37 protein-coding genes, 2 tRNA genes, 1 pseudogene, 1 riboswitch and 1 other annotated feature (1 of these 42 cut by a window edge) are annotated in these 44,513 nt (G+C 32.9%); of the genes and pseudogenes, 3 read left to right on the top strand and 37 right to left on the bottom strand.

The features are described 5' to 3' along the window. The first annotated feature begins 39 nt into the window (after positions 1-39). Positions 40-150 (top strand): hypothetical protein, encoded by a 111-nt coding sequence (locus tag KA883_RS13715; protein ID WP_481906484.1) that lies wholly within the window; start codon positions 40-42, stop codon positions 148-150. Positions 151-375: 225 nt separating this feature from the next. On the opposite strand, the gene KA883_RS07135 is transcribed toward KA883_RS13715, so the two are convergent. The 24 genes from KA883_RS07135 to KA883_RS07020 all read right to left on the bottom strand — a co-directional run bounded on the left by KA883_RS07135 (position 376) and on the right by KA883_RS07020 (position 24,724). Next, positions 376-1,317: an LCP family protein gene (locus KA883_RS07135; protein WP_038679397.1), complete on the bottom strand. Its 942-nt coding sequence runs from the start codon at positions 1,315-1,317 to the stop codon at positions 376-378. A gap of 13 nt (positions 1,318-1,330) precedes the next feature. After that, a complete protein-coding gene (locus tag KA883_RS07130) occupies positions 1,331-2,437 on the bottom strand; it encodes a DegT/DnrJ/EryC1/StrS family aminotransferase (protein ID WP_210139933.1) in 1,107 nt (368 codons plus the stop codon). Between the two features lie 42 nt (positions 2,438-2,479). Beyond that, positions 2,480-3,100, bottom strand: a complete 621-nt coding sequence (locus KA883_RS07125) for an acetyltransferase (protein ID WP_210134138.1) — start codon at positions 3,098-3,100, stop codon at positions 2,480-2,482. After that, positions 3,100-3,693 carry a sugar transferase gene (locus KA883_RS07120; protein ID WP_210134137.1) on the bottom strand — a complete coding sequence of 198 codons (594 nt, stop codon included), beginning with the start codon at positions 3,691-3,693 and terminating at the stop codon, positions 3,100-3,102. The genes KA883_RS07125 and KA883_RS07120 overlap by 1 nt, the downstream gene beginning before the upstream one ends. A gap of 20 nt (positions 3,694-3,713) precedes the next feature. Next, positions 3,714-4,865, bottom strand: coding sequence for a glycosyltransferase family 4 protein (locus tag KA883_RS07115; protein ID WP_210134135.1), 1,152 nt, complete (start codon positions 4,863-4,865; stop codon positions 3,714-3,716). Further along, complete coding sequence (locus tag KA883_RS07110; protein WP_210139929.1) at positions 4,865-6,139, bottom strand: nucleotide sugar dehydrogenase; 1,275 nt, start codon at positions 6,137-6,139, stop codon at positions 4,865-4,867. Before KA883_RS07110 ends, KA883_RS07115 begins: the two co-directional genes overlap by 1 nt. 20 nt (positions 6,140-6,159) lie before the next feature. Next, positions 6,160-7,161 (bottom strand): NAD-dependent epimerase, encoded by a 1,002-nt coding sequence (locus KA883_RS07105; RefSeq protein ID WP_210134131.1) that lies wholly within the window; start codon positions 7,159-7,161, stop codon positions 6,160-6,162. Positions 7,162-7,164: 3 nt separating this feature from the next. Then, on the bottom strand, positions 7,165-7,716 hold the full coding sequence (locus KA883_RS07100; protein WP_210139928.1) for an acyltransferase: 552 nt from the start codon (positions 7,714-7,716) through the stop codon (positions 7,165-7,167). A 5-nt stretch (positions 7,717-7,721) separates the two neighbouring features. Continuing rightward, on the bottom strand, positions 7,722-8,597 hold the full coding sequence (locus KA883_RS07095) for a glycosyltransferase family 2 protein (protein WP_210134127.1): 876 nt from the start codon (positions 8,595-8,597) through the stop codon (positions 7,722-7,724). Next, positions 8,594-9,784, bottom strand: a complete 1,191-nt coding sequence (locus KA883_RS07090; protein WP_210134125.1) for a glycosyltransferase — start codon at positions 9,782-9,784, stop codon at positions 8,594-8,596. Before KA883_RS07090 ends, KA883_RS07095 begins: the two co-directional genes overlap by 4 nt. Positions 9,785-9,813: 29 nt before the next feature. Beyond that, positions 9,814-11,178: an O-unit flippase-like protein gene (gene wzx, locus KA883_RS07085; protein ID WP_210134116.1), complete on the bottom strand. Its 1,365-nt coding sequence runs from the start codon at positions 11,176-11,178 to the stop codon at positions 9,814-9,816. A gap of 3 nt (positions 11,179-11,181) precedes the next feature. Then, complete coding sequence (locus KA883_RS07080) at positions 11,182-12,402, bottom strand: oligosaccharide repeat unit polymerase (protein WP_210134114.1); 1,221 nt, start codon at positions 12,400-12,402, stop codon at positions 11,182-11,184. Between the two features lie 154 nt (positions 12,403-12,556). Continuing rightward, positions 12,557-14,368 (bottom strand): polysaccharide biosynthesis protein, encoded by a 1,812-nt coding sequence (locus tag KA883_RS07075; RefSeq protein WP_210134112.1) that lies wholly within the window; start codon positions 14,366-14,368, stop codon positions 12,557-12,559. A gap of 22 nt (positions 14,369-14,390) precedes the next feature. Next, positions 14,391-15,161, bottom strand: a complete 771-nt coding sequence (locus KA883_RS07070; protein WP_210139927.1) for a tyrosine-protein phosphatase — start codon at positions 15,159-15,161, stop codon at positions 14,391-14,393. A gap of 2 nt (positions 15,162-15,163) precedes the next feature. Beyond that, positions 15,164-15,853: a polysaccharide biosynthesis tyrosine autokinase gene (locus tag KA883_RS07065; RefSeq protein WP_210134108.1), complete on the bottom strand. Its 690-nt coding sequence runs from the start codon at positions 15,851-15,853 to the stop codon at positions 15,164-15,166. A gap of 15 nt (positions 15,854-15,868) precedes the next feature. After that, complete coding sequence (locus KA883_RS07060; protein ID WP_038679421.1) at positions 15,869-16,534, bottom strand: YveK family protein; 666 nt, start codon at positions 16,532-16,534, stop codon at positions 15,869-15,871. Positions 16,535-16,902: 368 nt separating this feature from the next. Beyond that, a complete protein-coding gene (gene rlmH / locus KA883_RS07055; RefSeq protein ID WP_046207193.1) occupies positions 16,903-17,382 on the bottom strand; it encodes a 23S rRNA (pseudouridine(1915)-N(3))-methyltransferase RlmH in 480 nt (159 codons plus the stop codon). Between the two features lie 740 nt (positions 17,383-18,122). Beyond that, the gene (locus tag KA883_RS07050; RefSeq protein WP_107360062.1) at positions 18,123-18,923 is read right to left on the bottom strand and encodes an MBL fold metallo-hydrolase; all 801 of its coding nucleotides are present in this window, start codon (positions 18,921-18,923) and stop codon (positions 18,123-18,125) included. Between the two features lie 425 nt (positions 18,924-19,348). Then, a complete protein-coding gene (locus KA883_RS07045) occupies positions 19,349-20,131 on the bottom strand; it encodes a two-component system regulatory protein YycI (protein WP_046207191.1) in 783 nt (260 codons plus the stop codon). After that, positions 20,132-21,472 carry a YycH family regulatory protein gene (locus KA883_RS07040; RefSeq protein ID WP_046207190.1) on the bottom strand — a complete coding sequence of 447 codons (1,341 nt, stop codon included), beginning with the start codon at positions 21,470-21,472 and terminating at the stop codon, positions 20,132-20,134. Continuing rightward, a complete protein-coding gene (walK, locus tag KA883_RS07035; protein ID WP_046207189.1) occupies positions 21,462-23,294 on the bottom strand; it encodes a cell wall metabolism sensor histidine kinase WalK in 1,833 nt (610 codons plus the stop codon). Before walK ends, KA883_RS07040 begins: the two co-directional genes overlap by 11 nt. A gap of 13 nt (positions 23,295-23,307) precedes the next feature. Next, the gene (gene yycF / locus KA883_RS07030; RefSeq protein WP_019468531.1) at positions 23,308-24,009 is read right to left on the bottom strand and encodes a response regulator YycF; all 702 of its coding nucleotides are present in this window, start codon (positions 24,007-24,009) and stop codon (positions 23,308-23,310) included. 561 nt (positions 24,010-24,570) lie between these two features. Continuing rightward, positions 24,571-24,643, bottom strand: a tRNA-Asp gene (locus KA883_RS07025). A 6-nt stretch (positions 24,644-24,649) separates the two neighbouring features. Further along, positions 24,650-24,724, bottom strand: a tRNA-Glu gene (locus tag KA883_RS07020). Between the two features lie 300 nt (positions 24,725-25,024). Between KA883_RS07020 and KA883_RS07015 the strand changes: the two genes are divergently transcribed. Then, a complete protein-coding gene (locus KA883_RS07015; protein ID WP_046207188.1) occupies positions 25,025-26,245 on the top strand; it encodes a macrolide family glycosyltransferase in 1,221 nt (406 codons plus the stop codon). Positions 26,246-26,356: 111 nt separating this feature from the next. Here KA883_RS07015 and KA883_RS07010 read toward each other — a convergent pair whose 3' ends face one another. The 10 genes from KA883_RS07010 to hutH all read right to left on the bottom strand — a co-directional run bounded on the left by KA883_RS07010 (position 26,357) and on the right by hutH (position 38,869). Further along, on the bottom strand, positions 26,357-27,640 hold the full coding sequence (locus tag KA883_RS07010; protein WP_046207187.1) for an adenylosuccinate synthase: 1,284 nt from the start codon (positions 27,638-27,640) through the stop codon (positions 26,357-26,359). 291 nt (positions 27,641-27,931) lie between these two features. After that, positions 27,932-29,335 carry a replicative DNA helicase gene (gene dnaB / locus KA883_RS07005; RefSeq protein WP_046207186.1) on the bottom strand — a complete coding sequence of 468 codons (1,404 nt, stop codon included), beginning with the start codon at positions 29,333-29,335 and terminating at the stop codon, positions 27,932-27,934. Between the two features lie 30 nt (positions 29,336-29,365). Further along, positions 29,366-29,812 (bottom strand): 50S ribosomal protein L9, encoded by a 447-nt coding sequence (gene rplI, locus KA883_RS07000; protein WP_046207185.1) that lies wholly within the window; start codon positions 29,810-29,812, stop codon positions 29,366-29,368. After that, a complete protein-coding gene (locus tag KA883_RS06995; protein WP_046207184.1) occupies positions 29,809-31,776 on the bottom strand; it encodes a DHH family phosphoesterase in 1,968 nt (655 codons plus the stop codon). The genes rplI and KA883_RS06995 overlap by 4 nt, the downstream gene beginning before the upstream one ends. Positions 31,777-31,790: 14 nt before the next feature. Continuing rightward, positions 31,791-32,717, bottom strand: a complete 927-nt coding sequence (locus tag KA883_RS06990) for a DUF2232 domain-containing protein (RefSeq protein WP_178137696.1) — start codon at positions 32,715-32,717, stop codon at positions 31,791-31,793. A gap of 277 nt (positions 32,718-32,994) precedes the next feature. After that, the gene (metX, locus tag KA883_RS06985; RefSeq protein ID WP_046207182.1) at positions 32,995-33,963 is read right to left on the bottom strand and encodes a homoserine O-acetyltransferase MetX; all 969 of its coding nucleotides are present in this window, start codon (positions 33,961-33,963) and stop codon (positions 32,995-32,997) included. 61 nt (positions 33,964-34,024) lie between these two features. Further along, positions 34,025-34,125: riboswitch (SAM riboswitch) on the bottom strand. A 127-nt stretch (positions 34,126-34,252) separates the two neighbouring features. After that, the gene (locus tag KA883_RS06980; RefSeq protein ID WP_046207181.1) at positions 34,253-34,582 is read right to left on the bottom strand and encodes an AzlD domain-containing protein; all 330 of its coding nucleotides are present in this window, start codon (positions 34,580-34,582) and stop codon (positions 34,253-34,255) included. Next, positions 34,579-35,274, bottom strand: a complete 696-nt coding sequence (locus KA883_RS06975; protein WP_046207180.1) for an AzlC family ABC transporter permease — start codon at positions 35,272-35,274, stop codon at positions 34,579-34,581. Before KA883_RS06975 ends, KA883_RS06980 begins: the two co-directional genes overlap by 4 nt. A 450-nt stretch (positions 35,275-35,724) precedes the next feature. Beyond that, positions 35,725-37,014: a serine--tRNA ligase gene (serS, locus tag KA883_RS06970; protein WP_046207179.1), complete on the bottom strand. Its 1,290-nt coding sequence runs from the start codon at positions 37,012-37,014 to the stop codon at positions 35,725-35,727. 65 nt (positions 37,015-37,079) lie between these two features. Further along, positions 37,080-37,270: a binding site (T-box leader), on the bottom strand. Between the two features lie 96 nt (positions 37,271-37,366). Further along, positions 37,367-38,869 carry a histidine ammonia-lyase gene (gene hutH / locus KA883_RS06965; RefSeq protein WP_046207178.1) on the bottom strand — a complete coding sequence of 501 codons (1,503 nt, stop codon included), beginning with the start codon at positions 38,867-38,869 and terminating at the stop codon, positions 37,367-37,369. A gap of 374 nt (positions 38,870-39,243) precedes the next feature. Here hutH and KA883_RS06960 point away from each other — a divergent pair, with 374 nt between their 5' ends. Then, the gene (locus tag KA883_RS06960; protein WP_371090911.1) at positions 39,244-40,059 is read left to right on the top strand and encodes an NAD(P)H-hydrate dehydratase; all 816 of its coding nucleotides are present in this window, start codon (positions 39,244-39,246) and stop codon (positions 40,057-40,059) included. Between the two features lie 119 nt (positions 40,060-40,178). On the opposite strand, the pseudogene KA883_RS13710 reads toward KA883_RS06960, so the two are convergent. The 3 genes and pseudogenes from KA883_RS13710 to gyrB all read right to left on the bottom strand — a co-directional run. Further along, positions 40,179-40,342, bottom strand: a pseudogene (locus tag KA883_RS13710) (IS5/IS1182 family transposase); the annotation flags it as partial. 315 nt (positions 40,343-40,657) lie between these two features. Further along, complete coding sequence (gyrA, locus tag KA883_RS06955) at positions 40,658-43,345, bottom strand: DNA gyrase subunit A (RefSeq protein ID WP_046207177.1); 2,688 nt, start codon at positions 43,343-43,345, stop codon at positions 40,658-40,660. Between the two features lie 35 nt (positions 43,346-43,380). Further along, positions 43,381-44,513, bottom strand: partial view of a DNA topoisomerase (ATP-hydrolyzing) subunit B gene (gene gyrB, locus KA883_RS06950; protein WP_174894797.1) — the 3' portion only. Its footprint extends 808 nt past the window's final position; only the last 1,133 of its 1,941 coding nucleotides appear in the window; its start codon lies off the right edge, out of view; the stop codon is at positions 43,381-43,383.

The raw sequence follows: 44,513 nt of genomic DNA, 5'->3' as shown, positions 1-44,513 counted from the left end.
AACCATCCAAGTGGAGATGTAACACCCTTTCCTGAAGATATCAATGTAACCGAACGGTTAATGCTCATCGGTGAAATGATGGGTATTTTATTCTATGACTGTATTATTTCTCAGATAGTCATACTTATTTCATTAGACAATATAACTTAAAGTTAGAAGTATAGCAGTATTTTGACACTCCTATTACTTTTATTTTTTAATATATAAAAACAAACTTAAATTATGATTCTTGACTAAGAAATATTCATAAAATTTTAATAAAAGATACTGTTAGCAAAAGCAATTATAGTCTTTTATCTACCTTTGTTGTTATATGAGGGTAATTCATACAAAAACGGCAATTGTTACAATAGCAATTGCCGTTTGATAAAAATTTTATTTCAAATTCAAATTGTCTCGATAATCTTTAATGATTTGATCATTATCACCAGGATAGAAGTAATAAAGGTCATCATCGCCTAAAGTATTTTCACCATTTAAAGTATGACGATTCACATTTTTTTGCGCAGCTTTATAATCTGAGCGAATATCATTTAAATCAGTTAAACTCAAATCCGTTTCAACATTATCTTCTACCGCATTAAAAATTGAATTAATTTTAGGAATAGAACTTGGATTCATTGATTTTTTAGCTACTGCTTCAATGACGAGTTGTTGACGTGCTTGTCTTCCTTCATCGCCTCCAGCACCCGCTTCTTTTCTACTACGCATAAATGCTAAAGCTTCTTTACCATCCATGTGATATTTTTTTCCTTTTTCAAAAGAATAATTAGATTTGGTAAAATCCCCATTACTAACAACGTCTACACCGTTCACTTCATCAATAAGCGTAGAAACTCCGTCCATGTTAATAGCAGCATAATGATCAATAGGGACATCCATTAATTTTTCTACAGATTTCACTGCCATATCCGGTCCACCATATGCATATGCATGATTAATTTTCTCTTCTGTATCTTTACCAACTATCTTAGCATGTGTATCACGAGGCACACTAATCATTTCTGTCTTTTTATCTTTCGGGTTAATTGAAAGAAGTACGATAGAATCAGATCTTTGACCACCATTCTCAGATGCTCTAACCTCATCAGAATCAATACCGAACAATGCAATAGAAATAGGTTCTCCGTCTTTTAACGGCTTATCTCTCAGTTCAGAATGCTCTCTATCCAAAGGATTATTGATGGAGCTATTTAATACTGTTAATTTATAAAAAATAAACGCTGCTGCAAATATTACAAATAACCCTAAAATAATGATTATTGTTAGAATAACTTTTTTTGCTTTTGAATTTTTCTTTCTTTTTCTTCTTTCCATATACCACCCATCCTTACTTTTTGACTAGCAATCTTTTTATAATTTGAATAATACGTTGTTGATCTTCGACTGCCATATCAGAACCAGAAGGTAGACATATACCTTGTTCGAATAAATATTTAGCATTGTCAACACCATCAAAATAATATTCATATTGACTATATAGTGGCTGTAAATGCATTGGTTTCCATACAGGTCTCGCTTCTATATTTTCTTTACTAAGTGCTTCAATTACATCTTTTGCTGAAAATCCTGTTTTATTCTCATCAATCGTTAATGCTGTTAACCATCTGTTAGACTTAGATTTAGGTAGTTCTGGTTGAAATTCGATGCCTTCAATAGTTGACAATTCATGATAATATTTATCAAAAATTGCTCTTCTTTTTTGAACACGTTGCTCCAATACTTCCATTTGCCCTCGTCCGATACCAGCTGATATGTTGCTCAATCTATAGTTAAAACCTAATTCACTATGTTGATAATATATCGCTTTATCCCTAGCTTGAGTTGCTAAGAAAAATGCATGTTCATTTGATTTACTATCATTTGTGACTAACATACCACCACCACTGGTAGTAATTATTTTATTACCATTAAATGAAAAAATACCATAATCGCCAAAACTTCCGCTCATTTCCCCGTGAAATTCTGCACCTAAAGATTCAGCCGCATCTTCGATTAAAGTTACATTATATGAATCACAAATTGCTTTAATTTCATCTAATTTAGCAGATTGTCCATACAAATTAACTGCTATAACGGCTTTTGGTTTAATTGATTTTTTTTCAAATTCTTTGAATGCTTTTTCCAATGCAACAGGCGACATATTCCAAGAATCTAATTCAGAATCAATGAATACAGGTATAGCATTTTGATATAAGATTGGATTAGAAGTTGCACAGAAAGTTAAAGAGGTACAAAATACATAATCCCCTTCTGTTACGCCACTCTCTATCAGTGCCAAATGTATAGCAGCAGTTCCACTACAAACAGCCAGTGCTTGATCTATATTGATATAAGATTTTATACTATTTTCAAATTCAGTCACATTCTCTCCTAATGGCGCTATCCAATTCTGTTCAAATGCTCTCTCTATATAAGTTTGTTCATTCCCACCCATATGTGGTCTAGATAAATATACGCGTTCATTTGTCAACTACTCTCACTCCTCCTTAGGTTTTGCTGGTGTACCAACAACTATTTGTTTGTCATTAACATTATTAATAACGGTCGCCCCTGCACCTATGATACAATCACTACCTATTTTTATTTGTGGTAATACTGATGCGCCAATAGCAATATGCGAACGTACTCCTATTGCAACATTTCCAGCTAATGTTGCATTTGGAGAAATATGAACATAATCTTCTATAAAATTATCATGTTCAATAACTGAACCTGAATTGACTATTACATGGTTACCTATTCGTGCGTCTGGATTAATAACAGCATTAGGCATGACAACTGTTCCAAACCCAATTTGAGCACTTGGGCTTACACTCGCAGTCGAATGTATCAGTGCTGGAAATCGATTTTTATGAAGTTGCATTTCTTTAAACAGTTTATTTCTTATAACATTATTACCTATTGCTAAGCAGAAATAATAATCTTCACTATAAAATTTTATATTATCTAAATTATCATAAAAACAATTCCCATTCTCTTCATACGAAGAGAACTTATTATCCAAAAATCCTACGACAGTATAGTCCGGTGATTCATCGATAATATCTTTAATCACTTTAGAGTGGCCACCATTTCCTATTAAGATTATACGTTTCATTAAACATTACCTCTAAATTTTTCTGCAGTGACATGAGATTCAGAACTAATATCTTTTTTCTTCAATACATTCTCTATTGTTTTATATAAAATATACATATCTAGTTTAAATGATTGATTTTCAGCATACCATACATCAAGTTTAAACTTCTGTTCCCATGTTATTGCATTTCTACCATTTATTTGTGCCCAACCTGTAATGCCCGGTTTAACATTATGACGTTTTCTTTGTTCTTCATTATATAAAGGTAAGTATTCCATTAGTAATGGTCTTGGTCCAACTAAGCTTAAATCACCTTTCAACACATTTATTAATTGCGGCAATTCATCAATACTTGAATTTCTAATTTGAGAACCTAGCTTTGTCATACGTTGCTCATCTGGTAATAATTGACCTTTATCATCTACCTCTGTTGTCATTGTTCTGAATTTGTAAATGTCGAAAGGCTTTTCATATTTTCCAGGTCTAGTTTGTTTGAACAATACTGGTTTCCCCAGTTTTTTTGAAATTAATAGATATGAAACTATTAATATCGGTGAAGATATAACTAATAAACCTAAACTAATTATCAAATCAAACATTCTCTTTAGCATTAGTGCGACCCCTCACTTTCTTACTTATCAAATCGACTAAATATTTCAAGTTGCTTTTTGACAACATCCACTTCATTATAATTGTTTTTTGCTCTTATAAAGCTCGCTTCTTTAAATTTTTTTAATTTATTATTATCATTTGCTAATTCTTCAATTTTATTTGCAATATACATACTTGCTTGTAAAGGAACTAAAAAACCATTCTCATTATCAATTACTTCTTCTCTCGAACCCCGTATGTTTGTTGCAATAATTGCATTTTTCATTGCCATAGCTTCAATGATTGATCTAGGCATACCTTCTCTATAAGACGGTAAACAATATATATCACTTAAAGCTAAATATTCATTAATATTAGAAATTTGTCCTGCGAAAATAATATTTTTTTCTTTTTTATATTTTTTTAGCATTTCTTGTGTTTCATTATCCCTTTCGCCTTCAGGTAAATCACCTATAATTATATACTTAATATTATTCGAAGACAGTTTATTATAGGAATCTAAAAGATCTAATATTCCTTTTTCTTTAACTAGTCTTCCAATAAAAGTAACAACAATATCGTCAGCTTCAATTTTTAATTCTTTTTTTAAATTAGTCAAGTTATCTTTATTTATTAATTCAAAATTAAATTGGTTATCTATATCTATACCATTGTTAATATGCAGATAATTATTTTGTTTAGATTTTTTTAAAAAGTTATTTTTTACAGCTGTGTGATAGTCTTCCTCACTTTGAGTGAATATATAATCAGTAAAGTATTTCCCAATAAATTTCTCAATATTAAAATAAAATTTATATGCCTTTAATGACATACCTTCATGGAAATAAAATCCGTGTGCTGTATATATTATTGTCGGCACACCTGCTAACTTAGCAGCAATTCTGCCTAAAACTGCAGCGATAGGTGTATGAACATGAACAATATCTGGTTTGATTTGTTTAAATAACTTTACCATTTTCAAAATAGAATTCATATTGCTAATTGGATTGATATTTCTATCAATATTTATATTATGATAGTGAACACCTTGCTGTTTGACTTCATTTTGTTGTGAACCAAAAGTGCTTACACAATGAACTTCCATACCACTTGCAACACTCGTTTCATTCAAAGTTTTCAAAAGTTTTATATGCGTCATTTCAATTGCAGCAATTTGCACAATTTTTAACATTATAGCCTCCAAAGCTTTTGATTAGATTGAACATCTTCATGGCTAATATTGCCTTTAATATCAATGATAATTCCGTTTTCTTTTGCAAAATTAATATAATCATCACATTCATTTAAATATTCACTATGAGGAACTGCAAATAACACTACGTCAGCTTTTTTTAATTCACTTTTATCTCTTAAATTTAGATTGAACAATTTCTCTGCTTCGTTTTTATCTGCTTCTACATCATTCACTGTTACTTTTAATCCGTATTCTTTAAGTTCTTCAATAATATGAATAACCTTTGTATTTCTTAAATCTGGACAATTTTCTTTAAATGTAAGACCTAATACATTCACTGATGCGCCTTGAACTTCTAATCCTTGCTTTAATAATTCTTTAATTACATTAGAAGCAATATGTTTAGCCATATTATCATTTATTCTTCTACCTGCTAGAATCACTTCAGGATGGTGACCAACTTCCTGAGCTTTATGTGTTAAATAATATGGGTCAACACCAATACAATGGCCGCCTACTAACCCTGGTTTAAAATTCAAGAAGTTCCATTTTGTTCCTGAAGCTTTAAGTACTTCGTTAGTGTCTATGTTTAATTTATCAAAAATGATTGCGAGTTCATTCATTAATGCAATGTTCACATCACGTTGTGTATTTTCAATTACTTTTGCTGCTTCTGCCACTTTAATTGACGATGCTTTATGAACTCCTGCTGTAACTACTGAGCTGTATACGTCTGCAACTACTTCTAACACTTCAGGTGTTTGACCTGATACTACTTTAGTAATTGTTTCAAAAGTATGCACTTTATCACCAGGATTTATTCTTTCTGGTGAATAGCCAACGAAAAAGTCTTTACCACAAACTAGTCCTGAATGTTTTTCTAACACAGGTACACAGTCTTCTTCTGTTGCACCAGGATATACTGTTGACTCGTAAACTACAATTGTGTCAGGCGTAATCACTTTCCCCACCGTTTCACTAGCTTTTAATAATGGAGTTAAATCTGGTTTGTTATGTTTATCTATCGGCGTAGGTACAGCTACAATAATAAAATCAGCTTTTTTCAAATCCACTGCATTTGAAGTGTACTCTATATTAGTTTGCTTTAATTTATCTTCTGTAACTTCATTTGTTCTATCGTAATTATTTTTTAGTTCTTGAATCCTTGACTCATTAATATCAAATCCAATCACTTTATGTTTATTTCCAAATGTAACAGCTACTGGTAAACCTACGTAACCTAACCCAACTACAGCAATATTTCTTTCCATCAAATAACATCTCCCAAATTTTATTTATAATATTCTAAATACCAATCAACAAATTTATTTACACCATCTTGAATTGTAGTTTCTGGTTTAAAATCAATATCTCTAAACAAGTCATCTACATTTGCATAAGTTTCAGGTACATCTCCTGGTTGTAAATCCATGTAGTTTTTCTTAGCTTCTTTTCCTAATTTATTTTCAATTGCTTCTACAAACTCCATTAATCTGACTGGACTGTTATTTCCTATGTTATATATTTTATAAGGTGCATAAGAAGAACTAGGATCTGGATTTGCACCTGACCATTCTTTATTTGGCGATGCAGGTTTTTTCACTAATCTACTTATTGCTTCTACAATATCATCCACATAAGTAAAATCTCTCATCATATTCCCGTGATTATAAACATCTATAACCTCATCATTTACAATCGCTTTTGTGAATTTAAATAGTGCCATATCTGGTCTTCCCCATGGTCCGTATACTGTGAAAAATCTTAAACCGGTAGTTGGCAAATTGTATAAATGACTATACGTATGTGCCATTAATTCGTTAGATTTTTTAGTTGCAGCATATAAACTTAACGGATGATCTATGTTATCCGAAGTGCTAAATGGTTTAGAAGTATTTGCGCCATATACAGAACTTGATGATGCATAAATTAAATTTTGTATATCAAAATGTCTGCAACATTCAAGTATATTCGCGAAACCAACAATATTAGCATCTATATACGCTTTTGGATTATCGATGCTGTATCTAACACCCGCTTGAGCTGCTAAATTAACAACCACTTCTGGTTTTTCATCTTTAAATATTTTTACTAAATCTTCGTAATTTTCTAATTTTAATTTGTAAAAAGTAAAATTCTCTTTTCCTATGGATTCTAGTCTATCTTCTTTCAAAGAAACTGAATAATAATCATTTATGCTATCTACACCTATAACATGATGTCCTTGTTTAATTAACTTTTTCGCAAGATGCGATCCAATAAATCCTGCAGTACCTGTGATTAAAATTTTCATATTTTATATCTCCTTCACTTTTTTGATTGGTACACCTACATAAACAGAATTTTCTTCTGTACTTTTATTTACTACAGCTCCGGCACCAATTACATTTCGTTTATTGATAGTATTGCCACCAAGAACTCTTACTCCAGCAGCAATCCATACATCATTTTCAATAATAATCTTTTTAGGACTTACTGGGTTATACTTAATTGGCGTATTTCTATCAGTCCATGTATGATCTGATGATATTAATGTTGTATGATTAGCTATTGAAACACTATTACCAATCTCAATTTTTCCATATGCATCAATATAACTATATGCATGTATACTTACATCATTACCAATGGATAAGCTATCTATATTTTTTATAGTTACGTATTTCCCAATAAAAACATTTTTTCCAATACTATTTGCATATTTATTTAAATATAAATAACGATATAATATTGCAAACTTTGATTCACTTAATGAAAAGATATCCCATAAAATATTGGAAATTCCTTTAGGTAACAAATTATATGGTTTTTGCATTACTTTTATAATCGAATATATTTTGCTTTTCATTATACTCACTTCTCTCGCAAATAATTTTTATAGTAAACATACATAACGGATGAAATAGGTAAACAGAGTAATGATAATATAAATGATGATTTGCTTTTGAATTTAAATTTTCTACTCAATTTCAATTCAATCCAAGATATATCAAACAATAAAATATTTTTTATTTTTTCTTTTAAATTTGGTAATTGATCATTGGCGAATTTTCTATATTCACAATAATTTTCTGCAGATTTAAAATAATTTAATTTAACTTTACTACTAATCCCATCACTTTGATATTCGACAAATTTTGTTTTAACATTTGATAAATGAAAATTATAATATCTACTATAATCAAATAGTTGATAAGATGGTGGCATATGTATAGACGCACCATATTGTGGAAATGTCATATATTTAACTATTCTTGTTTTAAATACGTAACATTTATCGCCTTTAATTTGATATTTATATCTTAAATCTACCCAATTCGCATTATCAATTTTTGGTAACTGCTCTCCTACAACATCCCCATTTTCAAATGTATCTAATGAGATTAAAGCATTCATCTTATTATTCTCAGAAAATTGTCCAATAAAGAACTCAACAGCCTCAGGATAAAACCAGTCATCACTATCAAGACATGTGAACAATTCTCCCATTGCATTTTTTAAACCTATATTAGTAGCTATATGTTTCCCATTATTGCTTTGTTTTATATATCTGACAGGAAATTTTTCTGTTGTAAATGTTTTCACAATTTGTTCAGTATTATCTGTAGATCCATCATCAACAATTAGCCATTCAAAATCATAATTTGTTTGTTTAACTAATGAATCAAATAATCTAGGTAACGTGTGTGCCCTATTATATGTTGGGGTAAAAATAGTTAATTTTGTCATTTATTATCTCCTATCCTACAAAGTAAGTTTATAAATTCTTCACCTTTATCTTTAGGGATAATTCTATTACTATGAAGGTTACATTTAATTTTTTTATAAAACTCTTTATCTTCATATAATTCGAAAATTTTATTTGCTATTTCATTTCCCTTCATATTAGTAATAAATCCATTTTCACCATCAGTAATTTGTTCATAAACAGTTTCAAAATTAGTAGCCACAACTGGTACTTCATAATAAAGCGCCTCATCAATTGTGTTCGATTTCCCTTCAAATCTAGAAGGATGTACAAGGATATCTATTTTTTTAAGTATACTTCCTGTATTAAATTTAAATCCTACTGGTAATACTGTTTTTTCTAAACCATTTTTTTGTATTTCTTCATTAACCCATTTTTCCAATTTACCAGTACCAACGATATACCATTTAAATCTAATCTCTTTCTTTTTCAAAATTTTAGCTGCTTCAAGTAATAAATCTAAGCCTTTACCGCTGTCTAGCCTACATATTGTACATAAATTCATATAATTTAAATCTAAATCAAAATTTTCATCTTCTATATTTTCATATAGTTTAATAGGTAAACTGTTGTAGTATACATAGGGAGTTATATTAAAGATTTTCTCAAAACTTTCAGCTGTCATATTAGAAACGGCAAGCATTCCATCCATTTTATCGAAATATTGTTTATCCAAATGATGATTTCTTTTTAATACTTTATAATCTGTTCTTATCCAACCAATTTTATGATTAGCTTTAATATAATCCTCTATAAAGTAAACAGAATGTCCTCCAGATACACCAATCGCAAAATCATAATGTTCTGTGAAATCTTCATTTTTCCATTTATTTTTTACCCAAAATTTCTGTTTACTTTTGGTATTATCATGTAATTTCAATTGACTTTTAATCGCAAAAATTAAAAACTTTAAAATCAAACCTGGTTTATTCAAATTTTTAATTATTTTTTTAATCAATTTGTTTTTGTCTAACATTAACAGTGAATACTTACTAGGAACAGTAATAATATTTATGAATTCTGGAATATAATTTGTTAATTTATCTTGTTGATTCATTATCATCATATCAATTTCTATATCATGATCTTTTAATTCATAAAATAAATTCACAAGACTCTTCTGAGGTCCGCCAAAATCAAAATTATTTACCACAAATAATAATTTCATTTCTTCACTCCTTATAAATAAATATATAACTAATTACATTTCAACTTTTTCTCTTTTTGTATATCTCTAATAACATAAAGTACCCAGTACCAATTGTTGTGTATTAGCTGTATAAGTAAAAGGGGTAAAATTAAATATATTAATTTGTTTTCAAAAAAGATTAGTAAAGATAATTGAACTACCACAGTTAACATTGCTGAAAAAATAAATTGCTTATGATGTGGGATTTCATTTTTAGTTGTTAAAAATGTAGTGAATAACATCTGATTATTATATAAAAATCTATATATCATTATTATCATCAACGGTCCAATTGTTAACAAACCATAATCTGCGCCAATTAGCTTTAATGCGTAATCCCCAAACAATAATAAAAGAATAAAACCACTAAAATTAAAAATATAATTAGTAATCATTGATTTTCTAAATAATTTAATTAATTCATCATATTGATTTTTCACACGCAAATAATTAAATTTTGATAAGTATGTATTAAAATATGAATTTGATAGTGTTAAAATCATTGTTATAATTTGATTCACTAAACCAAATTGACCCGATACCTTTAATGATAGAAAATAAGAACATAAGATTATAGGAAAGTTGATAATGAGATAATTTGAAAATGATAATAGACCCGTTTTAATTGTATTGGGTAAAATTGCATTAAATATTTCTTTATTATATTTAAACTTGATTTTTTTCTTGGTTGCTCGTGTTTCATTTGAAAATCTATAAAAATTAAATGATTGTAATACCCTGTTTACAATTACAGATAAAAAATATGCGAATGAAACGCCAATTATTCCATATCCCAATATTAGAAATATAATTGATAAAATCAATTGCGATACCTTTGTAACCACTAAAATTTGGTTATAAACTTTTATAGCACCAATTCCTTTTAATACTGCATTCCAAAAAGAAAATGAAATATTAAGTACAATAGATAACATATAAAATAACCAAGCTATTAAAGCTGTTTGGATATTAATTTCTCCAATTGTAATTTTAATTAAGTAAAAAGTTCCTAGACTTAAAAATAATACAAAAATGATCAATCCCATAATATAGTATATAAATTTCACTGTAGACAAAACCTTCACGAAATACCCTAAGTGAATTCCTGTAGATTTAACATTATTTGTATCATAACCCTCTTTTTTTAATGATCCAGCCCCAGACCAAATATAAGTTATGTTTCTTGATATTACAGTTTGAAATCCAAAGTCTATGAGCATAGCCAAACCATACAATGAGGTGAATGTATACCATAGTCCTAACTCTGCAGAGTTTAAAAATCTAAGTATAATAGGTAGTAGCATTAAGTTTACACCTTGTACCATTGCTAAACTGATATAACTCCACGCAACATCCTTTTTCCCAATATTCATGAACTACACCTTCTTTACTATAAACTTATTGTTCAGATAACTTATTATCAATAAAATAATGAAGAAATTTGTAAAGAATGATATTTGAATCGTTGCATTTGCCATAAAGAATAATGATAATTTTATACATAAATATGACATGGCATACATTTTAAATACTGAATCACTCTTATATATTTTCTTATCAAGTATCATTACAAGTATAATACTTATTAATGAAAGTACAGGCGCTAAATACGGTCCAAAATATAAAAACCCTTGACCTATCATTGGTAATATTTGATCAGAAACCAAAGACCTCTGATAAAAAACTTCATTAAATGATGTTAAAGCACTTGCATGTTGTCCAAATAATGAATTTAAAAATACTACTGATCTAAATAATTCACTAATAATTGCATCAAACTGAAAAGGTGCATAAACATAACTAGTATCAATTGAATGGGCTACATTAGATACCCCTGAAAAATACAATTGTAAGTCAGTGTTAAGATTTTCGAACGTACTACTTGATTTAGCAATAGATGTATTAGCTTGCGAAGCAATCGTATTTTGTTTTAACAATGTAGACACTGCTATTAATAATAATGACATTCCCACTGATAATATAATAATCAACTTACGATAATTTTTATATAAAATAAAAACAGTGAACAATCCAGTCACTAACGGTAAAATAATACTAAATCTACTCGTTCCAGTAATAAATGACGATGATATGCCAATTACTATAAATGATAGTAATAACCATATAATGTTTTTATTATATTCATAGAATTTGTATATCCAATTTAGCAAGCCTATTGTAACAACTATTTGCGCAAGTTGTACTATTAAGAAAAACAAAGAAACTGACTCTACTACATCTTTACTTTTCAATTGAGAGGCAGACCAAATAAAAGTATACCTTGCAAGTACTTCTGGATTAAATAATACAATTACAAAACCGAAGAGTACAAAAGCCCAGCCAAACAAATTAGGTTTAGCTGTTATTTCTTTAAATTCAGTTTTGTTAGAATAAAATCGTTTGTGCAAAATACAGAATGTGACGATAATTACTACCATTTCAAATAACATTAAGTTTATAGCTTTGGTTTGAGAACCAAGAGATGTAGACATACCAATATCAACATTCACGCCATAAATAGACATTAATAATGGAGAAATGATATACCTTATCAACATGGTGATATTTACAATGGTGATACCAATATTGTTAAACATATATCTACTGAACATTGGTAACAAGAAATACAAACACATAAATAATAAAGGTAGTGCTATTAAATTGTTGGGTAATTGGACGTCGCTCAGCAATATTGAAAGAATGCTTATGAGAGACAAAATTAAAACTATAATTCTATAAAAAAATATCATTTTATAACTTCCTATTAGCAAATTGTATTAATTTTTCTTTTGATTCATTTTGGTTAGTAAATAGTTCATTAATAACTTCATCTAACTCGTTTTTGGGAACAGTTACTGCCTTACCACGATAAATTTTCTCATATACTTGCTCAGAATGTATTTCATTTTTATTCAATAATTCTTCAAATAATTTCTCGCCTGATCTCATACCAGTAAACTCTATGCCAATATCTTCTTCTTTTTTACCACTTAATCGAATAATATTTTTAGCTAAATCAACTATTTTTACTGGTTCTCCCATATCCAATACAAATATTTCACCACCAGTTGCTATGGCACCAGCCTGTAACACAAGTCTGGATGCTTCTGGAATCGTCATAAAGTAACGCGTCATCTCAGGGTGAGTAACTGTTAGTGGCCCACCAGCCTCTATCTGTTTTTTAAATAATGGAATTACAGACCCTCTTGAACCCAATACGTTTCCAAACCTTACAGCTACAAGATCAGTTTTAGAATTTTCATTATTTAAACACTGAATATACATTTCAGCTACTCTCTTTGTAGATCCCATTACATTAGGTGGATTAACTGCTTTGTCAGTTGAAATCATTACAAATTTTTTCACTTCAGCATTTATTGCTGCCTCAGCTGTATTTTTTGTTCCTAAGATGTTATTTCTCATTGCTTCAAATGGATTAGCTTCCATTAAAGGTACATGTTTATGTGCCGCAGCGTGATAAACAACATAAGGTTTATATTTCAACATTACTTCTTGTAGTCTCACTTTATTTTGCACATCGGCAATCACTGGTATAATTTCTATTTTATTATTATATAAATTTGTCAATTCCTGATTTATTAGATAGACGCTATTTTCTCCATGTCCTAATAAAATTATTTTACTAGGTTCAAACTTACACACTTGTCTACAAATCTCAGAACCTATTGACCCACCTGCTCCAGTCACTAAAATTGTTTTATGAGAAAGCTCTTTTGATATAAGTGCCATATCTAATTCTACTGGTTCTCTACCTAATAAATCTTCTACATCTACTTTTTTGAGTTGATTTACTTCTATATCACCAGACAATACATCTTCAATATTTGGCATTTTAAATAATTCTATGCCTTCAATATTACATATATCATTTATTTCTTTAAGCCTCTTCGCATTTAGTGTAGGTATTGCTATTATTATTTTTTTAATTCCAAATCTTTTCACTAATTCAGGAATATCTTTAATATAACCTTGTACCTTCACACCTTCTGTAATAACTATTCTTTGTTTGTTTTTATCATCATCTACAGCTAGTACAGGTTCCATTTTCATGTCTGAACTTCTTAGCATTTGACGAACTAACATTGAACCACCTTGGCCGGCACCTACTATTAATGTCGGTTTCTTTTTAAAATTTTTACCAATTATATACTTTCTATAGACTCTCCAAAATAATCTTGAACCACCAATAAGTATTAAATGCATCATCCAAGTTATAAAATACAATCTGAAGAATGGACTACTACCTGTCATAAGAGATACAACAATTAACGTGGCTAATACAGAACAACTTACTGCTTTTACAACTAACATTAATTCGTTTACACTAGCATATTCCCACGCACGATGATATAAGTTAAATAAAGCAGCAAACACATGATGTGAAATAAACAATATGATAGATGATAAAACTAATAAATCAAATGTATAACTTTCAAAATATGGTTCTAATATAAAATATCCCAAAAACACAGAAAATGTTACAATTACTGAATCTATTATGATTAACATAAATAGACGTAATCTTGCAGAAATTTGTGCCACTTATAAATCCCCTCATTCAATTTTATTTAAAAATGCCAAACTTTTTTTTATAATTATAATCTTGTGTTGGAATTTTCTTCATTAACTTCTTATCCTCAATAATTAGTTTTGCATTTTCAATTAGTTCGCTGATTTCTTCCTTATAATTTTTAAGCTTTTTATCGTTTAATAATGATTTCATTAAAAATGGCCTTTCATTAACACTATGTGCATCCGAAGCAATAAAATGTGTGAGATTATTATCAATCATTTGCAAAGTGATTTTCTTAATGTTTTTGCCCATACTACCATTTAATGACGTAGATGTTATTTGACTTAAAGCACCACCATTAATTAACTGAAATAACAGATCTAAGTTTTGTGCAATTGCTCTATTCCTTTCAGGATGAGCGATTATAGGAATGTATCCTAAAACTTGTAGCTCATTCAATAAATTTTGAGTGTAATGTGGAACTTCATTTGAAGGAAGCTCAATTAATAAGTAACGAGAGTTATTTATTCCTACTATCTTTCCATTATCAATTTCCGGAAGTATTTGGTCTGTAATACGAATTTCTTGACCATAATAGAATTCAATACCTAGTTTTTTAATTTCTTCAATAGATATTATCTCATTCACCTTTGACTTCACATTATCTACAGGATTGTTATATCTTGTTTGCAAATGATGTGGTGTTGCTACAATACTAGTAATACCTTCTTCCTTCGCTTGAGTTATTAAACTTATAACGTCTTCCTTTGTTTTTGGACCATCATCAGCTCCAATCAATATATGATTGTGTATATCTATCATATTTACTCATCCCCATAATAATAGTAATAACTTGAACCTTTTTCGATTGTCATTTTATTTAAGACTGCACCGATAACTTTCCCACCTGATTTAATCAATAATTCTTTAGCTTTTTTCACTTCATTTTTTTCATTTTTTGAACCATCTATCACTAACACACAATCTCTAACACCTTTAGCATATAATTGTGCATCTGTAACAGTAGTCACTGGCGGTGTATCAATTATAATAAAATCAAAACCATCAGTTAATTTGTTAAGTAATTCGTGGAAATTTGTTGATGTAATAAGTTCTGACGGATTTGGCGGTATTGGGCCTGAAGTTAGGACATTTAAATTCTCAATATGCGTTTCTTTTATAGCATCAGTCTGAAGTGCTTTGCCAATTATTAAATTAGATAAGCCACTATGATTTGCTAGATTGAAAATATTTTGTTGAGTTGGTTTTCTCATATCGCCATCAATAATTAAAGTGTTATAGCCTGCTTGCGCATATGTAATAGCAATATTTGCAGTTATTGTACTTTTACCTGATGCTGGTTTTTCAGATGTAACTATAAGTGATTTTATTTCTGAATTCGCACCTGAGAACATAATATTTGATCTAATCCCTCTAAACTTTTCACTAATTGTAGACTTAGGATTGTTATGAACGTATAAAGGTGATATTGTTTTTTCTTTTTTCTTTGCCATAAATAATATCCTTCCTTATTTAAATTTTTGTATTGAACCTAAAACTGGAATATCTAATTCGTCTTGTACATCTTGTTCATTTTTAATGCGTGTATCAAAGATTTCTCTTAAAACTATTACAACCGCTGCAACCATTAAACCTATTACTATGCCAAGTAAAGCATTTACTAACATTTTAGGTTCAGTTTGAGTTGCAGTGTCATCTGCTTTAGATAAAATAGATACATTGTCTATGTTCATAATCTTAGGTGTTTCATCACTAAAAACTTCAGAAAATACATTTGCTATTTTTTCTGAATCATTCTTATTCGCACTTTCAACTGCAATATTTAAAATTTGTGATTCAGTTTCACTTGTTGCTGAGATCATACTTGATAATTCTTTTGCCGAATATTTGTTATCTAACTCTTTTGAAACTTCTTCTAACATACGAGGGCTTGTTGCAATTTCAGCATATGTATTCACCAATTGAATATTACTTTGAACCTGTTGAGCCTGCATTGCAGAATCGCTTTCTTTTTCGTTAACTATTACTTGTGTTGATGCTTGGAACATTGGTTGAACTAAAATTAAAGAGCATAGAAGACCTATAATTAAACCAACTATTGGTAAAATTATGATTAAATTAAAATTTCTTTTAATTATTCTCCATATTTTTATTAAATCTACTGAATTCTCCATGAAAACCTCCTGTTATTTTTCCTCAAATTTTCCATTTTAATTAATATATAGCTTATTATATTATTTTCTCAGAATGTAATTAGTATAGTTAAAATATACTAATTTTACAACCTTACAATTAGTAATACAAATAAATTTTACAAATATTTAACAATAATACTCATTTTCAACTTAATTACTTTAATTTAAAATTTTATTCTAATTCAGTGGATTTTTACACATATTTATTAGACTCGATTATTAGCTAAAATATTTAAAAAACCGCATCACTTGTGATATGCTTCACAAAAACATAACAGCAATTCTCATAAACCTCATATGTTCTGATACGTTCAAAATCCCTTTATGAAGCGGCTGAAAAAACCGCATCATTTATGATATGCTTCACCGCGCATAATTTTAAACGCACGGTAAACTTGCTCGATTAAGACGACGCGCATCATTTGGTGTGGAAATGTCATTTTACTGAATGACAGGGCGTAGTCACTTCTGTTTAAGACGTCTTGATGCAAGCCATTGGAACCACCGATAATAAATGTGAAGTCGCTTTGGCCACGTGTCATACGGCTTTCTAATTCTTTAGCAAGTCCTTCAGAAGTCAGCATATTGCCTTTTATTTCTAAGGTAATGACTGTGGATTGTGGTTTTACTTTTGCTAGTAAGCGTTGGCCTTCTTTTTCTTTCACTTGTTCAACTTCTTTGTCACTCATATTTTCGGGTGCTTTTTCATCTGGCACCTCGATAATTTCAATTTTAGAATACGCACCTAAACGTTTTTCGTATTCAGCAATTGCTTGTTTCCAGTATTTTTCTTTTAATTTGCCAACTGCAAGTATAGTAATTTTCATAATTTGCCTCCTGTAAAAGCTTAAGAATCAATAGTTATTAGACTTATCCACAAGTTATGCACTTATTCACACAATACCCTCTTATTATAACAGGAATGTATACGATAATTTAAAACAATTTACGTTTTTTTCACAAATAACAGTGGATAACCTGTTTATTTGTGGATAACTCTGTGTATAATGTGGGTATTTCTATGTTAATTGTGCACATCTCTGGATAACTTGGGATAAATAAGTGGATAAGTTGCCGATTGTCTTACATACTTATTCACAAAATTTACGCTTATTTTACAAAATATCATGTTCTTTCAAGCTATTATGCAAGTTATCCACTGTTTATAAATTATAAGGTAAATGCATATATGTAACTACTTTAATGGACTAATCATTTTATAAAAATCGCTTGTTAAACAAATCTCTAATTTAGTTAAAATAATTTCGTCGTGCCTCACAGCAAGATGACTAGCGTTAAAGTGAGACTAAGCTAAGGCTCATGCATAAGTCTCCGATAACTCAATAATATGAAAACTGGTGCTTTAACTACTTTTACGTTTAGCCACTGTATTAAGAAGTACTCAATTTCACCTTATATGCCAACTTTTATTTGAATGATCTTCAGCAAATTCATTAAAATCATCTATCTATTCAAACATGCCATTTCAACAATAGCTTACAGTAGTCTTGGATTAATGCACAAAAAAGCCCTAACCGCTTCTTCAATGAAGGGCAAGGGCTTCTTACTATAGTGTGTATATTGGTGTGGCTTGAGCTTTGTCTGTGTCGCAGAGGAGCACTTCTTTCTCTGTATCGATGTCGTGTTCGTTTAGGACTTGGCCAACGCTCATGCGGGCAAGATCTTTCATGTTGTTGTCTTGTGATAAGTGGGATAGATAGATGCGTTTCGTGTTGCCTGTAATGACGTCTGTCATGGCAAGCCCTGCATCTTCATTTGATACGTGTCCCATATCACTAAGGATACGTTGTTTTGTCTTCCATGGATAGCCGCACATACGAAGCATGTCAACGTCGTGATTACTTTCGAATACGAAAGCATCACTGCCTTGAATCATGCCTTTCATGCGATCTGAAACGTAACCTGTGTCTGTAAGTATCGTGAATTTTTTATAATTATTATGGAAGATATAAAACTGTGGATCTATGGCATCGTGAGACACGTTGAATGATTCAATATCAAAGCCTGCAATAGACTTAGTCTCGTATGGATTAAAAATGAATTTCTGATCCATTGGGATTTTACTATCTTTCTTTTCAATCGCTGTCCATGTTTTTTCGTTTGCGTATATTGGCAATCCGTATTTACGCGCTAAGACACCGAGGCCTTTGATATGGTCGGAATGTTCATGTGTTACTAAAATGCCGTTTAAATGCTTAATTTGTTTGTCGATCTGGCCAAACAGTTCTTCCATTTTCTTACCTGTCAGGCCTGCATCGACGAGAATACTACCTTTATCACTTTCTACATAAGTGGCGTTTCCTGTACTACCACTCGCTAAGACACTCATTCGTATCAAGCGATTCACCCTTTCTAATCGATAAACACTCGTTGCTTATAATTTGTATAGGCAGTCTACGGTTTATGTGACCTCAACATGCCCTCTGTCTAATTATTAAAGTTTTTTATATCTGCTGAAACTGTTTTTTAAATTATGTACTTTTGAACTATCCTATGTGGTACATATTTATGTTTACATGCGTTCATCTTAAATCAACGCAGTTGGTTTATAACTTTGATTTAACAATAATCTATTTTAACATACTTTGAAGCTTAAATTGAATTTAATGTTTAATGTGGTGCCTTGTTTTTTAAAATACTGTGTCTCAAAGTACAAAATAAAAGAGCGGATATACTTTTGATTTCGTATATCCGCTCTCTTATTTTTATGATAAATCTTTCAATACTCACTAAACGGTGTGCTTGCGTGAAGTCATAAATACTATGTTTGCACTATTCTTCAACTATCTTTGGACTGTCTGAAATGGCTTCGACATAATATGTCTTGGATTCGTCTTTATGTTTTACTTTGATTTCCCAATTGGCTTCTAGTACTTGCACGTTAGGCTCTTTAACGACGGTATAATAGCCGAGTCGGACGTTGGTCACTTCATCGTTTCGTTTAAGATAACGATTATAATACAGCGCTTCTATCGAACTTCTCGCAGTATTTACTTGTTTCTTATCGTTGTTTGCACCTTCTGATGGCTCTATCGATTTCATAGCGGTTTGTCTATAACTCGATGCTTTACCATCGTCATTGATATTAAATTTAAGTTGAGCTTTACTATTGTTCATTATTGGAAAATCGTTGTAAGTCTGTTCAAAGGTGACGTGTTTATCGTCAATTTTACTCATTTCGTAATTTTGGCCTTTAAAGATTTTATCTTTAACATATGATTTTAAATCTGTGTATTGGTCATTACTCACATCAATCGGGTCATTGATTTCACCTTTGATTTTTTGACCGTCTGCTTCGCTTGAAATACTTGAACGTGCTTTTGCATAAGATGAAAAATCATTAGATCTTGCAGTGAGTAATTGCATTTCTATATTTTTAACGCTTGGCAAATTTTCAGGAATTTCTATTTTTTCTTGTTTAAAATTCACTGCATTTTCTTCAGCGCTATCGTTAATATGAGATTTATTGACTTTATCAATATAAATGATGATAAGGCTAATATTTACTAGAATAAATACAAAAATAAATAACGTTTTCGTGTGTTTCCAGTTCATTTATTCTAGCCCCCCATCTTTGTATGCACGCCACTTGTCATCGTACTCTACATACCAACATGGCTTAAATTCACTGTTGCGCTGGATTTCTATATCTCCGTTGTCCTGTTTATCTTCCATTCGGTAACCAATCGTCATGTTGGTAACCTTTTCGAAATCTATTTCAGGATTATTGGCGAGTTCCGAACGCACAGTTTCAGCACCTGGCAGGTTGACTTCTTTTTCGCCACTATCAATCGTCACATTCGCTTTTAATAACGTACGCGCATAGCCGTAAATACCTTTATTGCCCCAAGAGACTTTCAATGTATTTAAATCGTCGTCGTTAAACGTTGGTCGTCCATTCAAGAACATTTGATAAGTCAGATCGCCACGTTTGTCGTCCGTATGGAACAATCTGAAATCATCTGTAAAACCACCGTGATTATTGATGTATGCATAGGTACTTGGAATGCTTTCTTGCATGTTTGTTGAACGGTTTTCATCTTCTAATAGATTTGTGTAGCGATATTTTTCGGTTTCATCGTTGTAATTGGCTACACCTGTATTATTGTTGTAAGTGACTGAGCCACTTCTTGAGCTACGCACTACAACAGAATCGTTAAATAGTATTGAATTCATGGTATCTACACTAATGTGATTATAGATTGTATGGTAAGATTTTTGTCCTTTTGGTGACTTCGGTGCAAAGATATGTGTCGCTTTATCTATCGTATCTTTATTGGTAATAATTTCTGTGTAAGGTTGCATATGTTTGTGTTGCTTTTCCAATGCTTCCGTGAATTTATCTGCCTTCACCGTTGTCGTCATACGTACAACATTGTGTCTATCTTTACTTATCGCATAAAGTTTTATTTTGCCATCTTGATTGTTATCTATTAACAGGCGATCAAATTTAAAGTTGTTGGGTACTTTGGCATTAATATTTAAAACTTGACCTAAATATGTAGCGAGTGGCATATCATAGGTGAAGTCCAATACTAAAAATTCATCGCTCAAGTCTGGAATAATTAAATTATGATTGCTATGCATTTGTTCCGCGTGTAATACACGGTGATTTTTCAATGGTTTAATTGTTTCTTCGACATTGCTACGTGTTGCTTCCATACCTTCTGTACTTTCACCTTTTGAGTGAATGACTTGATATGGTGTAATCACTTGTGGCATGCCTTGTTTCAAAGGTTTACCGATTGTATTTGATTTCGCTTCTTTTTTACTATTATCTTGTTTATCTACATTAGCCAAATCGGGTGAAAAGTTCCATGTCATATAAGTTAAAATCGCACTCATGAGTACTAAAAGAAATAGGATAATAGATTTAATTAGCTCTTTACTCTGCATCCCAATCACCATCTTCTAGTACTTCACATGGAAGCGTAATAAAGATTGACGTACCTTGACCTTCTACACTATTTGCCCAAATGCGACCATTATGCGCTTCGACGATTTCTTTAGAAATGGCTAAACCTAATCCTGTACCACCCATTTTTCGTGTCCGTGCTTTATCTACACGATAGAAACGGTCAAAGATTTTATCTACTTTATTGATAGGGATACCAATGCCGTTATCTTTAACGCGAATAGTCATACGATTATACAGTGAGTTCTGTTTCACGTGAAACTCAACGCGTTTATCGCCGCGTGAATACTTCATAGCGTTGGTAATGACATTATCAAACACTTGTGTCATCTTATCTGGATCAATTTCTGTAAAGATGGTTTGTTTTGGAATTTCACGTACAAATGTCGTATCTTTCGCCGACATTTCATGGCGGTTAATGATTTTATTGATAAACATGTTAAAGTCGACAATTTCTTTGGTAATCTGATCTGATTCGTTATCCATTTTTGATAATTGTAGTAAATCGTTAACGAGTCGAATCATACGTTCCGTCTCTTCACGTGTCACTGATAGGAATTGGGGTGCTAACGCATCATCTTTCCATGCACCGCTTTCTAATGCTTCGATATAACTATTCATGGACGTTAACGGCGTACGTAATTCATGTGAAACATTTGCGACGAATTCGCGACGTTCTTGTTCCACTTGTTGTTGTTCTGTTACGTCGTGAAGTACAGCAATATAGCCTGTAACGAAGCCAGTCTCTTGTACGATTGTACTGAAGTTTACACGAGCAATAATGCCTTCACTTTCATTGATATCTAATAAGAAACTATCATTATTTTCTTGAATTTCATCTAATGAAAAGTCTTCTTCTAATTTAAGCATATTTAACATGTAATGACCGATAATTTCTTCTTTCATCATGCCTAGCATCGTTAATGCCATATCGTTGACAATACGCACACGGCCACGACGATCAGTTGCGATAATACCATCACTCATATGTGTAATAACAGAGTCTAAGCGTCGTTTTTCACTTTCCGTATTTGCTTGTGCTTCTTGTACACGCTTGGATAAATTATTAAAGGCTAGTGCAAGTTCACCAATTTCATCATTACCGTAAATTTTAACACGTTGCGTATAGTTACCTTTAGACATCTCAACAGTTTGGTTACGCATATCAGTAATTGGCTTTGTGATTGTGCGCGCAATAAAGAAACCTAATATCACAGTAATTAATAGCGAGATGCCTGTCCCAACAATAAAGATTTGGTTGATGTTGCTCAATTGGTTGTAGACATCATTGATATCTGCTTCTATATAAACATCACCAATTGTCCCATCATCTGATGTCTTCACAGGTAAATTGTAGACCCACACACGTTGTTTACCATTACCATAGTCTTTCAATACCGTATGGCTATTAATTTCTCCTAGAGATAGCGCTTTTTGTATCGAGCTGTCATTAGCTTTTTGATTTATTAGACTACGCGTAGACTGCTTTGAGGTAGCCATGATAATTTGATCTTTATCAATAAAACGAATTTCTTCTATTTCTTGTCTATTAGCATACTCATTCAATAAATTTTGTACTTCTTTTTGTGCATTGACCGAGTTGTCTTCGTCATAGACTTTTTCTATATTAATTTCTATTTGTTTCGCGTATTGCGAGATATTATTTTTAAATGTTTGTGTTAATTCTTTTTCTAGACTATTGGTAAAGTATAAACCGATAATCTGCATACCGATTACGATTAACAATACATAGACAATAACAAGTTTCGTGTGTAGAGATTGAAAATGTTTAAGCCACTTCATTTAATATTGTCCCCTAATCATGTTGTTGGAGGAAGTATCCAACACCACGGCGTGTCACTATATATTCTGGATGTGATGGATCGTCTTCAATTTTTTCACGTAAGCGACGAATCGTTACGTCTACTGTACGTACATCACCAAAATAGTCATAGCCCCAAACAGTTTGTAATAAATGTTCACGTGTCATAACTTGACCCATGTGTTTAGATAAATAATGAAACAGTTCGAATTCACGGTGTGTTAATTCAATATCTGTACCACGTTTTTTTATAGAATATGCATCTGGATAGATAACAATATCTTTTATTGTAATTTCATTAGATGCATCGTTCACTTCTTGTGCTGGTTGTGAATAATGACGACGTAAGTTTGCTTTGACACGCGCAATTAATTCACGCGTGCTAAATGGCTTCGTCACATAGTCATCGGCACCAAGTTCAAGACCCAACACTTTATCGATTTCTGAGTCTTTTGCGGTTAGCATAATAATTGGCATTTCATATTTTTTGCGTACTTCACGGCACACTTCCATGCCATCGCGACCAGGTAACATAATGTCTAATAAGACAATGTCTGGTTCTTCATCATATATTAAATCTACTGCGTCATTGCCATCATATGCACAGAATACTTCATAACCTTCTTTTTTCAAGTTGAACTCTAAAATATCAGCAATTGGTTTTTCGTCATCTACTACCACAACTTTTCTAGCCATATTTATAAACCTCATTTCTAAATTGTAGTACGTTTACATATTTTTCTACGCATTTCTCTATAATATAATTTACCATTTATAGCGTGCTAATTCTATTTTTCTAAAAAAAAAAATAAATTGGTATATTGTAAAATTATAACATTTTTTACTATTAATAGGTTAATAATAGATATATTAAGCCTACACAACATGATATCACTGTGCGACTATATTGCCCATAGTCTATAAAAAAGTGATACATATCTCAGCAAGGGACATGTTATTTTGGCTAAGATTATTTTGAGATGCCTTTGTCATATTTTGAACACGAGTCATCTATACTGGAAATGTATCACGTTTACAACGATACTTTTATGAACTGAGCTAATTTGCACTAACATGAATTATTTTAAAGTCTACATTTTAAATTGACCATTCACCTAGCATCAGTTCGTTATGCAAACGAAGGCGCTCACTTTAAAATTCATGCATCCATAACTACTACCTTCAATTGAATTGAGTTTGAAATATATACCGTAGAAAATTGTACAAAAAAATGCCCATCCTATTGGATGGGCAATACGGTCTCGACGGGAATCGAACCCGCGATCTCCTGCGTGACAGGCAGGCGTGTTAACCGCTACACTACGAGACCTAAAAATGGTGACTCCTACGGGACTCGAACCCGTGTTACCGCCGTGAAAGGGCGGTGTCTTAACCGCTTGACCAAGGAGCCTCTCTTAAGCACAAGATAAATTATATCAACTCTCATTATGGTTGACAAGCTATTTTTTAAATTTATTTAGTATAATTTTCTATCATTAATGTATAAAGTAAGAAAATAATGCTCAATGCTGACAAATCAGTATTTTATCTGCTTCATAACTTATTTTTGAGCATCAATACTCTGTGATTTGCTCTATAATTATCTACTTTTTCATTTTTATTTCAAAACCCAAATAATAAATACAAAATCTTTTTTGTTTTAAATTTATTTTGCTAAAATTATAATTAGTATAAATAAGGAGGCACAATATTGGCAAAAATATTATTTGTAAATCCAGGTTCTGCTGGACATGTAAACCCAACAATTGCAGTTGTTAAAGAACTAGTCAATCGTGGCGAAGAAGTTGTTTACTACGCGAGCGATATATATAAAGATAAATTGAAAGATACTGGTGCTGAAATTAGAACGTTACCTACAGAAGCGATTATGACAGCTTTCACTGATCATGAAAATCATCATTTATTTAATGTGATCAATGGTTTATTAAAAACTGTAGATATCATTGTGCCACAAATTTTAAGAGAAACTGAAAATGAGCATTTTGATTATATGATTCATGATTCTATGTTTAGTTGCGGTTATATATTAGCGCAAAAATTAAATTTACCATCGATTTCATCAGTATCTTCATTTGCCCATACAAAAACATCTTTTGAAACATTCATTAATCATTTAACTTCGACTGTGAGCAAACAAGAAATTCAACATGCTGATGAAACATTTAACACTTTGAAAGCCCATGTTGAATCAACATATGATGTAACCATTCCTTCCCGTTTTGAAGTCATGAATAACCCGGGAAATATTAATATCACTTATGTAATGAAAGGATTCCAAGTCGGTTATGACGCCTTTGACCCTGAATATTACAAATTTGTTGGTCCTTCCATACTCGAACCTAAAGATTCTGGCTTTATGGATCACATTGATACCACACGACCAGTCGTTTATATTTCTCTTGGAACGGTATTTAATCAAAATATTGAATTTTTCAATCTTTGCTTTGAAGCATTTGCAGATATCAATGCTTCATTTGTTGTATCAATCGGTCATGATAATCAACTTGAAGATTTCAATGCGATACCATCTAATTTTACTGTTGAACATGTTGTGCCACAAACAGAATTATTGCAACATACGACACTATTTTTAACACATGCTGGTATGAATAGTACAAATGAAGCAATGTTGATGGAAGTACCTATGTTAGCTTTTCCACAAAGCGCGGATCAACCTGTTGTGGCTCGCCAAATCGAAAAACTACTTGTTGGTCGTCAGTTACAACTAGAAAATATAACGTCTCATGATTTAAAACAAATCGTCTTAAACATGCTAGATGAAATACCAAGCTATCAACGTAATATCAGAAAAGTTAAATCTATACAATCTAGTAATAAAACAGGTTATCAGCTAGCAGTCGATCACATTCTAAACTTTCGTAATCAATATGTAACACATTCAACGATATAAATAAAAACACCTTGTAACGATGTCCATCTCAGGCTACATCAACAAGGTGTTTCTTTCATATTAACATTTTATTATTTTACATTTATAAATCCGTTAACATAGGTTAACGACTTACCATAATGATTTTAATAAGTTTGTTTGATTACGGTCTGGTCCTACAGAGAAGATTGAAATTTGAACGTCACACAACTCAGAAATACGTTCTAAGTATCTACGTGCATTGTCTGGTAACTCATCTAATGAGCGACAACTTGTAACATCTTCAGTCCAACCTGGTAACGTTTCAAAAATCGGTTTACAACGCTGTAAGTCATTTAAGTTCGCTGGATATTCAGTAATTTCTTTACCGTCTAATTCATAAGCTGTACAAATCTTCACTTCTTTTAGACCTGTTAAGACATCGATAGAGTTGATTGATAAATCGGTAATACCACTCGCACGACGAGAGTGACGTAATACAACTGAATCGAACCAACCTACACGACGTGGACGGCCTGTAGTTGTACCGTATTCACGGCCAACTTCACGGATGTGGTGTCCATCATCATCAAATAGTTCTGTTGGGAATGGGCCATCACCGACACGTGATGTATAAGCTTTACATACGCCAATAACTTTAGATACGTAAGTTGGACCAACGCCACCACCAACAGTTACGTTACCTGCAACTGGGTTACTTGACGTAACAAATGGATATGTTCCGTGGTCGATATCTAACATAACGCCTTGTGCACCTTCAAATAATACTTTTTCTTCAGCTACAAATGCATCATCCAATACTTTTGCAGTGTCCGTAACGAACGCTGCTAAACGTTGGCCTGCTGCGTAATAAGTTTCAAAGATTTCTTCAAATGAAGGACATGCTTTATCAAACATACCTTTAAAATATGCTGATTTGTATTCAATATTTTCTTTTAATAATTTTTCAAACGTTTCTTTGTCTAATAAATCTGCTACACGGATACCGATACGTTGTGCTTTATCTACATAAGCAGGACCAATACCTTTTTTCGTAGTACCAATTTTATTATCTCCACGGCGTTCTTCTTCATATTCATCTTGTTTTATGTGATAAGGTAAAATAACTTGAGCACGATTTGAAATACGTAAATTATCTGTAGAAATACCTCTTTCATTTAAACCATCTAACTCTTTCAATAATGCGACTGGATCTATAACTACACCATTTCCAATAACTGCTAGTTTTTCTTTATAGAAAATACCAGATGGTACTAAGTGCAATTTATATGTTTCGCCACCAAATTTAATTGTATGACCTGCATTGTTACCACCTGAAAAACGTGCAATAACATCGGCTTGTTCTGCTAAAAAGTCTGTGATTTTACCTTTACCTTCGTCTCCCCATTGTGTCCCAACAACTACGATTGATGACATATGAGCACCTCCAAGTTTTTCTCAATTAACCATTAAGTATTCTACCAATACCACACTAATAATGCAAACAAAAATCGAACATTGATTTTTTACATTTTTTCAAATTTTGTTGAGTGTCCAAAAAAGCAATTGCACACCTTAAACATAGTGTCATCAAGGTTTTCAAACCGATATCCACTTTTTCACAACACATACTTCATCAAAAACGAAAGAACTAAAAACAAACAAAAACCGTACAATTAATAAAAGTATTTAAAAATCGTACGGAAAAATAAATTTTATTCTTTTTTCTTAACCCATGTCTGCATGTGCATAATCAATATCTGTAAATTTGTTATACTGCTTCATAAAATGTAATTTAACAGTCCCTGTTGGACCATTACGTTGCTTCGCTATTATAATTTCAATCTCACCATTATCATCATTTGTTTGTGGTTCAAAGTTCGTATCTCCATCATCATCGTCTTCATCTTCGCCACGATTATAGTAATCATCACGATATAAGAATGCGACGATGTCAGCATCTTGTTCGATTGATCCTGATTCACGAATATCACTCATCATTGGCCGTTTATCTTGACGTTGCTCTACGCCACGTGATAACTGACTTAATGCTATAACCGGACATTCCATTTCTCTGGCAATCGCCTTTAATGTACGAGAAATCTCTGATACTTCTTGTTGTCGGTTATCTGAGAATCTGGAACCACTACCTGAGATTAATTGCAGATAGTCAATGACTACCATGTCTAAACCGTGTTCTTGTTTTAAACGACGGCATTTTGAACGAATATCTGTAATTCTAATACCTGGTGTATCATCAATAAATATCTTTGTTCTAGATAATTTACCTACTGCAATTGTAAAGCGATTCCAGTCTTCTTCTGTCATCATACCCGTTCTCAAACGGTTAGAATCTACGTTGCCAGAACTACAAATCATACGTGTTGCCAATTGGTCAGCACCCATTTCCAGTGAAAATATACCGACTGAGAAATGGTCTTCATGTGTAGCAACTTTTTGCGCAATATTAAGTGCGAAGGCAGTCTTACCTACTGACGGTCTGGCAGCCAGAATAATTAAATCGTTACGGTTAAAGCCCGCAGTCATCTGGTCTAAATCTCTATAACCAGTTGGAATACCAGGCGTTTGACCACTATTTTGATCAAGTAATTCTGCATTCTCATACACTTCTCCAAGCACATCTCTAATATCTTTGAATCCATCGCTTTCACGTGTAGATGACAATTCTAATATTCGACGTTCTGCATCGTTCAATATTGTATCTAATTCTAATTCATCATTATAACCATCGTTAGCAATGCTATCAGCAGTTTGTATCAACTTACGTTTTGTTGCATGCTTAAATACGATATCTGTATAATATTGAATATTTCGAGTTGTCGGTACATTACTAGATAATTCTGCTAGATATTGTGGGCCACCCGCTTCATTTAGTCGTCCTTCATGTGACAGTTGATCCATAATTGTAACCACGTCAATATCTTTATTATCTTCGTTGAGGTTCATCATGGCTCTAAAGATGTGTTGATGCGCGCCTCTATAAAAGGACTCAGGAAGTAAGACTTCCTGAGTTCTGTTTATCAATTCCGGATCTATGATAATGGCACCTAAGACAGATTGTTCAGCCTCATTACTGTGGGGCATTTGATTTTGTTCATACATTCCATCCATTATGATTACACCTCATATCTCAATCCGTTTTTATTGTTCAACTGTGTGTACACGAATTGTACCTTCTACTTCTTTATCTAATTTAACTGGTACATTTGTGTAACCCAAGGCATGTATACCGTTTGGTAAATCCATTTTACGCTTGTCAATTTTTATATCGTGTTGTTGTTGTAGTGCTTGAGCGATTTGTTTAGTACTTACTGAACCAAATAATTTTCCCGCATCGCCTGTTTTAGCAGATACTTCAACTTCAATTTGACTCAATGTTTCTTTTAATTTTTTAGCATCTTCAATTTCTTGTTGGCGTTCCGCTTCTGCAGCTTCATTTTTCTTTTCAAGTTGTTTTAAATTACCTGGTGTAGCTTCTACTGCATAATTTTTCTTCAATAAGAAGTTGTTGGCATAGCCTACTGGTACATCCTTAACTTCGCCTTTTTTACCTTTACCTTTAACGTCTTGTGTGAATATTACTTTCATGAATTTTCACTCCTACTCATTTGTTCTGTTATAGCTTGTTGTAATTGTTCGATTGCTTCATCAACAGTGACATCTTTTAATTGTGTAGCTGCATTTGTTAAATGGCCACCGCCACCAAGTGCTTCCATTGTCAGCTGAACATTAACTGCACCGAGTGAGCGGGCAGACATACCGACTAAATTATCTTCTCTTCTAGCAACTACATACGAAGCTTCTACACCATCTAAACTTAACAGTTCATCCGCTGCTTGTGCAACTGTTACAGGATGATAGATTTTTTCGTTCGAACCATGTGCAATTGCGACACCGTTGTCTTGTAGTTTCACTGTTTGGATTAATTCAGTACGATTAATGTACGTATCTAAGTCATCTTTCAAGAAGTGCTGCGTTAATATTGTATCTGCACCATGTGCACGTAAATAACTTGCCGCATCAAATGTTCTTGAACCTGTACGCAATGTGAAATTACGTGTATCTACAATAATACCCGCAAACATAATTGTCGACTCTAAACGTGTTAATCGTTGTTCTGTTGGTTGATATTCTAGCAATTCAGTCACTAGTTCTGCAGTTGAACTTGCATATGGTTCCATATAAACCAATAGTGGACTAGAGATAAAGCTTTCACCACGTCTATGATGATCAATCACAACTTTACGATTAGCTTTGTTTAATATGTTTTCGTCAATAACCATTTCTGGTTTATGTGTATCTACAACTACTAAAGTTGTCTTAGACGTCATGACGTCCCATGCTTCGTCAGATGTAATAAAACGCTCTTTTAGTTCAGGCTTTTCATCGACTGCATTCATCACACGACGTAACGTCGGATCTATATCTGAATCATTCAACACAATGTAAGCATCCAAATTGTTCATCATAGCGAATCGTGAGACACCAATCGCTGCACCAATAGCATCTAAGTCAGGACGCGTATGTCCCATAATGATGACTTTGTCGCCTTCCATTAATATATCTTTTAGTGCGTGAGAAATCACACGTGCTCTAACACGTGTACGTTTCTCCATAGGGTCAGTCTTACCACCATAAAAACGCACATTTCCGTTCATATGCTTAATCGCAACTTGGTCGCCACCACGACCTAATGCTAAATCAAGTCCAGATTGAGATAATTCACCTAAATCGATTAAATTCTCTGAGCCTTCACCTACACCAATACTTAATGTCAATTGCGCACGGTAACCCACACTTTTTTCACGTAATTGACTCAGTATACTAAAATTAGATGCTTCAATTTCATTTAAAATACGTTGGTTTAAATAGGCAACAAATTGGTCTGAACTATAACGCTTGAAATAAATGTTATATTCAGTTGCCCATCTACTGATTACACGCGTGACCATAGAGTTAATCTCTGAACGTTGCGTATCATTCATATTTTGCGTGATCTCATCATAGTTATCTAAAAATAGTGTTGCAATAATTGGTTTAGATGCTTCATATAATTCTTGTGTATGTATTTCTTCTGTTATATCGAAGAAATACAATACATGTTCTTTTTCTGAATATCTTACGCGATAGTGATATTCATTTTCTTGAATTTCCACTTCTTGTGTTTTTTCTAACTGTTTTAATATATTAGGATATACCTCATTGACTGGATCAGAAATTACATTTCGATCTAGACGGTCCGACATAAATTGGTTCATCCACTCTATGTTCTCGTTTTCATCTAAGATAATCATCCCAATAGGTAACCTTTTAATAGCAGTATTACTGCTTGCTGAGATTTTTCCACTCAGATTATCTACATAGTTATCCAATTTTTGTAAAGCTTGTCTTACCATTAGTACTGTCCCTACGATTATGATGAGTAATACAACAGTAGCTATACCTGCAATCAATTGATTAAAAATAAACCAAACGACGACAAGCGCTATTGCTGTGAGCACCATAATAATAAATGGTAAAATCAACGCTTTTTTAGTGGATTGACGGTTCATTTTTCCACCTCAAATCATTTTTTAATGATACGTTTTAAATTGATACATAAATCTACAAATCCCAGGAGACTCACAATATGCGTTAATGGCATTAAAATTGTCCCTATTACCATTAATATCACTGTAAGTGCTGGCGGCATTGATTTCGCTTTTCCGAAAAAGTGAATCACACTTAACCCCTGAATGTACATACATAATGATAACACAATTTCAAAGTTTAAGACGATCGTTTGAAACGCACTTGGTTGCGTTGAAAACATAACACAAATTAATACAATAATATACATCCATAAGACAGAACGCTTCATTTGCCAAGCATATAATGGTTTGAATATGGGTGTAGCGATTTTGAATTTACGCAAGATTGGAAAAGTGATAATTAAATTGATTAATATAAGTAGAAATACGCCAATGATTATATAACTTGGTAGTTGTACTGCTGATTGGCGGAAAGCCTCTTCAAACATTTGTTTATAATCTGCGTTGACTGAAGCGCTGGAAATTATGTGATACATCTGTTCTTTAATCGGTTTGATTAATGAAGCAGCACTCGATATTTTTTTTGATGCTTGTAACACCATAAATGCAATTAATGCAATAATACTAATAAAAGTCGTTGTTATATATAGTATACGTTCTTTTGATGTTCGTTCTTTTAATAATTGACCCACTACAAAACTTACTACGAACAAGAGGATCATGATACTTAACACGAATATATTACCTAATAACGTAGTTAGCACAACTGTAATGACTGCCGTTAAGCCAAAAGATTCTACAGATTTATGCCATAAAATAATACCTGGAATTGTTGCAAATAAACTCAACACGAGTCCAAGTATCGGTAATATATGTAAAGCTAAAGCAACTATAATTAACGTAATTACACTAAGTATAGTGGCTTTAGTATGTATTTTAGAAAACAAATTCGCCACTCCTATACAATTTTTGTCTATGTTTATTATTTTAACCTCTTTAAAACTTTTATACAATTATTGACAACTCTTTTTGTCAGAAGTTCAATATCGGGGCCAATATCTGAAAACGAACGCCTTTTTAAATTGCATTTCCGTCGTTGATTCCAACTTCAAATTTCATATTTTGCTCGCTATAAAAAAGAAGACATCATAGGAAAACAGTTATTTTAACTTTCATAAAGGATAAAATAACTATCCCAGACGTCTTATCATACAAAATAAACTAAAATAAATCATATCGTTATTTTCTTTTGAACTTAGAAACTTTTAAAAAATGATATAAATTAGGTGCCCAATCATTAAAGTTCAATAAGAAACCATCATGTCCTACATTATCTGGCACAAAGCAATGCTTGTGATATTTAAATCGCGCACCTGTGGCATATACTAAATCGTCTGGATATAACAAATCATCCGTAAAGCCCATAGTCATAACCTTAGTATCCAGACGTCCAAACACTTCATCTACATCAGTACGATCTCTATCTATATCGTGGCTATCTAAGACGTCTAGCAGGCTTAAATAACTCAATGGGTCAAAATGCTTTTTAAACTTGTTCCCCTGATGTTTCTGGTAGTTTACAACTTGATCAGGTGTAAATCGTCTATCATAACTTTTGGAGGAGCGATACGTTAAGAAACCAAGCTGCCTTGCTATGCTCATACCTTCACCATGATCTAATCGAATCGCCTGTCTCGCAATTTCATTAAATGCACGACTATATGAGGAAGTCTTATCAGTCGCAGCTAAAATTACTGCTTTATCTACTTCAAATTTATGATTATACAATAATTCCAGCGCTTGCATACCTCCTAAAGACCCACCGATTAAAATACTAATTCGATCAAACCCTAATGTTTGAATACCTAATTCGATTGCATTGACAATATCACGCAATGTTAAATGCTTAGGAAAATCAGCATCTGTAAATGGCGAACTGGAACCATACGGACTACCGATCACGTTAAATGTTAAAAATTGATAATCATGTATAGGCATGTATCCCCCATCTATAATCTCTCTCCACCAACCAGGATTGTCATCCGTACCATAGGTCAAATGATTACCAGTCAGTGCATGGCATACAAGCACAAGTGGCTGTCCTTCATATCCTACATGTTCATAACGTAATTTTAAATTTAAAATCGTTTCACCTGATTCAGTTGTAAATGGTCCCAATTCTAATGTATCAACCGTATAATTTGTCATCATTTACCTCCTACTTAGTAAAAAAACTTCTCACCTATTTATAATAAGTAAGAAGTTACAATACTTATTATTCGAGCGAATCGTTGGTATTAGCACCGTGCTTATTAAAGTCGGTTGCTGAAGCTTCATTGGGCCAAATCCCTCTGCTTCTCGAAATAAGATTTAATTTTAATTGTAAAAAGCTATGCATAAATCAAATATCCATTTTAACAAGTATTTCATTAAAATTATCAAAATTTTCTAATTATTGCTATTCTAACGGATAATGTGAGCCACTTCAATAATATATTTAAAATATCCATCTTAAAATTGCCATTATTAAAATACCACTGACAATCGTAATCGTTAAACTCCGTGTAATAATGGCAATGATTATTGTTGGAAGCATCGTCACTAAAAACGGTAAATTAACACTATACACCATTGAACCTTCATGTTGTTCTAGGACGCCGTCTACAATCAATGCAGTAAATAATGTGATGGGAATGAAAGAAAGCCACTTTACGACTGTCTCAGATAGTTTGATTTTTGTAATTAATATAAAAGGTATAATACGTGTCAACCACGTTACCACACCGCATAAAACAATAATTAATAACATATGTAAAGTCGTTGTCATTTATCGATCACCACCCCTAATCCCGCAGTAATTGTCGACGCTATGATGATTGCTACGTATGAAGGCATAAAGAAACTTAAAATAAGCATTAACAAAATTACACAAACAATTAATACTAAATATGTTTTAACTTGTGACTGCTTAATAGCATCGAATTGCGAAACAGCTAGGAATATAAACATTGCAGTAATAGCAAAATCTAACCCAAATGCATCGGGATTCGTTATGTATTTACCAAAAATAGCACCAACAACACTTGCAAATGTCCAAAATAAATATGCAGTGATATTTAATCCATGTAGCCAACGATCATTGATTTTTTCACCTTTTAGATGTGGTGTAATAGCGACACCAAATGTTTCATCTGTAATCAGAGAAGACATGGCTATACGATTCCAAAACCCATATCCTTTATAACTTGGTGCTAAGGTCATACTTAATAAAAACATCCTAGAATTCACAATAAATGTCGTTAAGACAATTGCAGAAATTGGAGTTCCAGCAATGACTAATGCACAAATAATGAATTGTGCTGCGCCTGCATAAATAAGTAAACATAATAAAATAATTTCAATTAAATTGAAACCTGAAGCCACTGCAACAATACCAAAGGAAAGACCAACACCAGCATAACCTAACAAAGTCGGTACACATTCTTTTACACCTTGCTTAAAAGTTAGATGTGTTGTCATCATGCCACCTCCCAAACATTTTATAAAAATAATAGAACTAGTTTAATACAAAGCAAAAGACATATTCAATATCTTTAGACTGAGGTATGTATGACCTAAGACTTACCGGCGTCTAAAAACCTTATTAAATTGGCATTTTATATTTCAGAATATTGTGTTATTATTTTAGACTCACCCCTTATCATTTGAATAAAATAAGTCATTTTACAAATTTAAAAAACTGAAAACTGAGATATTTAACACCTCCCCTCCCCTTTCTTTACTTTAAAAATATTAAGCCATTTAATAGATTAAAAGCCTTATAATTCATTATTCGTATAAAATGAGAGGTTGAGACATTCATTTATCTCAACCTCTACTTGCACTTCAGTATTAACTTGTAACCACTATTTTGAAAGTTTAATATTTAAACTATCTCAAATATCGCTGATGAATTCATTTAAACGAATTCTATTTTTCTTTAACTGGGTGTATCACTGTTTTACCACCCATATATGGTACTAATGCATCTGGAATAGTGACTGAACCATCTTCATTTTGATAGTTTTCTACGATTGCAGCAAATGTACGACCTACTGCTAAACCACTTCCATTCAATGTGTGCACTAATTCTGGTTTTGCTGCTTTCTCACGTTTAAAACGAATATTAGAACGACGTGCTTGGAAATCAGTAATATTTGAACAAGAGCTAATTTCTTTGTACTCATTATAGCTTGGTAACCATACTTCTAAGTCATACGTTTTGCTTGAGCCAAAGCCTATGTCACCTGTACATAAAATAACTCTACGATACGGTAAGCCTAACTCTTCTAAAATTGCTTCTGCATGTTCTGTCATTTCCTCTAACGCTTGCCAAGAATCTTCTGGTTTTTCAAAACGTACCATCTCTACTTTATCGAATTGATGTAATCGGATTAATCCTCTTGTATCTCTACCAGCTGAGCCCGCTTCACTACGATAACACGCTGATTGCGCAGTAAATTTAGCAGGTAAGACATCCGGACCAATAATTTCATTGCGATAATAATTTGTTAATGGTACTTCTGCTGTTGGAATTGTATATAATCCTTCTTTTTCAATTTTGAATAAATCTTCTTCAAATTTTGGTAATTGGCCAGTACCATACATTGAATCAGCATTTACTAATTGTGGTACCATCATTTCTGTGTAACCATGTTGCGTCGTATGTTTTGTAACCATATAATTCATTAATGCTCTTTCCAACTGTGCACCTTCGCCAGTTAAGAACACGAATCTTGCTCCTGCGACTTTTGCGCCTCGTTCAAAATTAGCCATTTGCAATGACTCTACTAGATCCCAATGTGCTTTTTCATCAAAATCAAATTTCCTTGGTGTGCCCCAACGCTTTAATTCGACATTATCTTCATCAGAATCGCCTTCAGGTACATCATCATGAATTGTATTTGGAATGCGAGATAATAAGTCTTCTAATTCTTTATCCACATCATTTAAATCATTGTCTAACAATTTGATGTCATCACCTAATTTTCTCATTTCTGCGATTACATCATCTGCATTTTCTTTATTGCGTTTTTTTTCAGCAATTTCACCGCTTACTTTGTTACGTTCAGCTTTCATTTCCTCAGCTTTACGAATTAATTCACGGCGTTTGTCATCAAGTGATAATACATCATCTACTACTTTTGTATCCATACCACGTTTTGCAACTTTGTCTTTTAAAAACTCTGGGTCATTACGAAATAGTTTAATGTCTAACATGTCACTTTCCATCCTTTCAATTTCTATTTTTTAAGAATAGAACACAAAAAAGACCACATCCCTGTACAAGGGACGTGGTCTTTACGTGTTGCCACCCTATTTAACAGTCAAAAGAGACTGCACTTTCACCAAAATAACGGTTAAACCCGATTGTTCTCATATAGTAGGTAGATTCACATTGACCCTGATTACTTGTTCTCACTACCCACAAGCTCTCTGAAACCAGAAGTGCAACACTACTTATCCTACGAACAATAGCTTTATTTACTTGATTTTAATATAGCAAATAACCTATTACTTTTCAAGGCCAAGATTATGCAATCGCTGAATGTTCATTAAAAATTCACTCAACTTAATTAGTATAAGCTTGATCTAATAAATACTGTGAAACAGCTTCTATATCTTTATGAAATTGGCGATCTTCAGTGATAGATGGTACAACTTTTCGTAAAGCTTGATATTTTTCATAAGTTTTAGGTGATAATTTTTCGACATCTTTATATTCTACCGCTTGAAGTGCGATAATTGCTTCTATTGCTAACACACGACGTGCATTTTCAATCATTTGGTAGCCATGGCGTGAAGCAATTGTCCCCATAGAAACATGGTCTTCTTGATTAGCTGATGATGGAATAGAATCCACACTAGCAGGGTGTGCGAGTGTTTTATTTTCCGAAACAAGACTTGCAGCTGCATATTGCATAATCATCGCGCCACTCTGTAAACCCGGTTGAGGGCTTAAAAATGCTGGCAAACCATTGTTTAATTGTGGATTTACTAATCTCTCTAGACGTCTTTCCGAAACATTAGCTAATTCACTTACCCCTAACTTTAAGAAATCTAATGCAAATGCAATCGGTTGGCCATGGAAATTCCCTCCAGAAATAACCAATGTTTCATCATCTTCATCAAATATTAATGGATTGTCGTTCGCCGCATTCATTTCAAATTCAAGTTTTTCTTTTACATAATTAAACACCTGGAAGCTTGCGCCATGTATTTGTGGAATACAGCGTAATGTATAAGCATCTTGAACGCGAATTTCTCCTTGTGTCGTTGTTAATTTAGAACCTTCGAGCCAGTCTAACATGCGTGAAGCAACATCTATCTGTTCTGGAAAATTTCGAGCGTGATGCACTTTTTCATGATATGCATCCGTAATGCCATTTAAAGCTTGATGTGTTAATGCAGCAATCCACTCTGCTTGGTAACCAATATCTTCCGCTTCTATATAATTAATTACACCTTGTGCAGTCATAGCTTGCGTACCATTAATTAAAGCTAGACCTTCTTTAGACTGTAAGCTCAAAGGTTCACGATTTAATAAATTTAAGACATACCGACTGTCTTCTTCTTCACCTTTATAATAGACATTACCTTCTCCAATCAACGCCAAAGCTAAATGTGAAAGTGGTGCTAAGTCACCCGATGCACCAAGAGACCCTTGTTGTGGAATAACTGGAATAATTCTGTTGTTAATAAAATATATGATTTGATCTACTAAATCGATTGTCACACCAGAATGACCTTTTAACAATGTGTTTAGACGTAAAACCATCATCACTAACGCGACATCTTGTGAAAAAGGTTTCCCGATACCACATGCATGTGAACGAATTAAATTGACTTGTAATTGATTGTATTCTCCCTCATCAATACGTACATCACTGAATAAACCAAATCCAGTCGTTATACCATAAATTGTTTCTTTATCATCTATAATCTTTTCTACTGTTACACGGCTCTGTTTTACACGTTCATAAGCATCCTCTGTTACTTTTACATCATCACTTTGATATAAAAAATCTTTAATTGCATTTATTGTTAAATTTTCACCATTAAGCTGTAATGTCATTTCGCCATCTCCTTACTTCTAATGATTTTCAATTAATTAGAGTATACGCTTCCATATTTTTAAGAACAATAGGTTCATCCATATCCGTAACATGGTATTAAATTAGTATTTTACTAAGATAAAGATGGCAAATTTATTATTTCTAAAAATAAACAAATTCTTAATGCTTTTACCTATTGACTAAAATGCAAACCAGGTATAATATTTTCTATTGTATTTAAAAAATAAATTAAAAATAGCAACAGAGAAAAGCTTTCATAATGCTTATAAACACACAATTTTTCTCAGAAAGCACAAAATTACAAATCAACAATATAATGATCAAATATACAAATTAAAAGTTGAAATAACTAATAGAATTAAAGGGGGTTTCAATGTTGGAAACAATTTCATCAGTAAGCATTCCAAAACGTAAAGATGAAACGCATAAAGGTGATTATGGCAAAATTCTTTTAATTGGAGGAAATGCGAATCTAGGTGGGGCAATCATGCTTGCTGCACGCGCTTGTGTCTATAGTGGTAGTGGCTTAATTACAGTAGCTACACATCCAACAAATCATGCAGCACTACACTCACGTTGCCCTGAAGCAATGGTGATTGATATCAACGATACTAAAATGCTCACTAAAATGATTGAAAATACAGATTGTATCTTAATTGGTCCTGGATTAGGATGTGATTTTAAAGGAAATAATGCTATCACGTTCTTATTACAAAACATTCAACCACATCAAACGCTTATAGTGGATGGAGATGCTATTACTATATTTAGTAAATTAAAACCAGATATTCCAACTTGCAATGTTATTTTCACACCACATCAAAAAGAGTGGGAACGTTTAAGTGGTATCGCAATAGAAGAACAAACATATGAACGTAATCGCGAAGCTGCTGATAGAATTGGAGCAACAATTGTATTAAAAATGCATGGCACTGAAATCTATTTCAAAGATGAGGATTACAAACTGCCAATCGGCACGCCTGCGATGGCAACAGGTGGCATGGGTGATACACTTGCTGGTATGATTACAAGTTTTGTAGGTCAATTCGACGACACGAAAGAAGCGGTTACGAGTGCCACTTATACACATAGTTATATCGGGGAAGAACTATCAAACAAAATGTATGTAGTCCCACCTTCCCATTTAATTAGTGAAATCCCATATGCTATGAAAGCATTGGAAAGTTAAATCAACATCGGTGATAAAAATTTTTAAAACCAAAATAAAATGTATCTGAGACATAAAATGCTTAGACAAATGAAAAGGCAATTTCTATTGAAATCATATAGAAATTGCCTTTTTCAATTGGGGTGATATGATGTTGCACTACGTGATGTTTAAATGCATCGAATACATTTTCAGGGATTGTTTCAACGATTTCATTCACATATCGTGATATATCATTTGTGGGATACTGATCTTAAGTTTCTATTGGTAGTATATGTTGAGTCAAGTTATCATCTTTATATATATGCCTCTCGTTAATTTAATAGTGCTGATTAAATTATACGTAAAGGCTTTTTGGAATAACAAAATATAAATTGTACCGATTTTGTAATGTGCTGACACCCGAGGGAATCTTATGAGTGAGAGACTATAGGCTCGCACCATGCCCTAGGCAAGCATGTACAGTCAATCGTCAGACTTTAAATATAAAGAGGGTCAATCCATATTAAGGATTGACCCTCTTATATTTTGAGAATGGGGATTTATGTCCCAAACTCACTTGTGTATTTAAATGTTTCAATTTTGAATACAGCTATTGGTTTACTGCTAAAAATTGAGATTATTCGTCGTCTTCGTTTTCAGTTTCTTCATTATCACTATTATCAATATCTTCATTGATACGGTCCATAAAGTCTTTTCTCACTTCTTGACGACCATCTTCATCTGAATCTTCTTCAACTTCGGTATGCACAATGCCTTCTGATAGTTCATCTGATACTACAGATTCTGATTGTTGATTGTCACTTGTAGCACCTTCAATTTGTTCATTATCTGCTTCTTGTAGTTCAATTTCTTCAGCTTCTTTTTCTTCTTCATCTACTTTAGCAACAGTAGAAACAAATTGATCATCGTTTAATTTAATCAATCTCACACCTTGAGCTGCACGTCCATTTTGTGAAATATCTTCAACGCCTATGCGGATAATTACACCGGCATTTGTAACAATCATCAAGTCTTCTTTACCTTCAACGGATGTGATACATACCACTTGACCGTTACGTTCTGTAATCGTAGCAGTCTTAATACCTTTACCACCACGGTTAGATAAACGATATTCGCTAACTGGCGTACGCTTACCATAACCATTTTCAGTCACAACTAGAATTTCATCATCTGTTTCTGCTTTAGTAACATCTAATCCGACGACTTTGTCGCCTTCTCTTAATGTAATACCTTTAACACCGGCAGCTGTACGACCTAAAGGACGTAATGCCGACTCATTAAAGCGGATTAAAGAACCGTGAGCTGTACCGATTAATATATCATCTTCACCATCTGTTAAACGCACAGCTATCAATTCGTCATCTTCTTTGAAACCAATCGCAATCTTACCATTTTTGTTAATATGTGAGAAGTTACGTAATGCTGAACGTTTAACGATACCATTTAACGTTGCAAATACTAAGTAATCTTCTTCGCTTTCTAAATCTTTGACGGCGATCATTGTACTAATTGTTTCATCATTATCTAGTTCAATCGCATTGACTACTGGTATACCTTTAGACTGACGGGAGAGTTCCGGCACTTCATATCCTTTAAGTTTATACACTCTACCTTTATTCGTGAAGAATAAGACATGATCATGCGTACTCAACGTAACAAGTTGACTTACAAAATCTTCTTCTAAGGTCTGCATACCTTGTACACCACGACCACCACGATGTTGCGCTCTATATGTTGAAACGGGTAGGCGTTTAATATAGTTATTGTGACTTAATGTAATGACGATTTGTTCTTCTGGTATTAGGTCTTCGTCTTCAATGTGGTCGAGACCGCCCATTTGAATTTCTGTTTTACGTTCGTCTCCATAGCGTTCACGAACATCAATTAACTCATCACGAACAAGTTGTAATAGTTTTTCTTCGTCTGCAAGAATCGCTTTTAATTCTTCTATATATGCAATTAATTCATTATATTCAGATTCAATTTTATCTCTTTCTAAACCTGTTAAACGTCTTAATCGCATATCAAGGATGGCTTGCGCTTGTCGTTCAGTAAGTTTAAATTGTTCTTGCAAGCTTGCCATTGCAACTTTATCTGTTTCAGATTCACGAATCACACGAATAATTTCATCAATGTGGTCTAATGCGATTCTTAATCCTTCTAAAATATGTGCACGGTCTTGTGCCTTTTTCAAGTTGTATTCCGTTCTTCTTCTTACGACTATCTTTTGATGTTCAAGATATTCAACTAATGCTTCTTTGAGGTTAATCAATCTCGGTCTACCATCAACTAAAGCAATCATATTAACACCAAATGATGTTTGTAATGGTGTTTGTTTATATAAGTTATTTAATACAACACTAGCGTTGGCATCTTTACGTATATCAATCACAACACGTACACCAGTACGTAAACTTGTTTCGTCACGTAAATCTGTAATGCCGTCAATTTTTTTATCACGTGCCAATTCGGCAATTTTTTCAATCATGCGTGCTTTATTTACTTGGTACGGAACCTCAGTAACAACAATACGTTGACGACCGCCGCCACGTTCTTCAATTTCAGCTCTTGCTCTCATTTGAACTGAACCGCGTCCAGTTTCAAATGCACGGCGTATGCCACTTCTACCAAGAATAATCCCTGCTGTAGGGAAGTCTGGCCCTTGGACATCTTCCATTAATTCTGAAATCGTAATGTCTGGATTATGACTTAAACTTAATACACCATTAATCACTTCAGTCAAGTTATGTGGCGGTATATTAGTAGCCATACCTACTGCGATACCTGATGCACCATTTACGAGTAAATTTGGAAATCTTGATGGCAAGACTGCCGGCTCTCTTTCATTGCCGTCATAGTTATCAACAAAATCAATCGTATCTTTGTTAATATCTCTCAACATTTCGAGTGTGATTTTAGACATACGCGCTTCTGTATAACGCATCGCCGCTGCTCCATCACCATCCATAGAACCAAAGTTACCTTGGCCATCAATTAAAGGATATCGATAGCTGAAGTCCTGCGCCATTCTAACCATAGCTTCGTAAATCGAGAAGTCACCGTGAGGGTGATATTTACCCATAACGTCCCCAACAATACGCGCAGATTTCTTATATGATTTATCAGGTGTCATGCCTTGTTCGTGTAAGCCGTATAATATACGTCGATGTACTGGTTTTAAACCATCTCTAACATCTGGTAGCGCACGTGAAACGATAACGCTCATCGCATAATCTAGGAACGATTCACGCATCTCATTCGTTATATTTCGTTCATTTATTCTTGATTCAGGTAATTCAGCCATCAAGATATCCTCCTTCAAAAATTCAGTTCATTGTCTTAGAAATCTAAGTTTGCATAGACTGCATTATCTTCAATAAACTGTCTACGGTTCTCAACAACATCGCCCATTAACATTTCAAAAACTTGGTCAGCTTCAATCGCATCCTCCAATGATACTTGTAACATAGCTCTATTTTCAGGATTCATAGTAGTTTCCCATAATTGGTCAGCATTCATTTCACCAAGACCTTTGTAACGTGCAATAGACCATTTTGGACTTGGATCTAATTGAGCTTTAAGTTTTTCTAGTTCACGTTCGTTAAACACATAGTATTTCTGTTTACCTTGTGTCAACTTGAATAATGGTGGCTGTGCAATATAAACATAGCCCGCTTCAATTAACGGTCTCATAAAACGATAGAAGAATGTTAATAATAATGTTCTAATATGTGCACCATCAACATCGGCATCTGTCATAAGGATAATCTTGTGATAGCGTGCCTTACTTAAATCAAATTCTCCACCAATACCAGTACCAAAAGCAGTAATCATAGAACGTATTTCATTATTATTTAAAATTCTATCTAAACGTGCTTTTTCAACGTTCAATATCTTACCACGTAAAGGTAAGATGGCTTGCGTTTCTGAGTCACGTCCAGATTTTGTAGACCCCCCGGCAGAGTCACCTTCGACGATGAAAATTTCACTACGAGAAGGGTCTTTACTAGAACAATCAGCCAGTTTTCCTGGTAAACTAGAAACTTCTAATGCGGATTTACGACGTGTCACTTCACGCGCTTTTTTAGCTGCAAGACGTGCTTGTGAAGCCATAATTCCTTTTTCTACGATTGTTCGACCTACTTGTGGATTTTCATATAAAAAGCGTTCGAATAACTCAGAGAATATACGATCAACAACTTGACGTACTTCGGAATTACCTAATTTCGTTTTAGTTTGTCCTTCGAATTGTGGATCACCATGTTTGATTGAAACAATAGCTGTTAAACCTTCACGTGTATCTTCACCTGAAAGTCTTTCTTTATCTTCCTTCATAATTTTACTGTTAAGACCATAGCTATTTAACACACGTGAGAGCGCTCGTTTAAAGCCTTCTTCATGAGTCCCACCTTCATAAGTGTGTATATTATTTGCGTATGTTAAAAGATTCGTAGCATAACCTTTATTGTATT

Source organism: Staphylococcus sp. GDY8P54P, assembly GCF_017892645.1.
Lineage (GTDB): Bacteria > Bacillota > Bacilli > Staphylococcales > Staphylococcaceae > Staphylococcus > Staphylococcus ureilyticus.
This window is presented reverse-complemented; position numbering and strand designations above follow the sequence as displayed.

What these genes read in the sequence shown, in the direction of transcription:
- KA883_RS07135 (WP_038679397.1), bottom strand. Translation starts at nt 1,317, where the DNA reads ATGGAAAGAAGAAAAAGAAAGAAAAATTCAAAAGCAAAAAAAGTTATT.
- KA883_RS07130 (WP_210139933.1), bottom strand. Translation starts at nt 2,437, where the DNA reads ATGGGTGGGAATGAACAAACTTATATAGAGAGAGCATTTGAACAGAAT.
- KA883_RS07125 (WP_210134138.1), bottom strand. Translation starts at nt 3,100, where the DNA reads ATGAAACGTATAATCTTAATAGGAAATGGTGGCCACTCTAAAGTGATT.
- KA883_RS07120 (WP_210134137.1), bottom strand. Translation starts at nt 3,693, where the DNA reads ATGCTAAAGAGAATGTTTGATTTGATAATTAGTTTAGGTTTATTAGTT.
- KA883_RS07115 (WP_210134135.1), bottom strand. Translation starts at nt 4,865, where the DNA reads ATGTTAAAAATTGTGCAAATTGCTGCAATTGAAATGACGCATATAAAA.
- KA883_RS07110 (WP_210139929.1), bottom strand. Translation starts at nt 6,139, where the DNA reads ATGGAAAGAAATATTGCTGTAGTTGGGTTAGGTTACGTAGGTTTACCA.
- KA883_RS07105 (WP_210134131.1), bottom strand. Translation starts at nt 7,161, where the DNA reads ATGAAAATTTTAATCACAGGTACTGCAGGATTTATTGGATCGCATCTT.
- KA883_RS07100 (WP_210139928.1), bottom strand. Translation starts at nt 7,716, where the DNA reads ATGAAAAGCAAAATATATTCGATTATAAAAGTAATGCAAAAACCATAT.
- KA883_RS07095 (WP_210134127.1), bottom strand. Translation starts at nt 8,597, where the DNA reads ATGACAAAATTAACTATTTTTACCCCAACATATAATAGGGCACACACG.
- KA883_RS07090 (WP_210134125.1), bottom strand. Translation starts at nt 9,784, where the DNA reads ATGAAATTATTATTTGTGGTAAATAATTTTGATTTTGGCGGACCTCAG.
- wzx (WP_210134116.1), bottom strand. Translation starts at nt 11,178, where the DNA reads ATGAATATTGGGAAAAAGGATGTTGCGTGGAGTTATATCAGTTTAGCA.
- KA883_RS07080 (WP_210134114.1), bottom strand. Translation starts at nt 12,402, where the DNA reads ATGTTTAACAATATTGGTATCACCATTGTAAATATCACCATGTTGATA.
- KA883_RS07070 (WP_210139927.1), bottom strand. Translation starts at nt 15,161, where the DNA reads ATGATAGATATACACAATCATATATTGATTGGAGCTGATGATGGTCCA.
- KA883_RS07065 (WP_210134108.1), bottom strand. Translation starts at nt 15,853, where the DNA reads ATGGCAAAGAAAAAAGAAAAAACAATATCACCTTTATACGTTCATAAC.
- KA883_RS07060 (WP_038679421.1), bottom strand. Translation starts at nt 16,534, where the DNA reads ATGGAGAATTCAGTAGATTTAATAAAAATATGGAGAATAATTAAAAGA.
- rlmH (WP_046207193.1), bottom strand. Translation starts at nt 17,382, where the DNA reads ATGAAAATTACTATACTTGCAGTTGGCAAATTAAAAGAAAAATACTGG.
- KA883_RS07045 (WP_046207191.1), bottom strand. Translation starts at nt 20,131, where the DNA reads ATGAACTGGAAACACACGAAAACGTTATTTATTTTTGTATTTATTCTA.
- KA883_RS07040 (WP_046207190.1), bottom strand. Translation starts at nt 21,472, where the DNA reads ATGCAGAGTAAAGAGCTAATTAAATCTATTATCCTATTTCTTTTAGTA.
- walK (WP_046207189.1), bottom strand. Translation starts at nt 23,294, where the DNA reads ATGAAGTGGCTTAAACATTTTCAATCTCTACACACGAAACTTGTTATT.
- yycF (WP_019468531.1), bottom strand. Translation starts at nt 24,009, where the DNA reads ATGGCTAGAAAAGTTGTGGTAGTAGATGACGAAAAACCAATTGCTGAT.
- KA883_RS07010 (WP_046207187.1), bottom strand. Translation starts at nt 27,640, where the DNA reads ATGTCATCAATCGTAGTTGTTGGGACACAATGGGGAGACGAAGGTAAA.
- dnaB (WP_046207186.1), bottom strand. Translation starts at nt 29,335, where the DNA reads ATGGATGGAATGTATGAACAAAATCAAATGCCCCACAGTAATGAGGCT.
- rplI (WP_046207185.1), bottom strand. Translation starts at nt 29,812, where the DNA reads ATGAAAGTAATATTCACACAAGACGTTAAAGGTAAAGGTAAAAAAGGC.
- KA883_RS06995 (WP_046207184.1), bottom strand. Translation starts at nt 31,776, where the DNA reads ATGAACCGTCAATCCACTAAAAAAGCGTTGATTTTACCATTTATTATT.
- metX (WP_046207182.1), bottom strand. Translation starts at nt 33,963, where the DNA reads ATGACAAATTATACGGTTGATACATTAGAATTGGGACCATTTACAACT.
- KA883_RS06980 (WP_046207181.1), bottom strand. Translation starts at nt 34,582, where the DNA reads ATGACAACGACTTTACATATGTTATTAATTATTGTTTTATGCGGTGTG.
- KA883_RS06975 (WP_046207180.1), bottom strand. Translation starts at nt 35,274, where the DNA reads ATGACAACACATCTAACTTTTAAGCAAGGTGTAAAAGAATGTGTACCG.
- serS (WP_046207179.1), bottom strand. Translation starts at nt 37,014, where the DNA reads ATGTTAGACATTAAACTATTTCGTAATGACCCAGAGTTTTTAAAAGAC.
- hutH (WP_046207178.1), bottom strand. Translation starts at nt 38,869, where the DNA reads ATGACATTACAGCTTAATGGTGAAAATTTAACAATAAATGCAATTAAA.
- KA883_RS06960 (WP_371090911.1), top strand. Translation starts at nt 39,244, where the DNA reads ATGTTGGAAACAATTTCATCAGTAAGCATTCCAAAACGTAAAGATGAA.
- gyrA (WP_046207177.1), bottom strand. Translation starts at nt 43,345, where the DNA reads ATGGCTGAATTACCTGAATCAAGAATAAATGAACGAAATATAACGAAT.